The organism is Salarchaeum sp. III, assembly GCF_036418315.1.
Taxonomy (GTDB): Archaea; Halobacteriota; Halobacteria; order Halobacteriales; family Halobacteriaceae; genus Salarchaeum.
Genome location: NZ_JAZHPG010000026.1, coordinates 166,154 through 220,873, shown reverse-complemented (window position 1 = coordinate 220,873; position 54,720 = coordinate 166,154). Strand labels below are relative to the sequence as shown.

Genomic DNA, 54,720 nt, shown 5'->3' with positions numbered 1-54,720 from the left:
GGCGACCTCGACGACTACGCCGAGGACGGCGCGATTCTGGCGTCCAACACGTCCAGCCTCTCCATCACCGAAATCGCGTCCGCGACCGACCGCCCCGAGGACGTCGTCGGCATGCACTTCTTCAACCCGCCCGTGAAGATGGACCTCGTCGAGGTCATCTACGGCGCGGAGACCGCGGACGACACCGCGCAGGCGACCTACGACTTCGTCGAAGCCGTCGACAAGACGCCTATCTTCGTGCGCAAGGACGTGAACGGCTTCGTCGTGAACAGCGTGCTCGGGCCGTTCGGCGAGGAGGCCGCGTGGATGGCCTCGGAGGACCTCGCGACCGTCGAGGAGATCGACGCCGCGATGGTCTACGGGCGCGGCTACCCGATGGGGCCGTTCGAACTCGGCGACCTCACGGGCATCGACGTGGGCTACCACGTCCGCAAGGAAGCCGGGAAGGAGATTCCGCCCCTGATGGAGTCCAAGGTCGAAGCCGAGGAACTCGGCCGGAAGACCGGCGAGGGCTACTACCAGTACGACGACGGCGAGGGCGTCACGTACGAGCAGGGCCAGGGCGAGGACGTGGACACGCTCCGCATCGAGGCCCGGATGGTGAACGAGGCCGCGAAGCTCATCGGGAACGACGTGGCGACCCCGGACGCCATCGACACCGGGATGAAACTCGGCGCGGGCTTCCCCGAGGGGATCTGCGTGCGCGGCGACAAACTCGGCCTCGATACGGTGCTCGCGAAACTCGAAGACCTCCACGAGGAGTACGGCGCAGAGCGCTACGAGCCCGCGGACTACCTCATCGAACTCGTCGAGGACGGGAAGACCGGTAAAGAAGCCGGTGAGGGGTTCTACGAGTACAACACGGGCAGCGGCCCCGGCGACTACAACACCATCAACTGGGAGCTCACGGACGACGGACTCCTCGACGTCGAACTCGACCGCCCGGAGCGCATGAACGCGCTCAGCAACGACCTGATGGACGCCGTCGTCGACCTCCTCGAATCCGTCGACACCGAGGACGTTCGCGCGGTGTCCTTCAAGGGCGCGGGCGACCGCGCGTTCAGCGCCGGCGCCGACGTGACCGGGTTCGCGGACATCGAACCCGCGAAGCGCGCCGAACCCACCGAGGTCTTCCAGGTCGTCGACGAGTTCCCGCGGCCGACCATCGCGAAAATCGACGGCTACTGCCTCGGCGGCGGGTTCGAACTCGCGCTCGCCTGCGACCTCCGCGTCGCCACCGAGGACTCGACGTTCGGCTTCCCCGAGATCAACCTCGGTCTCCTGCCGGGCGGTGGCGGCACGCAGCGCGCGCTCCGCATGATCGGGGAGGCGCGCGCGAAGGAACTCGTCTTCCGCGGCGAACACATCGACGCCGAACGCGCCGAGAACTGGGGACTCATCAACCGCGCCGTCCCCGCCGACGAGTACGAGGACACGTGCGCGGACTTCCTCGACGACCTCGTCTCCGGGCCGCCGCTCGCGCTCCAGCACGCCAAACGCGTGATGAACGAGGGCGCGGACGAGGACCTCGACGCAGGCCTCCAGATGGAGAGTCAGGCGTTCGCGCTCCTCCTCACCACGGAGGACGCCCGCGAGGGAACGGCGGCGTTCCAGGAGGACCGCGAACCCGAGTTCACGGGCGAATGAAGACCGCGTCCGGTCTCGGGTTCGACGAGTTCGTCGGCAGCCACGGCTACCTCTCGTGGCTCGGCGTCGAGTTCGACGAGGTCGCGGAGGGTCGCGTCGTCATGCGCGTCCCCTACGACGAGAAACTCCTGAACCCCGAAACTGAGGACTCCGGCGGGTCGGTCCACGGCGGTATCGCGGCGACGCTCGTGGACACGTCAAGCGCGTTCGCGCTCCGCACGACCTTCGACGACCCGAGCGACGTGTCGCTCAGCACCACCGACCTCGACGTGAAGTACCTCCGTCCCGCCACCAGCGACCTCGTCGCGGAAGCCGAAGTCGTCCGTGCGGGCGGCTCGATGGGCGTCACCGACGTCACGGTCAAAAGCGAGTACGAGGGCGAGCTGGTGGACGTGGCCGTCGGCGCGACCTCCTACCGGCTCTTCCGGTGAGGCCCGTCTGACGGCCGTGTGACGGTGGGTTTTTGCCCGTACTCGCCCTCGACGTAGGTGTCTCGTGCGGGCGACGGCTTCCGATTCGGGGAGTCCCACGCTGCCCGCACGGGACGCGGGACGGGCGTGCTCCATGGGTATGGGGTGAGCGCGCCCGCGACCCGCGACGCGCTAGAACTCGTAGTCGTCTTCCTCGCCGCCGAGCGACCGCTCGCTCGTCTCCAGCATCTCCTCGCCGAACATCTCTTCTTCCTCGCGAGACCCCTCTATCTCGGGCTTGTACACTTGGAGGCCGTGCGTGAGGATTTCCTCCGCGGCTTCCTGACGGCTCACGAACTCGCCCTCCTCGACGAGACGGTCCAGTTCGACCTCGACGTTGTCCGGAATATCGACTTCCACGCGTGGCATACACGCGGCTTCCACCTCCACGAATAAAGGCGGTGGGGTCGAGACGCCGCATCGACGACCCCAGAAAACAGGCCTTCCGCGCGGCCTCACCGCTCGCATGTTCGGTCAGCCCTACGGGCTGACCTACTCCTCCTGGGGGAGCGCGTCGAACAGTTCGGGATTCGTACCGAAGTGAAGGACGTTCGTCACGACGGAGTTCCGGATGTTCGAGACGACTGCGCCGTGGTCCTTGTAGAAGTCGTGAATCCACCGGGATTCCGCCTGCCGAGTGGGGAACATCATCACGGACTTCCACTGGTACTCGCCGTCGGAGAGGAAGTAGAAGAGCGTGTTCTCGTGGTCGCGGATGTACTCCATGGCGTCCCGCCAGCCCTCCGCGAAGTGCTCTGGGTTGAACTTGAACTCCATGAGCGCGAAGATGAAGTACGCCTCGTTCGGGATGATGGCCTCCCGGAACACGCCCGCGTCACGCATCTTCCGAATGGATTCGGAGACGGTGACGTGCGAGACGTCGATGTCGTACTCTTGGTCGAGGATGTCGGTGAGGTCGCGCGAACTCACCTGCGGGTTCTTCGCGAGTTCCTTCAGGATGACTACGTCGCGTTCTTTGAACTCCCAGTCCGGCGCTCGTTCCATGCTCATAGGAACGCGCGTAGTTCCGCCGTATATGCCTTCGGTCTGTCCTCCATCACCCAGTGGTAGGCGTCGTCCAGCGTCACGACCTCGCTCTCGCCGGACACGTCCCCGGCGAGGCGTTCCGCGTACGACACGGGTTGGAGGATGTCGTCGCCGCCCCACAGACAGAGCGTGTCCGCCGTGATATCGCTGTAGTCGAGTTCCGTGGTGTGGTTCGTGTTCGTCGCGACCGCACACCGCGCGAGCGACTGCCGGCCGTCCTCGTTCATCCACGGCGCTTTCATGCCCTCGATGAACTCGGCGTGCTCGGATTCGTCGCCGTGCACGCCGCCCGCGAACGCGAAGTCGAGGTTCTCCTCCAGTTCGTCGAACGGCAGTTCCGCGGTCTTCGGGAGGCCGAGGTCGTTAATGAACTCGACCGGCCACGAGTCGTAACACACCGCGTTCGACACGACGAATTTCGACACCGCGCCGGGGTGATGGGCGGCGTACCGGCTGGCGACGCCGCCGCCGATGTCGTGACTGACGAGGTTCAGCGGCGTCCTGATGTCGAGTTCGTCGACGAGTCCCTCGATTACCTGTTCCTGTGCGCGAATCGAGCGGTCGAACCCATCCGTCTGCTCGCTCGACCCGTAGCCCGCGAGGTCGGGGACGATGACGCGGTAGTCGTCGGTGAATTCGGGCGCTATCTCCCGCCAGAGGAACCCCCAGGTCGGGATGCCGTGCACGAACACCAGCGGCTCGCCGTCCGCGGGACCGTCCTCGTAGTACGCGACCTCGACACTGTGGCCGTCGACGTCGACTGTGACCGTGTCCTGTCGCGCGCGGTACTCCTCGTGGTTCATCAGAGTATCTGGCCGGCGATGATGTTCTTCTGAATCTCCGAGGTGCCCTCGTAGATTTTCGTGATGCGGGCGTCCCGGTAGTAGCGTTCGACGGGATGGTCGGTGACGAACCCGGCGCCGCCGTGCACCTGAATCGCGTCGTCCGCGACATCCACGGCGTTCTCGGACGCGGTGAGCTTCGCCATCGACGCGAACCGCGTCGCCTCCTGGTCGTCGCCGTTATCGACCGCGGCCGCGGCCCGATACGTGAGCGAGCGCGCGGCCTCCGTGTTCGCCGCCATCTCGGCAATCATGTGACTGACGGCCTGGTAGTCCTTGATGAGCTGTCCGCCCTGCTCGCGCTCGTTCGAGTACGCCTTCGCCTCGTCGATAGCGGCCTGCGCGACACCAACGGCCTGGGACGCGACGCTCGTCCGACCGGACGCGAAGAAGTCCATCAGCTGGTAGAAGCCCTTGTTCACCTCGCCGATGACGTTCTCCTCGGGGACGCGCACGTCGTTCAACTGGACTTCCGCGAGGTCGCTCGCGCGAATCCCGAGCTTGTTGTCGATTTTCGTCGTCTCGAAGCCGTCCGTGTCGGTGGGAACGAGGAACGCCGTGATGCCCTTGCGCTGGGGTTCGACCTCGGTGTCCGTCTTCGTCATCACGACGCCGACGTCCGCAACGGTGCCGTTCGTGATCCACATCTTGTTCCCGTTGATGACGTACTCGTCGCCGTCCTTCTCCGCGACCGTCTCGATACCGGCGACGTTCGACCCGTGCGCGGGTTCGCTGATGCAGGAACAGCACGCGGACTCGCCGTTCGCGATCTTCGGCAGCCACTCCTCCTTCATCCACTCGTCGCCGTACTTCCGAATCATGTTCGACCCGAACCCACGGCTCCCGATGGCGCTCCCGATACCGGGGTCGGCGCGCCAGAGTTCTTCGGTGACGATGATGCTGGACAGCGTGTCCATCCCCGCGCCGCCGTACTCGACGGGAATCCCGGGCGCGACGAAGTCGAACTCCGCCGCCTTCTCCACGAGGTCGTACGGATACGACTTGTTTTCGTCGTGCTCGCGCGCGACCGGCTCTATCTCGTTCTCGCCGAACTCGCGAACCGCCTCTCGAATCGCCCGATGCTCGTCTGAGAGCTGGAAACTCATACGCGATAATTAGACTCTACCGTTTAATAAGTTTGCAAAAAATCTACCTTCGTTAACCGACCGGCGCCTTCACCAGTCGCTCACGCACACACACCACCGCGCACCGCTCGGGTGTTCGGCGACGCCTCGCGTTACTCGGCGTCGCCTACTCCTCACGGGTCGCACCGCTCCGCGTTCGGACGTTCGGTCAGCCCTGCGGGCTGACCTACTCCTCTCCCGCGAGTTCGTACTTCTGCACCTTTCCAGTGGTGGTGCGCGGGAGTTCCTGTACGAACTCAACCTCGCGCGGGTGCTTGTAGGGCGCGAGGTTGTCGAGGCAGAACTGCTTGAGTTCGTCCGCGGTCACGTCCGCGTCGGGCGTCTTGACGACGAACGCTTTCACGGTTTCGCCGCGGCGCTCGTCGGGGACACCGACGACGGCCGCGTCGGCCACGTCCTCGTGCTCGAAGAGCAACTCCTCGACCTCGCGCGGATAGACGTTGTAGCCGCCCGTGACGATCATGTGCTTCTTCCGGTCGACCACGTAGAAGAAGCCGTCCTCGTCGTGGTAGCCGATGTCGCCCGTGTGGAACCAGCGCTTCCCGTCCGCCTCGGTGAACGCTTCCTCGTTGGCTTCGGGGCGCTCGTAGTAGCCCTTCATCACGTTCGGGCCCGCGATGACGAGCTCGCCGGTGATTTCGTGGAGTGCGACCTCCTCCTCGTCGACGGGGCCTTCCTCGACGGCGTCGACTGTCTCGAAGTCGTCGTCCACGATGCGGGCGTCGACGCCGGGCAGCGGCTTGCCGATGCTGCCGGGGCGGCGGTCGTCGGGGTGGTTCGCGTGCGTGACGGGACTCGTTTCCGTGAGCCCGTAGCCCTCGCAGAGCGGCACGTCGTAGAGGTCGTCCCAGGTCTCGAGGACTTCCATCGGGAGGCCGCTCCCGCCGGAGTTCACGAACCGCAGACTGGAGAAGTCGAACTCGGCGGCGTCCGGCTGACTGACGAGGTCGTTGTACATCGCGGGGACGGCGTGGACGAGCGTGATGTCCTCGTCCTCGATGAGGTCGACTGCTTCCGCGGCCTCCCACTCGGGCATCGGGTAGTACGCGCCGCCGTTGAACAGCGTGCCGTTCATCGTGACGGTCATCCCGTAGATGTGGAAGAGCGGGAGGACGCCGAGATGGCGGTCGTCCGCGCGGATACCGTCCGGAATGGGGGCGTCGGCCACGTCCGCGTCCCAGTAGAGGTTCTCGTGCGTCAGGAGGACGCCCTTCGGCGTACCCGTCGTGCCGGACGTGTACGGCTGACAGGCCACGTCGTCGTCGTCGCGCTCGACGGGGCCGAACGTGTCCTCGGCGAGGAACTCCTCGAACGCGGTCGAGGTCTCGGTCTCCGCGCCGACGGTGACGACGAACTCCACGTCGGTGTCCTCGCGCACGTCCTCGACGTGTTCGACGAGGCTCGGGAGGGTGACGACGGCGTTCGCCCCGGAGTCCCCGAGGAGGTGTTCGAGTTCGCGCGAGCGGTACTGGGGGTTCATCGGCACGACGATGCCGCCGGCGCGCATGATGCCGTGGAAGGCGGTGACGAACTGCGGGAGGTTCGGTAGGTACACCGCGACGCGGTCGTCGGGCTGGATGCCCTCTCGTTCGAGCGCCGCCGCGAACTGGCCGGTGCGCTCCCAGAACTCCTCGTAGGTCTGTTCGCGCCCCTCGTAGTGGATGGCGACGTTCTCCGGGTGGTCGTCTACTGCGCTCCGGACGTTCTCGACGAGATTCATGGTCAAAGCGACGGCCGTCCCCGCCTTAGGTATTGTGAACGTTGTTCATCGAGCGTCGAGTTTACCTTAGTTTCGTTCACTCGGACGCCGGTCGAGCGAACAGTTAACACACATCAGTCGAAACCCCGAGTATGGAGAACCCGGGCGACAGCCGACAGCAGGCGGTGTACGGACAGGGAATGCTGATGGGCGAGACGCCCGACATTCCGCCGAAGTTCGAGGAACTCGAACGCCAGGCGCTCGACGCGATGAGCGACGAGGCGTACGCGTACGTGAAGGGCGGCGCGGGCAGCGAGGACACCGTTTCCGAGAACCGGCGGGCGTTCCGCGACCACCGTATCGTTCCCCGAATGCTCCGCGACGTGTCCGAACGCGACCTCTCCGTCGAGGTGCTCGGACAGACGCTCCCCGCGCCGGTCGTGCTCGCGCCAATCGGCGTGCAGTCCATCATCCACGAGAACGGCGAACTCGCGACCGCGGACGCCGCCGCCGACACCGGCGTCCCGATGTGCCTCAGCTCCGCGTCCTCCGAGACGCTCGAAGACGTCTCTGACGAACTCGGGGACACGCCGAAGTGGTTCCAGCTCTACTGGTCGAGCGACCGCGACATCGCCGCGAGCTTCGTCGAACGCGCCGAAAACGCCGACTACGACGCGCTCGTCGTGACGCTCGACACGCCGATGATGGGGTGGCGCGAACGCGACGTCTCCCAGGGATACCTGCCGTTCCTCGACGGCGAGGGCGTCGCGAACTACACGAGCGACCCCGCCTTTCGCGACCTGCTCTCCCAGCCGCCCGAGGAGAACATGGACGCCGCGTTGAGCGAGTTCCTCGCCGTCTTCGGGGACGCCACGCTCACCTGGGACGACCTCGACTGGCTCACCGACCAGACAGACCTCCCGATAGTGCTCAAGGGCATCCTCCACCCCGCTGACGCCCGCCGCGCCGTCGAGAAGGGTGCGGACGGAATCGTCGTGTCGAACCACGGCGGCCGCCAGGTGGACAACGCCGTCGCCGCGCTCGACGCCCTCCCCGGAGTCGTGGACGCGGTCGGCGACGACGCGGACGTGCTGTTCGACTCGGGAATCCGCCGGGGCGCGGACGCCATCGTCGCGCTCGCGCTCGGCGCGGACACCGTTCTGCTCGGCCGCCCCTACGCGTACGGCCTCGCGCTCGACGGCGCCGAGGGCGTACAGGAAGTCGTTGAGAACTTCCTCGCCGACTTCGACCTCACGCTCGCGCTCACCGGGAACACGAGTCCCGCCGACCTCGACCGCTCCATCTTCGTGGATTCATAGTTTCGCCGGCGCGAGCGCCTCGACGGTGCGCTCGACGAGCGCCGGACTCGCGTTCGACGGCGTCACGACCAGCGGCTCGTCAACCACCGGGAGCGCCGCGACCTCGCGCAGTCGTTCACGCGCCGTTTCGGGCGTGCCGGCGACGCCGAGCGCGTCCACCATCGCCTCGTTCACGCGCTCCCTGGCCGCCGCGCGGTCGCCGGAGCGCCACGCGTCCGCGACCGCCTCCGCCTCGTCGGGGAACGACTGCGCGACCGCGTTCTTGTAGCCGTCCGCGCTCCCGACGTAGTACGCGAGGTGGCCCCTGATGGCGTCGTACGCCTCGGCGCGGTTCTCGCTTACGGCCGACGGCACGTACGGCACCACGTCGATGTCGTCGGGGTCGCGGCCCGCCTCGCGCGCCGTCCGCGCCACCAGCTCGAACGCGGGTTCGAGGCGCTCGAACGGGATGTTGTGCGGGAGCCAGCCGTCCGCCACGCGACCGGTCGCGCGCCTGGTCGCCGGCCCGAGCGCCGCCGCGTACACGGGCACGTCCGCGTCCAATCCCGGGAAGTCCTGCACCGAGAACAGCTCGCCGTCGTACGACACGCGGTCGTCGGTTTCGAGAAAACGCCTCGCGAGTTCTATCGTCTCGTGGAGGCGCCGCGGCGGATTCGCGAACGCCGTTCCGTGCAAGTCCTCGACGGCTTTCGCGGTGCTCGTCCCGATGCCGAGCGTGACCTGGCCGTTCGTCGCCTCGCTGATGCTCGCCGCCGCACTCGCGAGCGCGGCCGGAGACCGCGAGTACGCGTTCACGATGCTCGTTCCCACGTCCACGTCCGTCCGTTCGGCGATGCGCGCGAGCGTGACGAACGCGTCCGTCCCCCAGAGTTCGCCCGTCCACACGCCCCGGTATCCCAGTTCCTCGGCGCGCTCCGCGAACGCCACGGGGTCGTCGCCCGCGAGCTGGACGCTCGCTCTCATCGAATCGCCTCCTCGATGTCGCTCGCGGGCATCGGCGTCGTCCAGTCGTCGAGCACCCATGCGGCTTCGACCGCGCGGTCGGCGTCGAGGAGGAACGCGCTCCGCTTCGGAATCCGCACGCCAGCCATGTTCTCGCGGCGCGCGAGCACGCCGAACTCCTCTGCCAGCCGGCCGTCCACGTCCGCGTAGATGCGGAACGGGCTGTCGAGACTGCGGAGGAAGGCGTTCTGGGCGTTCGGGCCGTCCCGGCCGACGCCGACGACGGGCACGTCGAAGTCGTCCCAGCCCCGGCGGTCGTACTGCCGCCACCAGTTCTCCGCGATGGCGCTGAACGCGAACCCGTAGAACACGAACAGCACGCCGCCCTCACTCACCTCCTCGATGGAGGTCGCGGTGAACACTTCGCCGTCGCAGAGCAAGCCCTCGCAGTTCCGCGGCCGGTCGCCGGGTTCGAGCGTCATCGGCCTCCTTCGTCGATGTCGTGGGGGTTCAGGCCCTCGTCCTGGATTGCGGGCGCGCCGAACGCGAACACGACTCCGGTCTCGTCGCCGACGTTCCGGTGGCCGTGCCCGACCATCGGTCCCGCCGCCCACCACGTCCCCGGCCCGGCTTCGACGACCTCCGTGTCGCCGGACCGCCCGAGTTTGAGGCTGAACGTCCCCTCGGCGACGTAGAACAGTTCTTCTTGCTCGCTGTGCGCGTGATAGCCGATTTCCTCGCCGGGGTCGATGTGCCACACCTTCGCCCGCATCTCCTCCAGGCCGAGCGCGTCGTCGACGGGGAGCATTCCGTGGTCGGGCGGCGTTTCGTCGTTCTCCGAGAGGTCGACTTGCTCCACTTCGCCCTCGCGGACGTACGCGTACTCCATGTGGAGTGCTACCGCAAAACGCGGGATAAATCTATGGCCGCCGGGCTATGGACGGTGCTTCGAGAGGACGTTGATGCAGGAGACGCTCCCGGTGGCGTCCCGGCCGATGCCGATGTTGTGCTGGAGGCCGTACTCGGGGTCGTTCTCCACCTGCACCGCGCCCGCCTCGCCGCGGAGTTGTTCGTAAATCTCGTTCACCTGCGCGACGCCGGTCGCGCCGATGGGATGGCCCTTCGCGAGCAGGCCGCCGGACGGATTCACGGGCTTCTCGCCGTCCAGGTGGGGCTTCCCGGATTCGACGAACGCGCCGCCCTCACCTTTCTCGCAGAACCCGAGGTCCTCGTACGTCACGAGTTCGGTGATGGTGAAGCAGTCGTGAACCTCCGCCACGTCGATGTCGTCGGCCGTGATGTTCGCTTCCTCGTACGCCTGCTCGGCGGCCTGCCGGGTCGCGGGGAATCCGACGAGCGACTCCGCTTTCCCGCGCTGGAAGGTGTCGGTCGCGAGTCCGCTTCCGGCGACCCAGACTGGGTCGTCCGTGTACTCGTCGACCACGTCCTCGCTCACGATGACGGTCGCGGCCGCGCCGTCCGTGACGGGACAGCAGTCGTAGAGGTTCAATGGGTAGGTGACCTGGGGGCTGTTCACCACGTCGTCGACGCTGCACGTGAACCGGTAGTGCGCGTGCGGGTACTTCGAGCCGTTCTCGTGGTTCTTCACGGACACCTCGGCGACCTGCTCGCGCGTGGTTCCGTACTCCTCCATGTGTCGGGTCGCGCGCAGGCCGAAGAACGCGGGCATCGTGACGCCGCGGCCGCGCCACACCTGTTCGAGGGACGCGCCCTCGATGAGTCCGCCCGCGGAGTCCCGCATCTTCTCCGCGCCCAGCACGAGCGCCACGTCCGCCGACCCGGCGCGCACCGCCTCGACCGCGGACCGGAACGCCGTGCTCCCGGTTGCACACGCGTTCTCCACGCGCGTCACCGGCATCTCGAACAGGCCCGTCGGATGGCTGAGACCCAGGCCGGACGAGGCGTTCTCGGCGATGTCGAGCGTGCCGAACCACGCCGCGTCGATGTCCTCGCTGTCGATACCTTTGTCCACGTCGTCCAGCGCGTTCAGGTACGCCTGTTCGGCCATGTCGTCGAACGACTGGTCGAACAGCTCCCCGAAGTCTATCATTCCCGCACCGGCGACCGCAACGTCGCGGCTCATAGGCGGTCACCCCGCGAGCGCTTGAATTTGAAGGAGTGGATTGGCAGGCTGTCCACGTCGAAGATGCGGCGGAAGTCGGCCTCGGCCTCCATCCCGATGTCGATGTTGTCGGGGTCGGTTTCCGTGAACAGGCCGTAGACGCGGGCGGGGTTGCCACCCGACGTTTGGGGAACGTCCATAATCGCGAGCGGGAGCGGTGTCTCGAACTCGTCCGGGAGGCGTTGCTGGACGACGTAGGACTGGACGGTGCCGCGCTCTTCGAGTTCGGTGTTCGTCCACTCGCCGACGGTCCCGCAGCGCTTGCAGATGTCGCGGAACTCGGGGAAGCTCACCCAGCCGCAGGCGTTGCACTCGCGGGCTTTGAGGCGTTCGTTCGCGTCCCGGTCCCGGGTGAACGGCGGTTCGTACATCAGGCGTCACCCCCGCGGAATCCGCGGTGTTTGCCGTACGGGACGTACTCCTTGCTCTCGATGTAGTCGTCGGTGGGCATCTCGGGTACTGAGTCGGTCGTGCGTTCGATGCTGAGCGCGTCACAGCCGCCGGGGCCGTAGCCGGCGACGAGGACGGTGTCGCCCGCGTCCGCGGCGTCGAGGCTCGCAGCGAGGTCGAGGAGGACGCCGCCCGCGCCCGCGAACCCGACCGCGTCGAACGTCGAGTCGAGGTCGGCGTCGAGGTCGAGCGCACCGGCGGCCTTCGACGCCCACCGGCCGTCAGGCGCGGGGAACGTCGCGCGGTCGAACGAACCATCGAGCGCGCCCGCGGCGGTCGTGACGGCGTCGAGGTAGTGTTCGCGATTGAATCGTCCGTCGCCCTCCTCGGGGGTCTCGCCCGCCTGCTTGAACCGGCCGACGAACCCGGTGGTCGCGACCGCGGTGTCCGCGAGGTCGGCGACGCCGTCGCCCTCGCCGAGGACGAGCGCACCCGCGCCCGCGCCGCCGGTCCGTTCGGCGCTCGTTCCCGCGTCGGCGGTGAGAACGTCGCTCGCGACGACGAGCGCGGTGTCGGCCCGGCCCGCCTTGATGGCGTCCCGCGCCGCGAGCACGGCGTTCGTCGCCGCCCGCGCGCTCCCCTGGAAATCGCCCACGCGGCTGTCCGTTCCGGCGCCGACCGCGGACGCGACGTGCGGGGCGACGCCGCGCTCGTCGAAGTCGTCGCTCGTCGTCGCCGCGTACACGGCGTCCGGCGCGTCCACGCCGGCGTGCGCGAGCCCGTTCTTCGCCGCCTGCACGCCCAGCGTCGTCACGTTCTCGTCGTGCGCGGGGACCGCGGTCTCCCCGCCGCCCGCGCGCTCGCCGTACTGTTCAGCGATTGTCGACCGCTCGATTCGGTAGAGCGGCACGTACGAACCGTACCCCCGTATCGAAACCATATCTAACAATGTCTGTGTATTCGCGAATAATAAATACCGACGTTCGATTGAGTATCTGGATAGTTTTCTACCGCTAAAACAGCCCGGCCCGGAATTTATAACGAACGTTGTATATTGTTACTGTGTGTCAATACCAGATCGAATCGACGCGTACCACTTCTACGAGGACGAGTGGAACGACTACGGCGAACTCCGGGACGGATTCGAGTGGGAGGTCCCGGAGCGGTTCAACATGGCGCACTACGTCTGCGACCGCTGGGCATCGGACGACGGCCGCGTAGCGCTGTTCGCGGAGGACGGCGACCGCGAACGCACCGTCACGTTCAGCGACCTCGCCGACCGGACGAACCAGCTCGCGAACCACCTCCGGGAGCGCGGCGTCGAACCCGGCGACTGCGTCGGCGTGAACGCGCCGCAGAAGCCGGAGACTGTCGTCGCCCACCTCGCAGCGTGGAAACTCGGCGCCGTTTCCGTCCCGCTGAGCACGCTATTCGGCGTCGACGGCCTCTCCTACCGCCTCGACGACTCCGACGCGGTCGCGTGCGTCGTGGACGAGTCGAACGCCGACACCCTCCGAAGCGTCAGAGACGACCTCGACGACCTCCACACCGTCCTCACCGTGGACGTCGACGACCCGGGCGAGGGCGAAACCGACCTCTGGGCGGCTATCGAGGGCCTCGAGCGAGACTTCGATGTCGCTGACACGCACGCCGAAGACGACGCCATCATCATCTACACGTCCGGCACGACCGGCGACCCGAAGGGCGTCCGGCACGCGCACCGCGTCCTCCTCGGCCACCTCCCGCTCTTCCTCACCTCGTTCTGCAACCTCGACCTCCGCGAGGACGACGTCGCGTGGACGCCGTCCGAGTGGGCGTGGGTCGCCTCGCTCTTCGACATCGTCTTCCCCGCGCTCTACTACGGCCGCCCCGTCGTGGCGTCCGCGGGCGGTCCGTTCGACCCGACCGACGCCTTCGAAACCATCGACCGCTACGACGTCTCCATCCTGTTCGCGCCGCCGACCGCGCTCCGGATGATGATGCGCGTTGAGGACCCCACGAGCACGCACGACACCGACTCCGTCCGCGTCATCGCGAGCGGCGGTGAATCCCTCGGGCAGAGCATCGTCGACTGGGGTGAGGACGTGTTCGCGGGCGCGGCCGTCCACGAAGCGTACGGACAGACCGAAGCGAACCTCCTCATCGGCGACTGCACCGCGCTCACCGAGTTCCGCGAGGGAACGATGGGACTGGCGGCCCCCGGCCACGACGTCCGAATCGTCGACACGGAGTCCGCGGAACCGACCGTCGACCCCGGCGACACCGGGGAGATAGCCGTCCGGTACGACGGCGACCCCGTCTGTTTCAAATCGTACCTCAACAAGCCCGAAAAGACGGCGGGAAAGGTCCGGAACGGCTGGCTGCTCACCGAGGACCTCGGCGTGATGGACGAGGACGGCTACGTGGCGTTCGTGAGCCGGACGGACGACGTCATCATCTCCGCGGGCTACCGCATCGGCCCGGAGGAAATCGAGGAGAGCCTCGCCGGCCACGACGCCGTCGCGAACGCCGCGGTCATCGGTGTGCCGGACGACGAGCGCGGGGAAGTTCCGAAGGCGTTCGTCGTGCTCGCGGACGGCTACGAACCGAGCGACGAACGCAGGGAGGAACTCAAGTCGCACGTGAAAGAGCGGCTCGCGAAGTACGAGTATCCGCGGGCGGTCGAGTTCATCGAGGAACTCCCCAAAACGACGACCGGGAAGGTGCGGCGCGCGGACCTCCGCTAATCCCAGTTGTGGAGCGCGTCGAGGAGAATCTCTCGAACGTCCTCCTCCGTGACGGGCCGTGGGTTCGTGCGGAGGAGCCGCTTTTGGGTTTCCACGGTTTGTTTCGCCAGCCAGTCCACGTCGTCCTCCGTGACTCCCGCGAGTTCGTTGAGGCCGCTCGGCAGGACGTTCAAGTCCTTCTGGAGCTGGATGTACTGCTCCTTGAGGGCGTCCGCGGCTTCGCGGTTCGTCATACCCGTGGTGTCCACGTCGAACATCTCCGCGAGGTCCGCGAACCGAGCGGGGTCGCTCGCGGAGTTGTAGTCGATGGTGCTCGCTGGCGTCAGCACGGCGATGGTCTCACCGTGTTTCGTGTGATAGCGGTTTCCGACGGGGTACGCCATCGCGTGACAGAGGCTCGCGCCCGCGGTCAGGCCCGCGATGGCGCCGAACAGCGCGCCCTGCAGCATGTTCTCCCTGGCTTCGAGGTCGTCGCCGTTGTGGACGGCGGTACGGACGTTGTTCGAGAGGAGGTCGATGGCCTTCTCCGAGAACATCTCGGTCAGGGGCGTGCGGCCCGCGTAGACGGGGCGTTCGGCGGGGTCGGTCGCGCGCATCAGTGAGTCGTACTCGTGGGTCGTGTAGCCCTCGATGGCGTGGCCGAGCGCGTCCATCGCCGTCTTCGCGGTGAGCTCCGGCGGAAGCGTCGTCGTGAACGTCGGGTCGATGACCGCGGCGTCGGCGCGCACGTGGTTGCTGGAGATGCCTTCCTTGATGTTCTTCTCCTCCACGGAGAGAATCGCGACGGGAGAGATTTCCGCGCCGGTTCCGGCGGTCGTCGGCATCAACACGAGCGGCGGCCCCGAGTTCGTGACCGGTTCACCCTCGCCCGTGGGCTCGGCGACGTAGTCCAGTGGCTCGCCGCCGTTCGCGACGATGGTGCGCGCGATTTTCGCCGTGTCCATGCAGCTTCCGCCGCCCAGTCCGACGTAGAAGTCGTACCCCTCTTCGCCTTTCTCGTCACGCACGAACCCGACGCAGTCCTCCACGTCCGAGACGGACGGCTCGCGCTGTGATTCGTCGTACACGTCCACCGCGAACCCGGCATCGGTGAGGGTGTCGACGACGCGGTCGGCGTGTCCGAGTTCGACGAGCGTCTCGTCGGTGACGACGAGGCCGTGCGCGTCCTCCGGGACGCCGAGGTCGCCGAGCTGGAACCCGAGTTCTTCCACCGAGTCGCGGCCGAACCGTATCTCCGGCATCTGGATGTGCCAGACCGTCTCCGGGGAGAGTTCGTGTCCGTCGGCGGAGACCGAGCGTTCGTAGCTCATCTATGACCACCCTCCCTGAATCGTCTCGAACTGAGCGGGGTCGTGGCCGTAGACGACCTCCGCGTCGTGGCGGCGTTCGAGGTCCTTGAGGCGTTGGAGGCTCTCAAACCAGTGCTGGTGGCTCCACAGGAGGCTTGCGCCGAGCGGTGTCTCGTCCTCGTAGTTCTCGCTCTGGTATATCTCGTCGCTCGCGAACACAACTGTTCCGGCATCGTCGAGGTGAATCATCGTTCCGGTCATGCCGGGGGTGTGACCGGGAAGTCGGATGAACTCCATGTCCTCGAAGTGCGACTCGCGGTCCTGGTGGAGGATCTGCCAGTTCAGGTCGTGGTCGAAGTCATCGAGGATGTACGCGCCACTCCCCTTGTCGGTCTTCGCGCTGTAGTACGCGAACTTCACCTCTTCTTCGTGCACGTAGACGGGAACGTCGGTGCCGTCGAAGTGATGGAGGCCGCCCGCGTGGTCGAGGTGGAGGTGCGTCTGGAACACTGCGTCGATGTCGTCGAGGCTGTAGCCGGCGTCAGCGAGGTCGCCCTCGAGCGTGTGTTCGCGTACGTCGTGGGGATAGAACGCCTGTTTCAACCCTTCCGGCCAGTGGCCGTCGAGTGCGTCCTCGTGGTTGCCGGTGTCCCAGAGGATGGTCGCCTCGGGGTGGTCGATGACGAGGTTCCACACCGGGATTTCGATGTAATCGGTGTCCGGGTTCGGTTCGTCGTGCGAACCGAGCGTGTTCCCCTCGATGAGGTAGTTCAGGTCACATTTCAGTCCGCCGCGGTCGATGACCTCAATGGTAGCGTCCACCATGAATGAATAATAACGAATATCCGTAATAGTTCTAGGGTTGCCGACGCGAACGGCGGCCTACTCGACCGGCCGGAACTTCACGCCGTACCGCGGCACGCCCTCCTGCTCGTAGAGTCGACGCACCACGGCTTCGACCCGGTCGCCGCGCGAAATCTCGTTCGGGTCGCAGTCGCAGAACATCGCGGGGAGCCGCGCCCCCTCCGCCAGCTCGACGATGCCGGTGGCGAACGCGCCCTCCCGGGTCTGGTACTCGTCGAACTCGGGCGGCGCGCCGCCGGAGATGACGGTGACGGCCTGCACCGTCCCCACCCCGTCGGGTTCGACTTCCTCGAAGTCGGCGTCCGCGTTACAGGACGCGCAGACGCCCTCCGCGGGGAAGTTGTGCGCGCCGCACGCCGGACACTTCTCGAGCACGAGGCGATACCGGGCGTCGTTGCTCCGCCACCACGTCGGGAGGCTGACGTACGCGCCCATCAGGCGTCACCCCCGATGTGACCGCGCTTGCGAGCGTACTGTGGATAGTCGATGCTCACGGTGTCGCGCTCGTCGGGCACCGGGAGCGCACCGTCGAGGTGGACGGCGTCCGCGCCGTTCCCGTACCCGACCACGGCGACGTCCGTCTCGTCGGCGTCCCACGCGGCGAGCAGTCCGAACAGGGGGCTGGCCGCGCCCGTATCGCCGAGGTCGTGCGCGCGCTCGTACACCGACGCGTCGCCCTCGACGGCGCGCGCACCCCGGTAGGGGAGGCCGCCGTCGGGCGCGGTCGGCGCGAGCGCGTCCGGCGTCCCGCCGAGTCCCGTGACCGCTTCCGCGAGACTGGTGCGGTAGGCGTCGCGCTCGTACTCGGTCGCGCCGTACGTCTCCACGTCCCGCGACCCCCGCGGTCGGTAGCGCGTCCCCGGGAACTCCTCGGTGTAGGACGCGGTATCCTGCACGGTCACGTCGCCGTCGGGGCCGGCGACGAACGCCACCGCGCCCGCGCCGGCCGCGTGGTCGATGCCGTCACCGGGGTCGCCGAACGGGCTGTCCGCCGCGACGGCGAGCGCCGCGCCGTCCGCGTCAAGCGCGTCCCGGAGCGCCTGCACGCCGCCCCGCGGACTCTGCGTGTGCGCGACCGCCGTCGCGTCGCGGGGGAGGCCCAGCAGTTCCGCGAGCGTGCCCGCCACGTCGCCCTCCGCGAGCGGCGGTGTCGTGGTGGCGAACGCGACGAGTCCGAGGTCGTCGCGCTCGTACGTGCTGGCCTGGATGGCGTCTCGCGCCGCGGCGTGCGCCATCGTCACCGAATCCTCGTCCGCGGCCGCGACGGCCTTCGTGTCCACGCCGCGCGCGTGGACGGACGCGAGCGCCGCGTCCAGCTCCTCCGCGCTGATGCGCGCCCGGGGCGTGTACACCCCGAGGGAGTCGAGCGCGTTCACGCCCATCCCTCCTCGAAGACGTGGACGGCGACGGCGCCACCGCTCCCCCCGACGTTGTGCGTCAGGCCGCGGGAGAGCCCCGGGACCTGGCGGTCGCCGGCCTCGCCGCGGAGTTGCTTGAACACCTCCACCACTTGCCCGCCGCCGGTCGCGCCGATGGGGTGGCCCTTCGACTTCAGGCCGCCCGAGAGGTTGACGGGACGCTCGCCGTCGGGTTCGGTCGCGCCGGACGCGACGTACGGCCCGGCCTCGCCGCGCTCGCAGAACCCGAGGTCCTCGTACGCGAGGAGTTCCGCGATGCTGAAGCAGTCGTGGACCTCCGCGAACTCCACGTCCTCGGGACCCATGTCGGCCTCGTCGTACGCCTGCTCGGCGGCGCGCTGGGTCGCCGGAATCTCCGTGAGGCTCGGCCGCTGGAACAGCCCAACGCGGCCGCTCGACTGACCCGCGCCCGCGATGCGAATCGGGTTGTCGGTGAGTTCCTCCGCGGCGTCCCGGGACGCCACCAGAACGGCGCTCGCGCCGTCGGAGGTCGGACAGCAGTCGAACAGGTTCAGGGGGTCGGCGACCGCCGGCGCGTTCATCGCGTCCTCCAGGCTCGTCTCGAACCCCAGCTGGGCGTGCGGGTTCTTCGCGCCGTTCGCGTGGTTCTTCACCGCGACCCGGGAGAGGTGTTCGCGCGTCGTTCCGTGTTCGGCCATGTGCGCGTCCGCCATCTGCGCGTACACGCCGGAGAACGTCGTGCCGGCCATACGCTCCCACTCCGTCTCGCCGGAGACGCCGAGCCACTCGCCCGTTCGCTCGCTACTCACGTCGTTCATCACCTCGAACCCGCCCGCGAGCGCCACGTCCGCGACGCCCGCGCGAACGGCGAGCACGGCCTGCCGGAGCGCGACGCCGCTCGCCGCACAGGCGTTCTCCACGCGCGTCGTCGACGTTCCATTCAATCCCGCGAACTCCGTGACGGCGGGCCCGGGAAGGCCGAGCTGGCGGCCGCCGACGCCGAGCGTGCCGACGTACGCCTCGTCCACGTCTTCCCGGTCGAACTCCGCGTCCGTGGAGTCGACGGCCGTGTCCACGGCCTCCTTGAACAGGGAGCGATACGACTCGCGCGGGAACGACCCGTAATCGGTCTGGCCCGCGCCCACGACGTACACCTCCTTCATACGGTCGCGTTTCCCGGGGCGGATTCAAAACGGTTCCTCATGCGGCCAACCGTGCGGGCGACCTCACTCCTCGTCCCGGCCTGAATCGTCGGTGGTTTCCGACTTCATCAGCGGCTCGCCGCTATCGTCCGGTAACGCCTCAACGTCTATTTCACCGGGGCCGTCTGTGTCGTCTTCCTCCTCAGTCATTCGTCATCGCCCTCCTCCGTGTTCTCTCCCAGCATGACCGTTTCTCCCGAGTCGTCCGGAAGTGACTCGACCTCTATACCGTCCGGACCCTCGTCTTCTTCATCACTCATGCTAACTCATGGCACGTATAGCGTGAAAAGTATCCCGGCTACGAGCGTCGCCACCCCGAGAAGGGACGCGTACGTCGCTATATTCACGCGTTTCGCCTTCCGGGCTGACACGGTCTCCGCCTGCGCTATCCACTTCGGATACTGGTCGGTCGTTATCCACCAGAGGTATTGAACTTCGCTAAGACCCTGGGCTTCTATCGCTTCGAACGCCTCCTGCCCGGGTCCCGCAGTGACGCGCCGTTTTCGCTTCGCCCAGAGCGCGATAACCGTACTCACCACGAGTAGTAGTGCACCCGCAACCGACCCGGCGTTTACTATCGCGACGGGAGACATCTTTGAAACTGTTAGGCCGGTTCCGATCGCGGCCACGACCAGGCCGTTGAACCGAATGAGTTGCCACGCGTTCGTCGATATTTCGTCAAACGTAGCGAGCTTCTTGTCGAGTGTTCTCTGTGCATCCTCATGCGCACGACGGTACGCCGCTACGTCGTACGAATCTCCGTCAGACATGTATCGTGATGTTACGCGACATACTAAGAATCCTATCCCGCAGAAGTGATGCGCGGTCTCCTGGGGGTATCAGAGGTGGTCCGCCACCGCCGCCATCGCGTCGTCCGCGACACCGACGCTGTCCGTGAGGCTGAGGAAGCCGTGCGCCATCGAGGGGTAGTGGTGGTGTTCGACCGGCGTCCCCGCTCTGTCGAGGGCGTCGGCGTACGCCGTGCCGTCGTCCCGGAGCGGGTCGTGGCCCGCCGTCACCACCGTCGCGTCCGGGAGGTCGGAGTGGTCGGGGGCGCGGAGCACGCTCGCGTACGGGTTCGCCGCGTCCACCGGACTCCGCACGTACCGCTCCCAGAACCACTCCATGTCCGCTCGCGTGAGCAACGGCCCGTCCGCATTCTCGCGATACGACTCCGTGTCGAACGCGTGGTTCGTGATGGGGTAGAGGAGCGCCTGATGGGAGAGAGCGGGGCCGTCGTGGTCGCGGGCGCGGAGCGCGACGGCGGCGGCGAGGTTTCCGCCCGCGCTCGTTCCAGCGACCGCGATGTCGCCCGCGCCGTCGAACGTGTCCGCGTGCTCGTTGACCCACTCTAGCGCGGCGTACGCGTCGTCCAAGCCTTCGGGGAACGGGTGTTCGGGCGCGAGTCGATAGTCGACGGAGACGACGACGCGGTCGGTGCGCGCGGCGAGCTCCCGGCAGAGGTCGCCAGCGGAGTCGAGCGTTCCGAGCGTCCATCCGCCGCCGTGGTAGAACACGAGCGTCCCCCGCGGGTCGTCCGTATCTCGGTAGACGCGCAGGGGTATCTCGCCGCGCGGCCCCGGGATTGCGAGGTCGCGCACGAACCCGACCGTTCTCGACGTGCCGCCGAACACGTCGTCCTCCACGCGGCGCGCGGACGCGACGCTCATCGCGTGCCACGGCGGAACGCCCATCGCCTCTATCTCGCGGATTTCGGCCGCCAGGTCGTCGTCCAGCGTCACGGCCGACTCGACGCAGTCCCGCCTAATAGACTCCCGGGACGAGGCGGTACGGAACGCGCTCGCAGTAGTCGTCGTAGCCGTCGAGCTCGCGGCGGAGCGCGCGCTCCTCCACGCGGATGCGGTACGCGTATCCCGCGCTGACGCCCGCGGCGACCGCGGTGACGCCCGGCCACGTGCCGAGCGAGAGCGCGACGCCGAGAATAGCGAGGAAGCCGCCTGTGTAGGCGGGGTGGCGGACGACGGCGTACGGTCCACGTGCGACGACGGTCTGGTCGTCGGTCACGGTCACCGACCGGTCGAAGGCGTCGCCGAGCGTGCGGATGCTGTACCAGCGGAGCGCGACGCCCGCGAGCGTCACGAGCACGCCAGTCCAGAACACGGACATCGCGAGTCCGCCGAACGTCGCCCACGTCGGCGCGCGGAACGCGAGCCAGAACGCGGCCGCGAACCCCAGGCCCACCGCGACGGACAGCACGACCCGCGAGTTCGCGTCGAGGTCGAGGCCGTCGTCGCTCCCGCGCGCGTCGTCCACGACTTCGGGAAGCGTCCAGGCCGCGTACACCGCGCCGAGCACGTACACGTACGGCGGCGTCAGGCCGACGACAGTCACGTCCGTGGCGTCTCCGCCCGCCGTGAAAAAATCACTCCTCCAGCAACTGCGGTTTCCCGAACGGCAGGCGTCCGAAGAGGACGTAGTGTACGAGGGTGGCCGCGACGAACAGGACTGCGAGCACCGACAGCAGGCGTTTCGCGTTCATACCCGTCCTTGGTTCTCGGTCGCCATAATCGTTGTCCGACGACCGGAATTCCACATCGCTAAACGTCGCCGGGCGATACCGGTGGGTGATGTCCGAGAGAGACCTCGAACGAAACCTGACGTCGATACACAGCATCGCCGTCATCGTCGGTACCATGATAGGTGCCGGTATCTTCGTCGTCACCGGCGAAGCCGCCGCCATCATGGGGCCGGCGGTGCCGCTCGGCTTCCTCGTCGGCGTCCCCGTCGTCCTCGCGACCGCAGTCGTCTACTCAGTCTACATGAGCGGCCCGCTCGGCGACCACCCAGGCGGCGCGTACATGCACATCTCCAGAACGTGGAACTCGACGCTCGTCGGCTACGTCTTCATCTGGTTGAAGACGGTGGCGTTCATCGGCGCGCAAGCCGTGTTCGCCACCGGGTTTGGGAACGCGATGGGGTACTGGCCCGTCTTCGACTTCCTCGGCGCGACCGAGTGGGCCGTCGTCTTCCTCACTGCGTTCTACCTCGTCCACCTCGTCGGCGTGGACGTGTTCGGCCGCACACAGGCGGCGATGACCGGCCTCCTCGTCGCCATCCTCCTCCTGCTCGGCCTCCCAGGATTGCTCCACGTCGACCCCGGGAACTTCAGTCCGCTCTTTCCCGCGGAGAAGTTCGGGAGCGGGTTCGTCGCGCCGTTCGTCGCCGGGACGAGCGCCATCTTCTTCTCCTACATCGGCTTCGAGTCGCTCGCGCAGACCGCGGGCGAAACCGAGAACCCCCGCGAGACGCTCCCGAAGGTGTTTACGGGGAGCGTCGTCGGCGTCGGCGCCATCTACCTCCTCGTGAGCGTCGTCGTCATCGGCGTCCTCCCCTGGCGGGATGTCGCCGCCTCCGGGACGCCGCTCACGGACGCCGCCGCGACCTACTTCCCCGTCGGTACCGCCGGCATCGTCGCCGTCGGGAGCATCCTCGCGTACGCCACCACCGCGAACTCGGGCTACGTCGCGCCGTCCCGCATCCTCTACAGTCTCGGCCGCGACGGCCTCATCCCGGACGCCCTCACGCACGTCAACGACCGCTTCGGCACGCCGGACGTGGGCCTCACCATCACGTGGGGCATCTCGGTCGCGCTGGTCGCCACGTCGACGTTCAGCTACGCGCTGAACGTCTCGCTCGGCGCGCTCGTCCTGATGTACCTCGCGCACTCCCTCTCCGCGGTCGCGCTCCCGCACGTCAACCCCGACCTCTACGAGCGCAGCAACCTCCAGTTCTCCCCCGCCGTCCTCGGCGCCGTCGGCCTGTTCAGCGCCGCCGCGATGGCCGTGTTCGCGTGGCAGACGCTCTCCTTCGGCTCCATCGGCGACGCGCTCGACCTGCTCGCCGCCGGCCGAATCGGCGACGCGCTCCTCGCGAACAACGTCCTCCTCCTCGCCGCGTGGCTGCTCGTCGGCCTCACAATCTACGGCGGCTACCGCGCCCGGCGCGCGGACGAACTTCCGGACCAGCTCCCGGTCGGCTTCCTCGACGAGGAGTGAGGAAGGCCTACGACCACCCCGGTTCTCACGTCGCGTATGGACACGACACGAGAAGCTGCGCGCGAGCGTGACGCGGCCGACCCCCTCGCCGCGTACCGCGACCGATTCAGCGTTCCCGACGACTACTACGTCGACGGCAACTCCCTCGGCCCCATCTCGACGGACGCCGAGGCCGCGCTCGACCGCGTCGTCGAGGAGTGGCGCGACCTCGGCATCCGCGGCTGGCTCGACGGCGACCCGCCGTGGTTCCGCTACGGCGAGCATCTCGGGAGCCGGCTCGCCCCGCTCGTCGGCGCGCGCGAACACGAGGTCGTCGCCGCGAACAGCACCACCGTCAACATCCACACCCTGCTAGGAACGCTCATCAACGGCCTCGACGACCCGCTGGTGCTCGTGGACGAACTCAACTTCCCCACGGACACGTACGCCGTCCGCGCCCAGCTCAGGAATCGGGGATTCGACCCCGACGCCCACACTGTCGTCGTCGAGAGTCGGGACGGCCGCACCATCGACGAAGCGGACGTGGAAGCCGCCCTCACCGACGACGTGGACCTCGTCTTCCTCCCCTCGGTGCTCTACCGGAGCGGCCAGCTCCTCGACCTCGAACGCATCACCGACGCCGCACACGCCCACGACGCCTACGTCGGGTTCGACCTCGCGCACTCCGTCGGCGTCGTCCCGCACGACCTCCACGACATCGGCGCTGACTTCGCCGTCTGGTGCAGCTACAAGTACCTGAACGCCGGCCCCGGCGCAATCGCCGGTCTCTACGTCCACGAACGCCACCACGAGCGCACGCCCGCGCTCGCCGGCTGGTGGGGTCACGAGAAGGACACCCAGTTCGAGATGCGAGACACCTACACCCACGCCGGAACCGCGGGCGCGTGGCAAATCGGAACCGTCCCCGTGTTCGCCGCCGCCCCCCTCGACGGCAGCCTCGACGTGGTCACCGACGCCGGTATCGACGCAATCCGCGAGAAATCACTCGCGCTCACCGACTCCCTCGTCTCGCTCGTGGACGACCGACTGAGCGACGCCTTTTCGATAGGGTCGCCCCGCGACCCCGACCGCAGGGGCGGTCACGTCGCCATCGAACACCCCGAGGCAGCGCGCATCACCGAAGCCATGAAAGACAGGGGCGTCGTCGGCGACTTCCGCCCGCCGAACGTCTTCCGCGTCTGCCCGAGCCCGCTCTACACGCGCTTCGAGGACGTGTACGACGTGGTCGAGGAACTCCGCGCGGTCGCGGAGACAGAGGCCTACCGGGACGTTTCTGAGGAGTCGCAGAGCGGGCTGTAGCGCGCCGTCAGGGGTACGATTCGGTTCTCGTGAGCAACGTCTTCCCGAAGTATAGCTTCAGAATCTCTCCCTCGTACCGAACGAACGAGTGCGTGTGATTCGCGTCGGTGGCCCCGACCGATTGCAGTAGCTCCGTGTACGCTCGCTCGTCGAGCGTGACACCGAACCGCTCTGGAACACCATATGCAGGCGTTTCGGACGCATTTTTGGCCTCGTTGAGCGCATCCCAGAACTCGTCCGGCGCGTCGAGTGCCGACGCCGGAATCGCCCACTCCGTTCGATTGTCCGGGACGTTCTCGGCGTGTACGGCACCATACTGGCTCGCACTCGGTACCGAGACGCATCCCGCGACAGGGAGTAGTAGGAGGAGGGCGAAGATAATCTGCACGCGGTCGTGAACCATCTCCCGGATTTATATTCCGACCCCCAGGAGTAAAAACATTTTCTCGAACTGTCGGTTCCTTTGAACTGTTGCTGAATAGCTAAGTTCCTCCCCCGACGAGGCCCGGTATGGAGTTCGACCTCTCCGGGAAGACGGTAGTCGTCACAGGTGGCACGCGCGGCATCGGTCGCGCCATCGCGGAATCGTTTGCGGACGCGGGCGCCGACGTGGTGCCGACCTCGCGCAGCCACGAGGACGTGCAGGAGGCTGCGGACGCGATGCGGGAGTACGGCGTCGAGTCGCTCGCCGTCCCGACGGACGTGACCGACGAGGCGGCGGTTCAGCGGCTGTTCTCCGATACCGCCGACGAACTCGGGAGCGTGGACGTGGTCGTGAACAACGCCGGCGTCAACCCCGACGGTGCGCTCGGCCCGCCCGAGGACGTGGACACCGACGACTTCGACTTCGTGACGGACGTGAACCTCCGCGGTGCCTTTCTCTGCGCGAAGCACGCCGCCGAACACCTCCAGGACGCGGGCGGGTCGCTCGTGAACGTCGCAAGCGTCGGCGGACTCGTGGGACTGCCGCGCCAGCACCCCTACGTCGGGTCGAAGCACGGCCTCGTGGGGTTGACGAAGTCGATGGCGCTCGACTGGGCGCCCGACGTGCGCGTGAACGCGCTCGCCCCCGGCTACGTCAGCACCGACCTCACGGAGGAACTCGAGGAGAACGAGCGCCTCCGGGAGTCCATCGAGCGCCGCACGCCGCTCGGGCGGTTCGCGGAACCCGAGGAAATCGGCGGGCCGGCGGTGTTCCTCGCGAGCGACGCCGCCGCGTACGTCACCGGCGAAGTCCTCACTGTGGACGGCGGGTGGACGGCGCGCTGACTCCCGCCATCCCGCAATCAGGACACGCGAGTGATAGGAATGCGGCCGCCTCTGTTCGTTTTGGGTATACTTTCCGTGACAGCCAGCAACATACTTATTGTTCATGCGGATTCTACGTGCTATCGGGTGCGGATTACCAATGGTTAACGACTCCCACGAAGACACGTATCGCGCGACGGACGACCGTCGCTTCGCAGAGTTCGACCGCCGAGACTTCCTCAAAGCCAGCGGGGTTGCGGGAGCCGCGGGACTCACAGGATTCGCGGGCTGTATGGGTGGCGGTGGCGGCGACGACACCCTCACGTTCGGCGCTATCCACTTGCTCTCCGGGTTCGCCGCGGTCTACGGCGAATCCGCCCAGCTCGGGTACGAGATGGCGCGCGAAGAGATAAACGATGACGGCGGTATCGACGGCATGGAAATAGAGGAGATAATCTCCCGGGACAGCGAGGGTGACGGCCCGACCGGCGTGGAGGCCGCGCGCTCGCTCGTCCAGGAGGAGAACGTCGACGGCCTCCTCGGTCTCGACTCCAGCGGCGTCGCGCTCTCCGTCGCGCCCATCGTGGGACAACTCCAGACCCCCCTCATGATTACGCACGCGGCGACGCCGTTCGCGACCGCGACCGAGGGCGAGAACGCGGTCGGGAACGACTACGTGTTCCGTGACGGCGTGAACCTCGCGCAGAACATCTACGGCGCGTCCGTCACCGCGAGCGACACCGACGCGACGACGTGGACGACCATCGGCCCGAACTACGCCTTCGGTACCCAGACGTGGGACTACTTCAAGGCGTTCACGCAGGGGATGGACCTTGGGTACGAGTACCTCGACGACGCGACCGCGTACCCCGAACTCGGCGCGAGCGACTTCACACCCTACATCAACAAGGTGTTGAACGCGGACCCGGACGGCGTTATCACGAGCCTCTGGGGCGGCGACCTCATCACGTTCATCAATCAGGCGAAGAACTCGAACTTCTTCGAACAGATCGACAACGTCCTCATGACGGTCGGCGCCGCGACGGACGTGCTCCGCCCGATGGAGAGCAATATGCCGGACGGCCTGCAGGCCGGGACGCGCTACTGGTTCGACGCTCCCGACAGCGAGGCGAACAACACGTTCGTCGAGAACTTCCGCGACCGCAACGACGGCCGCTATCCCTCGTACAACGCGCAGAACGCGTACACCGCGCTCTACCTCTACAAGGAGGCTATCGAGGGTGCGGGCAGCACGAACGCCGACGACATCATCGGCCAGTGGGACGGCATGGAGCACGAAGCGCCCGTCGGCGACTTCACCATCAACGGCCAAAGCAATCAGGCGGTCCTGCCCGCCGTTTGGGGGACGACCAGCTACTCCGAGGACCGTGGCATCACGCTCCTTGACCCCGTCGAGCGCATCGACGCGCCGGCGGACGAGCTGCGGTCGCTCCTGGAAGGAACCGACCTGCCTGCTGGAGTCTAACCCAGCATGGCACTACCGATTCAAGAAATACTCACGGGATTGAGCCTGGGGAGTCGCTACTTCCTCGTCGCTATCGGACTCAGTCTCATCTTCGGCGTGCTCGGCGTGCTGAACTTCGCGCACGGCGCGCTCTACATGATCGGGGCGTACGTCTCCCTGACGGTCGTGCAGAACGTCACCGGGAACTTCTGGGTAGGACTGGTCGCCGCCGGGCTCGCGGTCGGCCTGGTCGGCGCGATAATCGAGATGGGGTTGATTCGGCGCGTGTACGACCGCGACGAACTCGACCAACTCATCCTCACGTTCGCGCTCGTGCTCATCGTCTCGGACCTCACGCGGACCGTCTGGGGGTCGGGGAATCAGACGATGGCGACGCCCGAACTGCTCGCGTCGAACGTGCAGTTCCTCGGCATCAGCTATCCCGCGTACCGGCTGTTCGTCATCGTCGTCGGGTTCGCCGCGATGGGCGTGTTCTGGTTCGCCATCCAGCGCACCTACCTCGGACGGCTGGTGCGCGCCACGTCGAGCGACCGCGACATGGCCTCGTTGCTCGGCGTGAACGTTCCGCGGCTCTACACGGGCGTGTTCTTCGTCGGGAGTTTCCTCGCCGGTATCGGGGGCGCGCTCGCCGCGCCGATGCAGGCGTTCACGCCCGCGCTCGGCGACCAGGTCATCATCAACGCGTTCATCATCGTCGTCATCGGCGGCCTCGGGTCGTTCACGGGGGCGTTCGTCGGCGCGATGTTCATCGGACTCCTGCAGAGCTTCGGCGTCCTCGTCGCAACGGGCGTCGGGCAACTCCTCCCGTTCCTCGCAATGATTCTCGTACTCATCTTCAGACCGGAAGGACTGTTCGGGGGTGACGGACAGTGAGCGACGAGACCGTTCTCGGGCTCCCGGTGCGGCGAACAGCGCTCGTCGTGTTCGCCGTGCTCGTCGTCGCGCCGTTCGTCCTGCCCACGTTCCAGACGTACGTACTGTCGGAGGTGCTCGTGCTCGCGCTGTTCGCCACGGGCTTCAACCTCCTCTACGGCTACACGGGACTGCTGTCGTTCGGGCACGCGATGTTCTTCGGGGGCGCCGGGTACGCGCTCGGTATCTTCCTCCGTGACGTGGCACCCAGCCTCCCGTTCGGCGGCGCGACGCCGCTCGTCGCGTTCGTCATCGCGGCCGTGCTCGGCGTCGTCGTCGCGACGGCTATCGCGGTTCCGGTCGGCTACCTGAGCGTGCGCCTGGAGGAGATTTACTTCGCGATGCTGACGCTGTCGTTCAGCATGGCGCTGTACACCATCGTGAACCAGAACTACTTCGGCGTCACCAACGGCAGTGACGGCATCCTCGTCCTGCTCGACACGGCGAACCTGTTCGGGTTCCAGCTCGCGCTCTACGACAGGGTGACGTACTACTTCATCATCCTGCTCGTGGTCGCGCCCTCGATGTACATCCTGTGGCGGGTGGCGAACTCGCCGTTCGGCCTCGTTTCGGAGGCGATCCGGGAGAACTCGGAGCGTGCATCCGGCCTCGGCATCGACGTGCGGCGCCACCAGTGGGCGGCGTTCGTGCTGTCCGCCGTGTTCACCGGTATTGCGGGCGTGCTCGTCGCGCCCCTGCACAGTTCGCTCTCGCCCGGTGCGAGCCTGCACTGGTCTATCAGCGCTGAACCCGTCATCATGACCGTGTTCGGCGGTCCCTACTCGTTCGTCGGGCCGGCCGTCGGTGCGCTCTTCTACCGGTACATCCGGTGGGGCATCACGCAGTTCCCGATGCTCGAAGCGCACTGGCAGCTCGTGTTCGGGACGCTCATCCTCGTTATCGTCGTGTTCGCGCCACGCGGCGTTTCCGGCCTCCTCAAGTGGGCGGTGAACCGCGTTCGCGGGGACGGAGGTGAGTCAGCGTGACGACCGTCCTCAAGACGGAGGAGTTGCGCCGCGAGTTCGGCGCGCTCTGCGCGGTCGACGACGTAAGCGTCGAAATCGACTCGACGGAAGTCACGTCCATCATCGGGCCGAACGGCGCGGGGAAGACGACGTTCTACAACCTCCTCTCCGGTCGGCTCGACCCGACCGCGGGCGAGGTGTTCCTCCGTGGACGCAGCGGAGAGCTGGAGAACGTCACCGGTCTCGCGCCGCACGACATCGCCCAGCGCGGCCTCTCCCGGGCCTACCAGATAAACAATAACTTCGAGGGGTTGTCCGTGCTGGACAACATCCGGGTCGCGCGCGTCAGCACGACCGACCGGTCCACGGAACTCCTCTCGCGTTACCACGAGGACGAGGAACTCCGGGCGGCCGCCGAGGACGTGCTCGAACTCACCGGCCTCACCGACGTGGCCGAGACGGAGGCGTCGAACCTCAGTCACGGCGACAAGCGGAAGGTCGAGATAGCGCTCTCGCTCGCAACCGACCCCGCCGTCGTCCTGCTGGACGAACCGACCGCGGGCATGAACCCCTCCGAGTCGGAGGGGATGGTCGAACTCATCAAGGAACTCGACGAGACGACCGACACGACGTTCGTCCTCACTGAACACGACATCGACATGGTTCTCGAAATCAGCGACCGCATCCTCGTCCTGCACCGGGGCGAACTCATCGCGGACGGCACACCGGACGAAGTGATGGCGAACGAGGACGTGACCACGGCCTACCTGGGTGAACGCCAATGAGTGAGGGCGACCGCGTGCTCACCGTCGACGGCGTGCACGCCTACTACGGGAACAGTCACATCCTCCACGGCGTCGACCTCGACCTCGACGAGGGAGAGGTCGTCACGCTCCTCGGACGGAACGGCGCGGGGAAGACGACGACGATGCGGAGTATCGTCGGCGTCGTCCCGCCCCGAGAGGGAACCGTGACGTACCGCGGCCAGCAGATAAGCGGGATGTCGGTCGACGACATCTCCGACCTCGGCATCAAACTCGTGCCGGAGGACCGGCGCGTGTTCCCGACGCTCACCGTGCAGGAGAACCTCTCACTCGCGAAGCGTCTCGCGCCCGACAGCGACCGCACGGTCGACGAGATGTACGACATCTTCCCGGTGCTCGCGGACCTGAAGTCGAGCAACGGCCAGAACCTCAGCGGCGGCGAACAGCAGATGCTGTCCGTCGCCCGCGCGCTCGTCCAAGACCCGGACGTGCTCCTGCTCGACGAACCGACGGAGGGCCTCGCGCCCGTCATCGTCGACGACCTCCGCGAGGTCCTGAACAACGTCGTGGAGCAGAACGTCACGGTCCTTCTGACGGAACAGAACGTCCAGTTCGCGTTCGACCTCGCGGAACGCGGCTACATCATCGACAAGGGCGAAATCGTCTTCGACGGCGAGATCGAGGAGATAGAGCAGCGCGAGGACCTCCTCGATGACTACCTCTCCGTCTCCAGCGGTGAACTCGACTAGATGAGTACGGACCTCACTCTCCGCCCGTTCTTCTGGCGGGCGACACGGCTCTTCCCCGAGAAACGCATCGTCTCCCGAACGCACGACGGCCGGTTCGAGTACACGTACGGCGAGTTCGGCGACCGCGTACGTCGACTCGCGGGCGCGCTCACCGAACTCGGCGTCGAGCAGGGCGACCGCGTCGGCACGCTCGGCTGGAACCACCACCGGCACTTCGAGGCGTACTACGCCGCCCCGCTGCTGGGCGCGCAGCTCCACACGGTGAACCTCCTGCTGCACGACGACCACCTCGAACACATCGTCACCGACGCTGCGGACGACGTGCTCCTGGTGGATCCGGACGCGTTCGAGGCGGTCGAACGCCTCCACGACTCCTTCGACTCCGTCCGTCACGTCGTCGTGATGGACGACGAGGTCCCGGAGACCGACCTGGGGAACGTCCACGCGTACGAGGACCTCCTCGACGGCGCGGACCCCGTGGACTCGTGGCCGGACGTGTCGGAAGACCAGGCCGCGGGCATGTGTTACACGTCGGGAACCACGGGCAAACCGAAGGGCGTCGAGTACACGCAGAAGATGATTTACTCGCACGCGATGATGACGATGACGCCCGCGGCGCTCGACATCGCGGAGGACGACGTGGTGATGCCGGTCGTGCCGATGTTCCACGTGAACTCCTGGGAGTTCCCGTACGCCGTCACGATGGCGGGCGCACAGCAGGTGTATCCCGGACCGTCGCCCGACCCCGCGGACCTCGTGAGCCTCATCGAGGAGGAGGGCGTGACGCTCACCGCGGGCGTCCCCACAGTGTGGATAAACGTCCTCGACTACCTCGACGACCACGACGCTGACCTCAGCAGTCTCGAGCGCATCGTCGTCGGCGGGAGCGCCGCGCCGAAGGGCGTGATGGAGCGCTACGAGGAGGAGTACGGCGTCGCCATCGAGCACGCGTGGGGGATGACGGAGACGATGAGCATCGGCTCCGTCAGCCGCCCGAAGTCGACGATGGACGTCTCGCAGAGCGAGGAGTACGACCTCCGCGCGACCCAGGGCCTGCTCTCACCCGGCCTCGAAATGAAGGTCGTGAACGACGCCGGTGAGGAAGTCCCCTGGGACGGCCAGACGCCGGGCGAACTGCTCGTGCGCGGCCCTACGGTCGTCGACGAGTACTACAACCGCCCCGAAGCCAACGAGGAAGACTTCCAAGAAGGATGGCTGAAGACGGGCGACATCGTGGTCGTGGACGAGGACGGCTACCTCGAAATCGTCGACCGCGCGAAGGACGTCATCAAGTCCGGCGGCGAGTGGATATCCAGTATCGAACTGGAGAACCAGTTGATGGCGCACGAGGACGTGGTGGAGGCCGCGGTCATCAGCGTCCCCCACGACACCTGGCAGGAACGCCCGCTCGCGTGCGTCGTCCGCCGCAACGGCAGCGACATCGGCGTCGAAGAACTCCGGGCGTTCCTCGAATCGGAGTTCCCGTCGTGGTGGCTGCCGGACGACGTGGTGTTCGTCGACGAGGTGCCGAAGACCGCGACCGGGAAGTTCGACAAGAAAGTCCTCAGAGAGCGCTTCGACGACCCCGACCTCCCCTATACGCCGGGCGAGGACTAGGGGGCGAGCGCCGCCACGTCCTCTTCTGTCGCCTCGACGAGTCCGCCGTGATAGCAGAGCACGCGGCCGTACTCGTACTCCGCGAGGTGTTCGACTGACTCGTACGCGGTTTCCATGTCCGGCGTCACGCGCTCGTTCGGGCCCTCGATACCGTCCTCGCCGCCGATGAGCGCGTCCGCGGCGAGCAGGAGGTCGGCGTCGGGAACGTGCAGGGAGACGTGGCCGGGCGTGTGACCGGGCGTCTCCACGACTTCGACGGGGCCGGCGTGCGTGCTGAGCGTGACGCCCTCGACGAGTTCGACCGCCACGTCCACCGGCGGGTAGCGTTCCCCGCCGCCCTTGAGCGGTTCCTCGCGACCGTCGATGGCGGGTACGTCCCCGCCGTGCGCCATCGTCACCGCGTCGGTCTCCGCGAGGAGTTCTGCGGCCGCGCCGACGTGGTCGCCGTCTTGGTGCGTGAACAGGAGAACGGAGATGTCCGTGACCGCGTGACCGATGTCGTCCAGCGCGGCGCGCACGTCGTCGGCCTGGTCTGGGAGGCCGGCGTCCACGAGCACGACGCCGTGCGCGGTCTCGATGGCGACGGCGTGGAACACGCGCGTCCCGTCGTCGGTCTCCAGCGGTAGTTCGAGGTCGTGCACGCCGTCCGCGAGTTCCGTGACCATACACGAGGTGTCGCGCGCCCGAGCCGTAAAGCCACCCGCCGCCGCGGCGCTCACCGGGACGAGAACACCGATACGGCTCGGCGCCGTACGGCGCGTGTGAGCCTCAGGATTCGACGGTACGAACCCGGCGACCGCGACGCCGCGGACGCGGTCATCGAGGCAGCGCTCCGGCACGCGAACGCCTACTTCGAGGACGCGCCCGCGCTCGTGGACGGCGACCGCATCGCGGAGTACGTCGACGCCGGCGGCGAGTTCCTCGTCGGACTGCTCGACGGCGAGCTGGTAGCGACCGCCGCGTTCCGCCCGCCGAAGGGTATCGCGGCCGACCTCGCCACCCTCGACGAGACCACGGCGGAGGTGAAGCGGATGCACGTCCACCCCGACCACCACCGCCGCGGGTTCGGGCAGGCGATGTACGACGAACTCGAAGCGCGCGCCAGCGAGGCGGGATTCACGCGGCTCGTCCTCTCCACGAGCGCCCGCCAGGAACCCGCGCACGCCTTCTACCGGCAGAACGGCTACGAGACCGCCGACCGCACGAGCGTCGAAATCGACGGCGGCGACCTCGACATCCTCGTGTTCGAAACGGACCTCCAGCAGCCCTGAGGACTACGACTCCTCGAAGTCGAGCGCCGCGGAGTTGATGCAGTACCGCTTCCCGGTGGGGTTCGGACCGTCTTCGAACACGTGGCCGAGGTGGCCGCCGCACTCCGCACAGCGCACCTCGATGCGGCGCATCCCCATACTGTCGTCGTCGCGGAACTCGACGCGCCCCTCGACGGCGTCGTAGAAACTCGGCCAGCCCGACGACTCGTCGTCGAACTTCGTGTCCGAGTCGAACAGCGTCGTCCCGCAGCCCGCGCAGACGTACGCGCCGTCGTCGTCCTTCCCGATGAACTCGCCCGTGAACTTCCGCTCCGTTCCAGCCTCGCGCAGGATACGGTACTCCTCGTCGGTGAGTTCGTCACGCCACTCGTCCTCGGATTTCTCGACCATACGAGGCGGGAGGGGCGCGAACGGGAAGAAGGGTCCGCCTACTCTGCGCGGGTGGCGCTCGCGGTATCGGTGCCGACGAGGAGGTGGCCGGCGGCGAGCGTGAGGACGGCGCCGCCGACACCGAGGAAGGTCGGGGGGACGCCGAGTGGGCCGCCGAGGAGACGCCAGCCGACGCCGAGGCTGGTGCCGAGCACCATCGACGCGATGATGACGCGGCCGTCGAGACCCCGCCAGTAGAGCCCGAGGTAGACGGGGATGAGGAACGCGCTCGTGAGGAGGATGGCGCGGAACTCGTAGAGCGAGATGATGGTTCCCGGGGGGTTGACGGCGATGGCGGTCGCGGCGACGCCGAAGAAGACGGTGGCGTACCGGGAGACGCGGAGCTTCTTCTCGTCGGCGACATCACCCGCGAAGTAGCCGTAGATGTCGCGGGCGGTGGTGACGCCGGCGGCGTGCAGACGTGTGTCCGTCGTGGAGAGAATCGCGCTCATGGTGGCGAGGATGATGACCACGCCGACCTCTGTCGGGAGGTATTGCGTGATGAGCACGGGGAACGCCTTGTCGACGTTCTGGAGGGTGATACCGGCGTTCTCCAGTGCGACGGAGGTGGCGCCGCCGAGGAGGACGAGGATGACTTCGAAGATGCCGAGCAGGACGCCCGCGGCGGCGAGGTGGAACTTCGCGGTGCGGATGTCTCGGGTGGCGTTGATGCGGATGATGTTCGACTGGCTCGTGAACACGGTGCCGAAGAACGCGACGATGCTCCCGAGGATACCGATGACGGTGTAGACGCCGCGGCCGAGCGGCGCGGTGTTCGCGGCGTCCATCGCGGCGAACTGCGTGTTGATGGACGTGATGCCGCCGAGGTCGAACGCGAGGAACGCGAGCGCGACGATGCACATCGCGTACATCAAGGTTCCCTGCAGGAGGTCGGTCCACGCGACGCTGACGAGGCCGCCCATCACGGTGTACGCGATGAAGACGAAGCCGATGACCCAGACCATGTACTCGTAGGGGACGCCGGTGATGGTGGTGACGAGGAGGCTCGCGCCGACCAACTGCATGATGAGGTAGAGCCAGGCGTTCCCGAGGAGGATGACGGCGGAGACGGGTCGCGACCACTGGCGGCCCGTGAGGTCGGCGATGAGGTCGGGGAGCGTGACGTGATTCAGTTCACGGACGCGGCCGACGACGAAATAGAGCGTGCTGATACCGAGCATCAACCCGAAGCTGATGCCGGCCATGACGGCGTAGCCGACGTCGTAGATGGAGCCGATGAACCCGACGACGGCGACGGCGGAGACGAAGTTCGCGACGTACGACCACGTCGCGAGCCACGGCCCCAGGTCGCGGCCGTACACCCAGAAGTCGTCCACGTCGCTCGTGCGCGTGTATCCCCAGGCGCCGATGGCGAGCACGACGAGGAGGTAGAGCGCGAACGTCCCGAGGTAGAAGGGATTGACCGCCATCACGCGACCTCCTCGCCCGCCACGGGTTTCCCGAGGAAGACGTGTACGATGAGGTAGTGAAGCATGCCGATACTGCCGGCGAGTGCGGTGGCGACGAAGACGAGGAAGGTTGTCGTCGGGAGACCGAGAACCGTCATCGGCCCACCTCCGGTTCTGCGTCGTGTGTCATCGAAACGGCTCTACTCAGGCCGGGGAGTTATGGGAGGCGTCCGCGTCCACGCCGGCCGGTGTTTGTGACGCTCGGTACGGGTGGAACGCGGATGCGAACTGGGTGCGAGCGTCGGAGCCGTCGTGTCGCCGGTCTCGCCAGGACTCCGGGATGCCGGAAAGCGTTTCCGCTGGGACGACCGTGGTCTCGTGGGCCGCGGTGCGTGCCACCGAAACCCGGTGTATTTGGTATCGGGACACGAATCAGGGTGTGTGGAACTCGTCTGCGACGCCTGCGGGGCAACGTACCCGGAGGGCGACCGCCAGCACTGCGACTGCGGGGAGACGCTCTGGTACGAACTCGCAACCGACTTCGCGTGGCCGGAGGACTCAGAGAGCCTCTGGGCCTACGGCGACCTGTTGCCCGCGGGCGACCCCGCGGGAATCGAGCGCGCGGCCGGCGGCACGCCGCTCGTGCGCGCGCGACGGCTCGACGACTACGCGGGCTGCCGCATTCGAGTGAAGGACGAGTCCGCGAACCCGACCGGGTCGTTCAAGGACCGCGGCACCGCCGTCGCCACCGCCGCCCTCCGCTCGCGCGGCGCGGACGCCATCGGCACGGTCAGCCACGGGAACATGGCGATGAGCACCGCCGCGCACGCCGCGAGCGCCGGCATGGACGCCGTCGTACTCGTGCCCGACGACATCCCCGAGGAACGCCTCGGCCACATCGCGCGCTACGACCCCGAGCTGTACGCCGTCTCGGGCGACTACGGCCGGCTCTACGAGGCGTCCTTCTCGCTCGCGCCGACGTTCGTCAACTCCGACTCCCCGCTCCGCGTCGCCGGTCAGAAGACCACCGTCGTCGAACTCCTCCACCAGTTCGACGGCGTGCCGGACGCCATTATCGTTCCCGTTTCCTCGGGCGGGCACGCGAGCGGCGCGTGGAAGGCCGTCCGTGAACTCCGCGCCGCTGGCGCTATCGGTTCCGTTCCCGAACTGCACTTCGTGCAGGCCGCGGCCTGCGACCCCATCGCGCGCGCCTACCGCGACGGCGCCGAGACGGTGTCCCCCATCGCGGACGGCGGCGGGGAGACCGTCGCGTACTCCATCGCGAACGCGGACCCGCCGAGCGGTAATCGAGTGCTTCGCGCCGCCCGCGACACCGGCGGGAGCGTGCTCTCGGTCGCGGACGACGCGATTCTCGACGCGCAGCGCGAACTCGCCGCACGCGCCGGTCTCGCCGTCGAGGCCGCGTCCGCCACGTCGCTCGCCGCCGCCCGCGAACTCACCGAGCGAGGACGACTCGACCGGTCCGACGACGTGGCGGTCGTCACCACCGGCACGGGCTTCCGTGAACGCCCGCCGACGCCCGACACCATCCATCGGGTCACGCAGGACGAGCTCCGCGATCGGTTCAGTTAGTCCCGGAACGCCACCGCTTCCGCGTCCGCCTCCCGCACACGCACGCCCTTCTCGGAGAGGTGGCGGGTGCGGCGGCGCGCGTGGTCCTCCTCCTCGGTTCCCCGCGTCGCGAGCACGTAGACGAGCGCGCGGCCGGCCGGCCGCATCGTCCGCCCCGCCCGCTGTGCGCCCTGCCGCCGACTCCCGCCGAGTCCGGACGCGACGATGGCGAGCTCGGCGTCCGGCAGGTCGATGCCCTCGTCGCCCACGCGGGAGACGATGAGCGCGTCCCGCTCCCCGCTTCGGAACTGCGCGAACAACCGCTCCCGTCGCGGGTGCGGCGTCTCGCCGCTCACGAACGGAATATTCAGTGCGTCGGCAAGCCGGTCGCCCTGGTCGAGGTAGTCCGCGAAAATCAGCGTCTTCGCCTCCGGGTGCGCCGCGCGCAAGTGCCGGATTTCCTCGACCTTCGCGGGGTTCGCGGCCGCGCGCATTCGGCGCTCGTGGCCGTCAGCGGACGCCCACTCGTATCGGTCGTCCTCGTCCAGCCACGGCACGTACCGAATCTCGACCTCGGGTTCCTGAACGAACCCCGCGTCGAACAGCGCGTCCCAGTCCGTCCCGATAGGCGGCCCGACGAGCGTGTAGATGTCCGTCTCCCGGTCGTCCTCCCGAATCGGCGTCGCGCTCAGGCCGAGGCGGTGCTTGCTCTGGAGGTTCGCCGCGCGGCGGAACACCGGACTCGGGATGTGGTGGGCTTCGTCGAGGATGATGAGCCCCCACTCCCGGGAGTCGAACAGCTGCCGATGCCGGTCCATCCCCGCCGTCTGGTAGGTCGCGATGGTCACAGAGCGCAGTTCCTTGCGGCCGCCGTGGTACTCGCCGACCTGCTCCGGGGTGAGCGTCGTGTGTTCGAGCAGGTTCTCCCGCCACTGCGACGCCAGTTCGCGGGAGGGAACGAGAATCAGCGTCTCGCCGCCCACGGACTCCATCACGCCCATCCCGGCGACGGTCTTCCCGCTCCCCGGCGGCCCGACGAGCACGCCCGACCCCTGGCGTTCGAAACGCGCGACCCAGTCCGCCTGGTAGTCGCGGAGTTCGAGCAGGAGTTCGACGTCGAGCGGTTCGCCGCCGTCGAGGTCGCGCTCGTCCTGCACGGGATACCCGGCCTCGTAGAGGATGCGCTTCACCTCCGAGACCGACTCCGCGTTCACCCAGGACGTGTCGTCGCTGATGGGCGCGCGCAACTGGGAGTCGTCGAGCTTCTGGCGAGCGACGTTCCCCATCACGTCGTCCGACGCCGCTTCGAGAACGGTGTAGCCCTCCTCGTGCGTGCGGAGCGTGAACTGGTGGGCGCGCCGCCACTGACCCTCCACGAACTCCTCTACGGGGTCGGAGCGCCGGTTCGTCACCTCTCGCACCGCCGCGAGCAGGTCGTCGAGCGAGTCGTAGGGCGAACTCCACACGTCCTCCTTGCGGACTCTGTACCGGTACGCGCCGTCCCGCGTGGTGTCCGCGAGCTGCGCGAACTGACTGAGGCGGGCGCGCGTGAACTGCGTGGGCTGGTCCACGACGATCTCGCGCTGCTCGGGGAACACGATGACGCGCTCCGTCTCCGCGGTCGCCGCGTAATCCGACGGGTAGTAGACGACCGGGTCGTTCGACACGTCCCGGCGTTCCACGCCCTCACCGACGAGGTCGTCGAGGCCGTCGCTCGCGTCGGACTGCGACTCCTCGCGGTGGGTCGCCACGTCGGTCGCGGTGACGACCGGACTCCCGACGGATTCGAGCGCGTCGTAGAACGCGGACAGCGAGAACTCCTCTGACACTACACGGTCTTGGAGCGCGACGGAAAAGAAGGGCGCGGATTAGCCGCCGAGGTAGGCGTCCCGGATGTAGTCGTCGCCGCGGAGGTCGTCCGGCGTGCCGTCCTTCTCGATGCGGCCGTTCTCCAGGAGGTAGATGTGGTCCGCGTGGTTCATCGCGAACGTCACGTTCTGCTCGCACAGCAGGACGGTGACGCCGTCGTCCCGAATCTCCTCGATGGCCTCCGAGATGTCTTCGAGGATGACGGGCGCGAGGCCGAGCGTCGGTTCGTCGAGAATGAGCAACTCGGGGTCACCCATCAAGGCGCGGCCGATGGCGAGCATCTGTTGCTCGCCGCCGCTCATCGTGCGCGCGTTCTGGTCCTTGCGCTCCGCGAGCGTCGGGAACACGTCGTAGACGTACTTCAGGCGCTCCGCCTCTCCGTCTCCGTGGCGGTACGCGCCGAGCGTGAGGTTGTCCTCCACGCTCATGTACCCGAAGAGGTCGCGGTCCTCCGTGCAGTGGATGAGACCGTCGGCGACGAGGTCGCTCGCGTCCACGGACGACACTTCCGTGCCGTCGTACGTGACGCTCCCGTCGTACGGCCGGAAGCCCGTCACGGTGTTCGCGAGCGTCGACTTCCCGGCGCCGTTCGGGCCGATGACGCTCACGATACGTCCCTCCTCGACGTCGAGGCTGACGCCGCGGAGCGCCGTCACTTCACCGTACGACACGGCGAGGTCGCTGATGCTCAGAATCATCTCTCATCACCTCCGTCAGACTCCGCCTGACGTGATGACGATTCGCCGAGCGAATCGTCACCTCCCAGGTAGGCTTCCTGCACTGTCTCGTCGGTCCGTATCTCCTCGGGGGTGCCTTCCGCGATTTTCGCGCCGAACTGGATGACGATGGCGCGGTCGATGAGGGAGAGCAGGCCGCGCATGTTGTGGTCGACGACGACGAGCGTGATGCCCTCGTCGCGGAGGTCCGTAAGGAGGCTGCTCAGTTCCGCGACCTCCCCGCTCGACAGTCCCGCGAACGGTTCGTCCACGAGCAGGAGGTCGGGGTCGGTCGCGAGCGCGCGGCCTAACTCCAGTCGGAGCAGGCCGGCGTGCGGGAGTTCGTCCGGCGTCTGGTTGATGCGGTCGCCGAGGCCGACGCGCTCGCAGAGTTTGCGCGCGCGCTCTTCGGTCTCGCCGCGGAGGCCGGAGAGCGAGAACAGTTTGTCGGGCGCGAGCGCGAGCGCGACGTTCCGGAGGACGGTGCGGTCGTCCAGTGGCTTGAACGACTGGAACGTCCGCGCCATCCCGCGTTTCACCATCTCGTAGGCGGGTTCGCCGGTCACGTCCTCGCCGTGGTAGTGGACGCTTCCGCTCGTCGGTTTGTAGGCGCCGGTGACGCAGTTGAACGTCGTGGACTTCCCGGCGCCGTTCGGACCGATGAATCCGAGTATTTCGCCCTCCTCCACGACGAAGGAGAGGTCGTCGACGGCGGTGAGGCCGCCGAACTCCTTCCGGATGTTGTTCAGGACGAGCAGGCCGTCGTTCGGCTCGTACTCAGTCATCCCGACCACCCCGGAAGAACTCGCGGAACGTCTCCAGCGTTTGCTCGACTGGCGTCCGGCCGCCGTCCGCGGCCGTGCCGTCCGCGCCGATGAGGTTGCGGCCCGCGACGATACCCCAGCGGAGCACGCCGCCCGGGAGCGCGAACAGGATTATCAGCGTCCCGACCGCGAAGATGACGAGGTCGAGGTCGCCGACGCTCACGCCGAGTCCGGGCACCGTGAGGTCGACGTTGCTGAGTTGGCTGCGGAAGACGCTGAGGAACATCCCGCCGAGCGCGGCGCCGACGATGGTCCCCATCCCGCCGAGGACGGCGGCGATGATGACCTCGATGCTCACCGTCTGCGCGAGCAACTGACTCGGCGTCGGACTCGCCATCGGCGTGTGGACGAACACCGCGCCCGCGAGACCGCCGACGCTCGCGGACAGCACGAACGCGAACGTCTTGAACTTCGCCGGGTTCAGGCCGGACGCCGCGACGGCGTCCTCGTCCTCCCGAATCGCGGTGAGGATGGACCCCGCGTCCGAGCGCGTCACCGCGAGCAGGACGGCGAGTATCGCGACGAACAGCGCGAACGCGATGTAGAAGAACACGTACGTCTCCTGTGTGAACCCGCTGGTCGACACGAGCGGGTCGGGGTTGGAGACGCCGAGTTCCCCGCCGAAGACGTCGCTCCGCCAGATGAATACCTGGAGCAGGATGAGCGGTGCGACGAGCGTTACGAGCGAGAGGTAGGGGCCTTCGAGGCGGAGCGCGGGCACGCCAACGAGGAGACCGGCGACCGCCGCGAGCACCGTTCCGAGCACGACCGCGGCGAGTGGCGGGACGCCCCAGCCGAGGTTCAGGAGCGCGCTCCCGTACCCGCCGATGGCGAAGAAGAGCGCGTGCCCGAAGCTTATCTGGCCCGTGTAGCCCGACACCGAATCCCAGCTCATCGCGAACATCCCGATGAACAGCGCAATCGTGACTGTGCGGATGTGCAGGAGGCCCTGGTCGCCCGCGTACAGGAACCCCATCCAGAACGGCGTGAGGCCCAGCAGCGCGAGCGCGACGAGGCCGAGTTGTTGGCGGAGCGGGAGCGACAGCGGATTCAGCTTCGAAGTGAGTGTGTCCGACATCGTTACTCGGTGAGTTCACGGCCGAACAGGCCTTCAGGTTTCGCGAGCAGTATCAGAACCAGTACCACGAGCGACGCGAGCCCGCTGAGCGAGGAGTCGACGTACGACATCGTGAACGTCTCCAGGAAGCCGATGATGTACGCGCCGATGACGCTCCCGCGGATGGAGCCGATGCCGCCGAGCACGACGATGCTGAACGACAGCACGAGCGGCGAGCGCCCCATGCTCCACGACGCGGTCTGAATGGAGCCGAGGAAGAGGCCGGCGAGTCCGGCGAACGCGCCCGCGAGTACCCACGTGTAGAGGTACATCCGGTCGCTCTCGATACCGACGAGCGAGGCTCCCTTCGTCGACATGCTCGTCGCGAGGATGGCCTTCCCGGTCTTCGTGTAGTTGACGGCGAAGAACAGGAGGCCGATGATGACCCAGGAGAGCGCGAACACGAGGAGGTTGTTCGCCTGGATGCCGCCCGCGATGGACACCTGTCCCGTCAGGAGGGAGGAGATGACCGCGGGCTGCGTGCCGAACCCCGTCTTGATGATTTCCTCGACTGCGATGGCGGTGACGAGCGTGAGAATCATCACCGTTATCGGGTCGTCCTCGACGCGCTGAATCATCCCCTTGTAGAGCGCTGCGCTGAACAGCGCGGGCACGAGGAGCGCGGCGAGCGCGCCTATCCAGATGCTGTACCCGAACACTTCCGAGACGTAGTACGCGCTGAACGCGCCGATGGTGACGGTCGCGCCGTGCGCGAGGTTGAGGACGCCGCCCACCCCGAAGATGAGGGTGAAACCGATGGCGACGAGCGCGTACAGCGCGCTCATCATCACCGCGTTCGCGACGACGTCGGTCAGTGGCAGCGCCATCTTACACCCAGGGTGGACTCTCGTACGACCCTTCCGCGAGGCTGTCCGGGAAGATGGCCGTCTGACTGCCGCCGTCGCCGTCCTCGTTCGGCTTCCACTGGAGCCAGAGCGGGCGGACGCCGTCCTCGGCGTTCTCGTCGTACACGATGTCGTGCGGGTACTCCTCGTCCTGCCCGTAGTACCGGAGCGTGCCGGCGGTGCCGGTGAAGCTGGAGCTCTCCAGTTCGCTGACGATGTCGTCCGGGTTCCGGGATTCCGTGCTCTCGACTGCGGCCGCGTACTGCTTCACGGCGTCGTACGCGATGTAGCCGGTGTACACGGGATACTTTCCGACCTTCTCGTTGTACGCTTCCGCGTACGGGACCGTTTTCTCCGTGATTTCGGAGGTCGGCGTCGCGGTGTTCTGGGTGATGCTGTACGCGCACGCACCGTTGACGAGCCCCCAGTAGGACGGGAGTTGCATCGGCACGTGGATGCCGCCGAACGCGAACGGCCGCTGCTGTTTCGCGTACTGGGCGATGGCGGTGCTTCCGGAGTGCGCCATCGCGACGAACGCGGCGTCCGCGTCCGACGCCTCCACTTGGTCGTAGATGGTGGAGAAGTCGCTCGTGTCGCCCGCGTAGCGCTTCATGCCGGCGACTTCCACGTCCGCGTCCGCGAGCTGGTCCCGGAGGACTTCGTCGACTGGTTCGGTCCACGAGTAGTCCTCAGTGAGGACGTAGACGGAGTCCCAGCCCATGTCGGAGAAGTTCGCTTCCGCGAAGTCAACCATGTTCGCGCCGAGGAAGTGCGCGTTCACGGGACCAGTGCGGAACCAGTACTTGTACTGCTCGTAGTCCTCGGTCAGCATCGTGGACGCCTCCGGCGTTGCGGCGCCCGCGGTCATGTGGACTTTCTGCTGGCCGGCGATGCTGTCCATGATGTTGAGGAGGACTTCGCTCGTGAACACGCCAGTCGTGAAGTCGACGTTCTCGCTGACAGTGAGTTCCTCGTACTTCGTTTTCCCGCGCTGGGGCTGTTCGTTCGTCGTCTTCACGAACACTTCGACGTCGTTCCCGAGGACGCCGCCGTTCTCGTTGAGTTCGTCCGCGGCGAGTTCCGCGGAACGCGCGATGGAGTTCCCGATCGGGTTCTCCGTGCCCGTGTGCGAGGTGAGGACGCCTATCTTGAACGTGCCGGACGGGGCGTCACCACTGCTGCTGCCGCCGCCGAGACAGCCGGCGGACGCCGCGAGACCGACCGCGCCAGTTCCTTTGAGGAACGTCCGCCGGTCCGCGTTCGAGCGGATATCGCTAACGATGTTTTGCTCCCCTTCAGGTTCGTTACCAGAACAACCTGAATTGTTGCTCTGGCTATTTTCGTTAACCATTGGTACGGTATGGCCTTACACGACGGAACACATAAGTGTGGGTGGTGGTATCACAGGAAAGACCGGGCAAAATTCGCTCCTGGTGTCGTGCGAGAGTGCATAGAACGACCGCCGAGGTTTTTTAGAAGAACACGTGTGTGAATATATAAAAAATATTTATCTAAAAATCCGTGATATGAATGATTGCAATGTCCGAAACGAACGACGGCAAAATCGCAGCGTTCCTCACTGACAACCCCCGCATGATTGGCGTCCTCTTCACGATGACGCTCCTGCTCGCCCAGACGGGCGCGGTCTCCGCCAGCAACGTCGCCATCGCCGGCCCCTAATCCAACCGAGAGAAATCGAACGTATCCGCCCAGTGTAACGCCCCCTCGAACCGAATCGGCGTTCTTCTGTCAACGAACTCCACTAGCTCCGACACGCTTAGCGTGTACTCCAGCCCATCCTTGACTGGCGCGAGGTAGTACATCGACTCGTCGCGTATCGTCGGCGCCATCATCGTCCCGAGATTGAACCGGTTCGCGAGAAACGTCCGATAGACGATGTCCACGGTCCCGTCCCGCACGTCCGTGATCTCCACGAGGTCCGGGAGGTTCGACTCGGGCTGGACGATTCCGAGCCCGCCGTCGCCGACGGTGACGTACTGGCCGCCCGCGTAACTCTCGTTGCGCGCGGTCTCCAGCGCGACGTTCAGCGGGTAGCCCGTGTTCAGAAGGCGCGCGAGCGTCCGCCCCATCGTCACCGCCGCGTTGTTCAGCACGTCGCTCAGCGTGACGATACCGCCGATAGCGCCGGCTTCGACGAGCCGCGCGCCGACCCGGTACGAGGAGCACGCGTTCAGGAAGAACGCGTCGACGCCCGTCGTCTCGATGCGGTCGAGGGCGAGCTTCCCGTCCGCGCACTCGATTCCCTCCTCGTCGATGTGACCGATGTAGTGCAGGAAGTCCGTGTCCGCTGCCAACACCTCCTGGAGTTCGGCCCGGGTGAGGTCGTCGTGCTGTCGCACGTCGAACGGGAGTTCGTCCCGCGACCCGTACACCGTGTCCGCCATGTCCCGCTCCTCGACCATGTCCGGGTCGTTGCAGACCACGGTGATGCTGATGTCGTCGGACGCGAGCGAGCGGTCGAGCCGGTTCTCGTACGCCTCCACCATCGCCTTACTCGCTCCGATGGGCGTCCCCTCACCCGCCCACGTCTGCTCGATGGAATCGGCAGCGGACGGCCGGACGTACCGCCCGGCGTTCGTCCCGTCGTCCCTCCCGCCGTCCGTCGCGCGGTAGAACTCGCGGACGGTCGCGGCCTGTTCGGTCGCGCTCGTCACCGCGTCGTCCGTCGGTGTCCGCACGACTGCGAGTTCGTCCACCAGATAGGGAAGGAGTTCGAGGTACTCGCCGGTCGGCGTCACGTCCGCCGTGAGCTTCCACGTCGGACAGTACGGCTCCACGGACTCGAACGGCACCGAGAGATAGGTGGCGAGCCGCTCCGTCGGGGACGCCTCGCGCACTTCCGGGAACGAGATGTCGAGCGACGCTTCGAGCGCCGCGCGCTCGAACAACGGCACCTCGTAGTAGCCCTCCGTGCGCGCCACGCAGTCCAGCACGAACACTTGCTTCAGCGTGCGCGCGACCGTCGCCTCGTACCCGTCCTCGCGGTCGAGCGAGTACGTGAACCCGTCCGTCGTCCGAATCTCGGGGGTCTCGCCCGCCACCAGTCGCGCGCCGATGTAGTACGCGAGCGACGCCGCCGGATAGATGTACTCGAAGCGCGGCGGCACCGCCAGCTGTACGTTCGTCTCGGGCGCCTCCAGGCTGGATGGAATCACGAGTTCGTCGCCGCGCTCCAGCCGCGGCGGATGTCCGCGCAGCGTCGGATACGACCGGTCCGGCGCCTGGGTTTTCAACGCGTGCCCGAACGCGTTCACGGCCGCCATCACGTCCCGCGGGTCGTCCGTCGTCGTTATCGTGCCCGCGGGGGAGTCGTGGAACGACCGCGCGCCCACGTCGACCCGCGTCTCGCCATCGAGGTCGATGACCGTGCGGTCCGCGTCCGACCGAATCGTCATCGGTCCCGCCGCGCGGACGTAGAGCTTAATCGGCGCCGCGAGGTCGAGCACGTACTCCCCCGCGGGGAGTTCCTCGAACGCGAAGTGGTCGGTCTGCGTGACGTGCCCCCCGTCCGTCGTTCGGACGTGAATCGCGACGACCACCGGGAACGTAATCGTGTCCGTACGGAACGACACGGCCGCGTCGAGCGGCATCGGGAACCGCTCCGCGACACTCCCCTGCCGGACGTTCTCGACGTCCGTCTCCACGCGGATCTGCGTGCGCTCTATCGGGTCAAACACGGACAGTCCGCCCTGCGGGGGGGTCTCGATTCGCGCGCCGACGCCCGTCATCTCGTCGAACACATCCCCGACTCGCTCCTCCATACGAATCGCCTTACGCGGCGAACCCGTCAAAAGGGTGTTGTCGGCTCAGTCGTCGAGCGCGACCCACTCGGACACCACGTCCTCGTCGCGGAGACTCCACCGTTGCTCCACGCCGTCGGTCACGCGGAGTTCGACGACCGCGTCGAACAATGGTTCGAGCAGGCGGACGTGTCGGTCGTCGCGGGGTTTCGGGAGGTGGAAGTGCGCCATCCCGCGCTCGCGGCGAACGCACTCGGAGAGCAGGTCGACGGTTTGGAACGTCGGGAACTCGCCGACGGCATCGATGAGGGTCTGGACTGTGTCGACGCCCACCCGAAGTTCCCCGGCGGCGAACTCGCCGTCGGAGGAGGCGATGGTGTCGAGAACCGCGCGCCCGAGCGCGTTCGCGTCGCCGGCGGCGACGTGCGTCTGTGGCGTGATGGCGGGCGTGACGCCCGCGTCCGCGACGGCGCTGCGAGCGTTCGTACCGTGCGTGATGACGGTGTCGCTGTCGCCGCAACGCGACTCGCCACAGCGCGCGGGAAGCGTGGCGCCGGCACCGCCGCCGACGACGAGCACACGCTGTCGGGGCGCGTGCTCGCCGTCGCCGAGCATTCGGCAGGACGCGCGAGCGTAGGCTTCGCCGGGCACGTCCCCCACGACGAGAAGCGAACTCCCCTCTTCCTTCAGGCGTTCGAGAACGCCCTCGAAATCGGCGTCCGTTCGCCCCGCTCCATACATCGCATAAGTCGTCGCAGTGACAGCAAATAAACGTTTGGTTCGCTACTCGTCGTGGACGAGCACGTCGACAACGGTGGGTCCTGACTCGGCGAGCGCGGCGTCGAGCGCCGCGTCGAGGTCGTCCTCGGGGTCGACCCTTACGCCGGTCGCGCCGTGACTCTCCGCGTTCTTCGGGATGTCCACGGGCGGGTCGAAATCCATCCCGACGTACTCGTACTCGCCCTCGCCGAACAACCCCTGCATGTTGTCCTTGAGGATGCGGTAGTTCCGGTTGTCCGGAACGACGACGGTGAGGTCGAGGTCGTAGCGCGCCGCCGAGTAGAGGCTCTGCGGGTAGTAGAGGTAGGAGCCGTCGCCGACGTGTCCGACGACCTGCCGGGGGTCCTCGCGCATCGATTCCGCGAGCGCCGCGCCGACGGACGCGGGGAGGCCGTACCCGAGACCGCCGCCCTTGTTCGAAATCGCCTGTTCGGGTTCGAGCGGCCACCGCGTGAGCAGTTCGTACTTCGCGGTCACGCCCTCGTCCACGATGTACGCGTCGGGCGCGGCGTCCCGGAGTGCGTCCACGAGTTCGCCCTTCGACCGCCGCGGGTCGTCGGTCTCGCCGTCGCCCGCCATCTCCGCCTGCGCCATCTGCTTCATCGCGGCGACGCGCTCCAGCCGCTCCGCGCGTTCGGCGTCGCTCACCTGAGACTCGACCTCCTCGGCTATCTCCGCCATCGTCTCGCCGGGGTCGCCGAGCACGGCCACGTCCGCGGGCTGGTTCTTCCCGAGCTGCCACGCGTCGTCGCCGACGTGGACGAACGTCGCGTCCGGCACGAGGTCGCCCAAGTGCGCGGTGAGCGTCGTGTTCGTCGAACACCCGACGAACGCGACCATGTCGGTGTCGAGGAGCGTGCGCGCGGTGTCCTCGTCCGGCGGGATGTAGGACACCCACTGGTCGTGGCTCGCCGGGAAGTCCACCTCGCACGCGAGAATCTCGGCGTGCACGCGCGCGCCCGCCGCCTCCGCCAACTCGACCGCGGCGTCCACGGCGTCCGTTCCCGCGCGGGCGACGCCGTCACCGACGACGAGCACGGGGTTCTCCGCGTCCGCGAACGCCGCGGCCGCCCGCTCGACCTGCGTTCGGTCGCCGCGGCCGCCGGTCGGAATCGCCCCCAGTCGGTCGGGCGACGCGTCCGTCTCCGCCATCATCACGTCCAGCGGGAGGCCGAGGAAGACCGGGCCGGTCGGCGGCGTCAGCGCGACGCGGAACGCCCGGCGGAGCATCGACGGAAGCGCGTCGACGTCGAGGACTTCCGCGCTCCACTTCGTGAACTGCTGGGTCATCTCCACGAGGTCGCCGGAGAGAATCGGTTCCTCGTGGCGGAACTCCGTGGAGTGGTTGCCCGCAGTGACGACGAGCGGCGCGCCCGCGACGCTCGCGCCGTAGATGTTCCCGAGTCCGTGCGCCAGTCCGGGCGCGACGTGCAGGTTCGCCACCCCAACGGGGAGCACGTCCGCGTCGTCGTCCGCGTGGTAGCGCCGCGTCGTCGCGTACCCCGCGGCCATTCCGACCGCCACGTCCTCGTGGAGTCCGAGGACGTAGTCGAGGTCGCTGCCCCCGAATGCCTTCATCACCGGGAGTTCCGTGGTTCCCGGGTTCCCAAAGACGTGCTGGACGCCGTACTGTTCGAGGGTGTCGACGAAGAGGTCCGCGCCCGAGTACGCCATCAGATTTCGGGTGACTCCTCGATGCGCGGGACGCCCGCCGCCGTCACCGTCTCGCCGACGATGTAGGAGGAGGCGGGGCTGGCGAGGAACTGCGCGAGGTCGGCGATTTCCTCGCTCGTGCCGATGCGTCGCTGCACGTCGTCGCGCTCGATGTTGTCCGCGCTGACGCCCATCTGGGACTCGACGCCGGGCGTCGCGACGAACCCGGGCGCGATGCAGTTCACGCGCACGTCGTCGCCCGACCACTCGTAGGACAGCGTCTTGGTGAGGTTGATGACGCCCGCTTTGGCCGCGCCGTAGTGACTCATCATCGGGCTGCCACGCTGGCCCGCGACGGACGCGAGGTTCACGACCGCGCCGCCGCCGTTCTCCCGCATGTGCTCGCCGGCGGCCTGCGTGCAGTGATAGGTGCCGGTGAGGTTGATATCTACTATCGTTTTCCAGCCGTTCTCGCTGATGTCCTCGAAGGGCGCCATGAAGGACGCGCCCGCGTTGTTCACGAGCACGTCCACGGACCCGAACTCCTCGACGGTCGCCTGCACGAGCGCGTCGACGGCGTCCCGGTCGGTCACGTCGCACTCGACGGCCAGGGCGGTTCCGTCGTAGTCGCCGTCGTTGATGTGGTCGCTGACGGGGTCGACGTTCTCCTGCTCGCGCGAGCAGACGACGACGTTCGCGCCGTCGGCAGCGAACCGTTCGGCGATTGCGCGACCGATGCCCGACGACGCTCCGGTGACGATGGCGGTGTCGCCCGCCACGCTGAATCTGCTTACCATTGTTAAGACATCTACCTGTTTCCGGTTCATCGGTAATAAATCCGCGTACGCCAGAACGACCGTTAACGTAATGGCAATTGTTACATAATAACAGGGCATGGAGGTTCCCGACTACCTACAGACCGTCGACACAACCAACGTCGCCACGTTGTTCGACGCGACGGCCGACCAGCGACCGGACGCGACAGCCATCGAGGGTGAGGAGCGCTCGTTCACGTTCAGCGACCTCCGCGAGCGCTCCGCGGCGTTCGCGGGCGGCCTCCACGACCGCGGCCACACTGAGGGCGACCGCCTCCTCCTCTACCTCCCGAACTGCCCCGAGTACGTCACCACCATCCTCGGCGGCCTCCGCACCGGCGTCGTCGTCTCCCCCGTCAACCCCCAGTACAAGGCCCGCGAACTTGCACACCAGCTCGACGACACCGACGCGAGCGTCGTCGTCACCCACCCCGCGCTCGTCGAGCACGTCCACGAGGCCGCCGCCGACATCGACGCCGACCCCGACGTGCTCACCGTCGGCGACGCCACCCCGGAAACCACAGCCTTCCACGAGGTATCCGGCGAACCGATGACGGCGGACGTGGACGCGGACACGACCGCGATGCAGCCCTACACCTCCGGAACCACCGGACAGCCGAAGGGCGTGCTGCTCACGCACGGAAACCTCCGCGCGCAGGCGTTCTCGGGCTTCCAGTTCACCAACCTCCCGCCCGAGGAACAGCGCGAACTCGTCTTCCTCCCGCTCTACCACATCACGGGCTTCACTCACTCCACCTGGCAGACCCTGATTCGCGGCGGCACAGCGTTCGTCCGGAATCCCGCGGAGTGGAGCGCCGAGCGCTGTATGCGGGAAATCGAGGAGAACGAGATTACGAGCTTCATCGGCGTCGCGACGATGTTCGTGGACATGGTGAACGACGAATCGTTCGGCGAGTACGACCTCTCCTCGCTCGACACCGTCAACGAGGGCGGCGCGAAGATGCCCGTCGCCGTCCAGGAGCGCTTCGAGGACAGCACGGGCGTCGCGATGAGCGAGGGATACGGGCTCACCGAGACCACCGCCGCTACTCACACCGGCGTCGGGTCGTCGTACGGGTACAAACCCGGCACCATCGGTCAGCCGCTCCGCATGACGGACTCGAAAATCGTGGACGCATCGGGCAACGAGGTCGAACCCGGCGAGACCGGCGAACTCCTCGTGCGCGGCCCCCAGGTGATGAAGGGCTACCACGACCTCCCGGACGCGACCGACGAGGCATTCACTGACGAGGGCTACTTCCGCACGGGCGACATCGCTCGACGCGACACGGAGAACTACTACGAGATCGTCGACCGGAAGAAGCACATGATCAACACCGCGGGCTACAACGTCTACCCGAGCGAGGTCGAATCACTCCTCTACGAACACCCCGACGTGGCCGACGCCGCGGTCGTCGGCATCCCGGACGACCGCCGGAACGAGACCGTGAAAGCGTTCGTCGTCGAGACACCCGGCGCGGACGTGACCGCGGACGACATCCGAGAGTTCTGCCTCGACAACCTCGCGGAGTACAAACACCCACGGGAGGTCGAGTTCGTCGACGACCTCCCGCGGACGGCGAGCGGGAAGGTGCAGAAGTTCAAACTGGTGGACGAGGATGCGTGAGGGCGTCGCGTTCGTCACCGGCGCGAGCCAGGGTATCGGCGAAGCCATCGCGCGCCGGTTCGCGGACGACGACTACGCGGTCGCGCTCGCCGCGCGAAGCGACACCACCGACATCGCCAGCGAACTCGGGGACGCGCTCGCCGTCGAGTGCGACGTGACCGACGAGAACAGCGTCGAATCAGCCATCGACGCGACCATCGCGGAGTACGGTGGGCTGGACGTGCTCGTGAACAATGCGGGCATCGCCGGCCCCACACAGCCGGTCAAGGACATCGAGCGCAAGGAGTGGTCCGCGACCGTCGAAACGAACCTCACCGGCCCGTTCCTCTGCGCGAAACACGCCGCGGGCGCGCTCCGAGACAGCGACGACGGAAGTATCGTCAACGTCTCGTCGGTCGGCGGGAAGCGCCCCTACCCGAACCGAAGCCCGTACGCCGCCTCCAAACTCGGACTCGTCGGGCTCGGCCGCACGCTCGCCGCCGAGTTCGGCGAGGACGGCGTCACCGTGAACACCATCTGTCCCGGTCCAGTCGCGGGCGACCGCATCGAATCCGTCATCGAGAAACAGGCCGACGCACGCGGGACGACGCCCGAGGAAGTGAAACGACAGGAGTACCTCGGCGACCTCATGCTCGACGAGATGGTGACGCCAGAGGAAGTCGCGGACGTCGCGTACCGACTCGCCGTCCAACACCGACACGTCACCGCCCAAGACGTTAACGTGGACGCGGGTATGACGTGGTACTAGATGGAGTACGACGCGGTCTTCTGGGACATCGGTGGCGTGCTGCTCGACGTGGACTCGGTGCGCGAAGCCCACACGCGGTTCATGGAGCGCTTCGTCGCCGCACACGGCCTCGATGTCGCCCCGCGGGTGGCGCTCGAAGAGTGGCGCGGCGTCGTCGGTCGTCAGTTCCGCGAACGCGACGGGAACGCCTACCAGTCGGCGCGCGAGGCGTACGCGTTCGCGCTCGCCGAACTCGTCGGCCGCGACCTCAGCGACGACGAGTGGTTCCCGCTCTTCCGCGCGACATCCGAACGATACCTGCGGCCGACGCCGCACGCTCGCGAGGTCGTCGGCGCGCTCGCCGACGCCGGCGTCTACCAGGGAATCGTGAGCGACGTAGATACCGACGAGGGCGAGTTCATTCTCTCGCTGTTCGGCGTGCTCGACCACGTGGACGACGTGACGACGAGCGAGGCGGTCGGCCGCACGAAACCCGACGACGCGATGTTCGAGACAGCGCTCGCGAAGAGTCCTGTCACGCCCGAGCGGACGGTGATGGTCGGTGACCGCTACGACCACGACGTGGCCGGCGCCGCCCGCCACGGCATCCACGGCGTCGCGTTCGGCCCCGACGCACACGGCCCCGACGCGAGCCACCGAATCGACGACCTGCGCGACGTGCTCGACATCGTCGGCGTCCCGCGGGGTGACCGATGACGCTCCCCGAACCGTCCACGGTCGCGGCGACGCTCCACGACCGCCTCCTGCGGCCGGTCAGACGAACCCTCTGGCCGTTCCTCCACGAGGACGTGGACCACGGCGACCCCGTGAGCCACGTTCTCCTCTCCCTTATTGCGGGATTGGTCGCGTTCGCGCTCACCCTGCTCGCCGCGGCGCTCGTCGCGCTCCCCACACTGCTCTACGCGGTAGTGTACGCGCTCCTCACGGGAGTGCTACGCCTCGTGAACGCGTTCCGCTATCGCCGGTAGCGCGTCCGTCACGTCCGCGCGGAGCACGACGTTCGCGCGGTCGTCCGCACGCGTCTCGTCGAGGTTCACGACGACGAGACTGCCGTCGCGTGCGGCGGTCGCGGGAAGCGACGCAGCGGGGTCGACCGTCAACGAGGAGCCGACGGCGAGAAAGGCGTCGCTGCGCTCCGCGAGGTCGCGGGCGTCGTGGAGCGATTTCGGCGGGAGTTGCTCGCCGAACAGCACCACGTCGGGCTTGAGGACGCCGCCGCAGTCGCAGGTCGGCGGGAGGTCGCCGTCCGCGGCGCGCTGTCGGGCGTCGGTCGCGTCGCTCCGCCGTCCGCAGTCCTCGCACGCGACGCGCTCGGCGTTTCCGTGGAGTTCGACGACGCGGTCGCTCCCCGCCGCCTGGTGGAGGCCGTCCGTGTTCTGCGTGATGACGCCCGTGGCTTCGAGGTCCGCGAGCGCGCGGTGGGCGGCGTTCGGTTCGACGCCCTCGGGCCGCATCGCGTCGTGGAGGTCGAGGCGGTCGCTCCAGAACCCGGCGGGGTCGCGCTCGAACCGCCGCCGGTGGAAGTCCTGTGGGTCGAACTCGTTCCCCCAGATACCGTCCTCGCCGCGGAAGCTCGGGATGCCGGACGCGGTGGAGACGCCCGCGCCCGTCAGAACACTCGCGCTGTCCGCGTTCCGGAGCAGCGCCGCGACCCGCGCTATCGCTTCTTCGTCCATACCCAGAGGTAGGCGCTCGCGCGGAAAAGTGGCGTGCAGGCGACACGGACAGTCGCGCGCGGGAGTGTGTCGCCGTCGCCGAACCGGACTCCCGCACGCCGCTCGTCAGTACACTACCCGCCGCTGGCCGCGTCCTCCTATTTGAACGTTCACCTCTGTGTGGGGCGGTGCGGAAGCGGAGTCGTCAGCGCACCGAAGGCGCGCTGTTCTCGCGAGCGCTCTGCGCTCGCGAGTTTTTGGTGCAGATTTTTACGCAGGCGGTCGCCTCTGGCGACCCGTAGCGTAAAAAGGTGCGTTCAGAAGCGCGTGAGGGCTTCGAGTTCGAAGGTGTGTTCGTCGGCGTCGCTGAGTGCGTCGCGGGCGATGACGCGTTTGTGGACTTCGTCGGCGCCGTCGACGATGCGGAACTGGCGGACGCTCTCGTAGAAGTCGGCGAGCGGGAGGTCTTTGCCGATGCCGTTCCCGCCGCACATCTGGATGGCTTGGTCGATGACGTCCTGGCAGGTGTTCGCGGCGAACACTTTGGTCATGGCGACGGGGATGCGGGCTTCGTTCCCCTGGTTGATTTGGCGGGCGGCGTGCCGGACCATGGTGCGGGTGGCGTGGAGGCGGGTTTCGGCGTCCGCGATTTCGAAGCGGAGGGATTGTTTTTCGCTGAGGGGTTCGCCGAAGGCTTCGCGTTCCGAGATGTAGGCTTTCGCGATGTCGAGCGAGCGCTGGGCCATTCCGGAGTACCGCATGCAGTGGGTGAGGCGGGCGGGGCCGAGGCGGGCCTGGGCGTGACTGAATCCTTCGTTGAGGTCGCCGAGCACGGCGGTTTCGGGGACGCGAACGTTGTCGTATTCGATTTCGGCGTGGCCGACGCCGGTGACGTTCCCGCCGGTGTGGGGGATGTCGCGGACGACGTTCACGCCGTCGGTGTCCTTGTCGACGAGGAAGAGCGAGCAGCCTTCGTAGGGGTGGGCGTCGGGGTCGGTGACGGCCATGACGATGAGGACGTCGGCCTCGGTGCCCTGGGTCGTCCACCACTTGTGGCCGTTGATGACCCACTCGTCACCGTCCTTCTCGGCGGTGGTCTCCATCATCTTCGGGTCGCTCCCGCCGCCCTGAATCGGTTCGGTCATCGAGAACGCACTCCGAATCTCGCCCTGCGCGAGCGGCCGGAGGTACTCCTCTTTCTGGTCTTCCGTGCCGAACAGTTCGAGGGTGTGCATGTTGCCCTCGTCGGGGGCTTCGACCTTGATGGCGGGCGCGCCGAGGAGGCTGCGGCCGGCTTCCTCGAACACGGGCAGCATGTCGCGGTAGCTGAGGCCGTGGCCGCCGTACTCCTCGGGGAGGTGGGGTGCGTACACGCCGTAGTCGCGTGCTTCCTCCCGGAGGGCGTCCAGCTGGTCGTCGCTGATCGGGTCGCCGCCGAGCACGTCTCGCTCGACGGGGATGACGACCTC

Annotated in this window: 57 protein-coding genes (2 of these 57 only partly in view); 20 read left to right on the top strand and 37 right to left on the bottom strand. The window is 67.3% G+C overall.

The genetic code is table 11. The features are described from left to right. Both U3A55_RS09905 and U3A55_RS09900 read left to right on the top strand, forming a co-directional pair. Nucleotides 1-1,647: the 3' portion of a 3-hydroxyacyl-CoA dehydrogenase/enoyl-CoA hydratase family protein gene (locus U3A55_RS09905; RefSeq protein WP_330991345.1), read on the top strand. Its footprint begins 312 nt before the window's first position; the window shows 1,647 of its 1,959 coding nt (coding positions 313-1,959); its start codon lies off the left edge, out of view; it ends in the stop codon at nucleotides 1,645-1,647. Beyond that, nucleotides 1,644-2,078, top strand: a complete 435-nt coding sequence (locus tag U3A55_RS09900; RefSeq protein ID WP_330991344.1) for a PaaI family thioesterase — start codon at nucleotides 1,644-1,646, stop codon at nucleotides 2,076-2,078. The genes U3A55_RS09905 and U3A55_RS09900 overlap by 4 nt, the downstream gene beginning before the upstream one ends. A gap of 171 nt (nucleotides 2,079-2,249) precedes the next feature. Here the strand turns inward: U3A55_RS09900 and U3A55_RS09895 are convergent, their stop codons facing one another. From U3A55_RS09895 to U3A55_RS09875, 5 genes are all read right to left on the bottom strand, one after another. Continuing rightward, nucleotides 2,250-2,486 (bottom strand): DUF7120 family protein, encoded by a 237-nt coding sequence (locus U3A55_RS09895; protein WP_330991343.1) that lies wholly within the window; start codon nucleotides 2,484-2,486, stop codon nucleotides 2,250-2,252. A gap of 123 nt (nucleotides 2,487-2,609) precedes the next feature. Beyond that, on the bottom strand, nucleotides 2,610-3,122 hold the full coding sequence (locus U3A55_RS09890; RefSeq protein WP_442978301.1) for a winged helix-turn-helix domain-containing protein: 513 nt from the start codon (nucleotides 3,120-3,122) through the stop codon (nucleotides 2,610-2,612). 2 nt (nucleotides 3,123-3,124) lie between these two features. Next, nucleotides 3,125-3,967 carry an alpha/beta fold hydrolase gene (locus tag U3A55_RS09885; protein ID WP_330991341.1) on the bottom strand — a complete coding sequence of 281 codons (843 nt, stop codon included), beginning with the start codon at nucleotides 3,965-3,967 and terminating at the stop codon, nucleotides 3,125-3,127. Further along, nucleotides 3,967-5,112, bottom strand: a complete 1,146-nt coding sequence (locus tag U3A55_RS09880; protein WP_330991340.1) for an acyl-CoA dehydrogenase family protein — start codon at nucleotides 5,110-5,112, stop codon at nucleotides 3,967-3,969. The genes U3A55_RS09885 and U3A55_RS09880 overlap by 1 nt, the downstream gene beginning before the upstream one ends. A gap of 205 nt (nucleotides 5,113-5,317) precedes the next feature. Then, nucleotides 5,318-6,871 (bottom strand): long-chain-fatty-acid--CoA ligase, encoded by a 1,554-nt coding sequence (locus U3A55_RS09875; RefSeq protein WP_330991339.1) that lies wholly within the window; start codon nucleotides 6,869-6,871, stop codon nucleotides 5,318-5,320. 131 nt (nucleotides 6,872-7,002) lie between these two features. Between U3A55_RS09875 and U3A55_RS09870 the strand changes: the two genes are divergently transcribed. Next, nucleotides 7,003-8,169 carry a lactate 2-monooxygenase gene (locus tag U3A55_RS09870; protein WP_330991338.1) on the top strand — a complete coding sequence of 389 codons (1,167 nt, stop codon included), beginning with the start codon at nucleotides 7,003-7,005 and terminating at the stop codon, nucleotides 8,167-8,169. Here U3A55_RS09870 and U3A55_RS09865 read toward each other — a convergent pair. The 6 genes from U3A55_RS09865 to U3A55_RS09840 are packed head-to-tail and all read right to left on the bottom strand — an operon-like array spanning nucleotide 8,164 to nucleotide 12,584. Further along, a complete protein-coding gene (locus U3A55_RS09865) occupies nucleotides 8,164-9,132 on the bottom strand; it encodes an LLM class flavin-dependent oxidoreductase (RefSeq protein ID WP_330991337.1) in 969 nt (322 codons plus the stop codon). The two genes, U3A55_RS09870 and U3A55_RS09865, sit on opposite strands and share 6 nt — an antisense overlap. Beyond that, nucleotides 9,129-9,593, bottom strand: a complete 465-nt coding sequence (locus U3A55_RS09860) for a redoxin domain-containing protein (RefSeq protein ID WP_330991336.1) — start codon at nucleotides 9,591-9,593, stop codon at nucleotides 9,129-9,131. Before U3A55_RS09860 ends, U3A55_RS09865 begins: the two co-directional genes overlap by 4 nt. Then, nucleotides 9,590-10,000 (bottom strand): cupin domain-containing protein, encoded by a 411-nt coding sequence (locus U3A55_RS09855; RefSeq protein WP_330991335.1) that lies wholly within the window; start codon nucleotides 9,998-10,000, stop codon nucleotides 9,590-9,592. The genes U3A55_RS09860 and U3A55_RS09855 overlap by 4 nt, the downstream gene beginning before the upstream one ends. Before the next feature lie 45 nt (nucleotides 10,001-10,045). Beyond that, nucleotides 10,046-11,215: a thiolase domain-containing protein gene (locus tag U3A55_RS09850; RefSeq protein ID WP_330991334.1), complete on the bottom strand. Its 1,170-nt coding sequence runs from the start codon at nucleotides 11,213-11,215 to the stop codon at nucleotides 10,046-10,048. Next, nucleotides 11,212-11,625, bottom strand: coding sequence for a Zn-ribbon domain-containing OB-fold protein (locus tag U3A55_RS09845; protein WP_330991333.1), 414 nt, complete (start codon nucleotides 11,623-11,625; stop codon nucleotides 11,212-11,214). The genes U3A55_RS09850 and U3A55_RS09845 overlap by 4 nt, the downstream gene beginning before the upstream one ends. Next, nucleotides 11,625-12,584 (bottom strand): hypothetical protein, encoded by a 960-nt coding sequence (locus U3A55_RS09840; protein ID WP_330991332.1) that lies wholly within the window; start codon nucleotides 12,582-12,584, stop codon nucleotides 11,625-11,627. The genes U3A55_RS09845 and U3A55_RS09840 overlap by 1 nt, the downstream gene beginning before the upstream one ends. A gap of 142 nt (nucleotides 12,585-12,726) precedes the next feature. Between U3A55_RS09840 and U3A55_RS09835 the strand changes: the two genes are divergently transcribed. Further along, nucleotides 12,727-14,370, top strand: a complete 1,644-nt coding sequence (locus U3A55_RS09835; RefSeq protein WP_442978300.1) for an acyl-CoA synthetase — start codon at nucleotides 12,727-12,729, stop codon at nucleotides 14,368-14,370. Here U3A55_RS09835 and U3A55_RS09830 read toward each other — a convergent pair. The 9 genes from U3A55_RS09830 to U3A55_RS09790 all read right to left on the bottom strand — a co-directional run bounded on the left by U3A55_RS09830 (nucleotide 14,367) and on the right by U3A55_RS09790 (nucleotide 21,456). Then, a complete protein-coding gene (locus U3A55_RS09830) occupies nucleotides 14,367-15,680 on the bottom strand; it encodes a hydroxyacid-oxoacid transhydrogenase (protein WP_330991330.1) in 1,314 nt (437 codons plus the stop codon). The genes U3A55_RS09835 and U3A55_RS09830 overlap by 4 nt on opposite strands. After that, nucleotides 15,681-16,484 (bottom strand): N-acyl homoserine lactonase family protein, encoded by an 804-nt coding sequence (locus tag U3A55_RS09825; protein WP_330991329.1) that lies wholly within the window; start codon nucleotides 16,482-16,484, stop codon nucleotides 15,681-15,683. Nucleotides 16,485-16,541: 57 nt separating this feature from the next. Further along, entirely contained in the window at nucleotides 16,542-16,958 is a 417-nt protein-coding gene (locus U3A55_RS09820; RefSeq protein ID WP_330991328.1) for a Zn-ribbon domain-containing OB-fold protein, read from the bottom strand. Further along, nucleotides 16,958-17,905 carry a hypothetical protein gene (locus U3A55_RS09815; RefSeq protein WP_330991327.1) on the bottom strand — a complete coding sequence of 316 codons (948 nt, stop codon included), beginning with the start codon at nucleotides 17,903-17,905 and terminating at the stop codon, nucleotides 16,958-16,960. The genes U3A55_RS09820 and U3A55_RS09815 overlap by 1 nt, the downstream gene beginning before the upstream one ends. Next, entirely contained in the window at nucleotides 17,896-19,065 is a 1,170-nt protein-coding gene (locus U3A55_RS09810; protein ID WP_330991326.1) for a thiolase domain-containing protein, read from the bottom strand. The genes U3A55_RS09815 and U3A55_RS09810 overlap by 10 nt, the downstream gene beginning before the upstream one ends. 63 nt (nucleotides 19,066-19,128) lie before the next feature. Next, complete coding sequence (locus U3A55_RS09805) at nucleotides 19,129-19,254, bottom strand: hypothetical protein (protein ID WP_330991325.1); 126 nt, start codon at nucleotides 19,252-19,254, stop codon at nucleotides 19,129-19,131. Nucleotides 19,255-19,370: 116 nt separating this feature from the next. After that, nucleotides 19,371-19,874, bottom strand: coding sequence for a hypothetical protein (locus tag U3A55_RS09800; RefSeq protein ID WP_330991324.1), 504 nt, complete (start codon nucleotides 19,872-19,874; stop codon nucleotides 19,371-19,373). A gap of 69 nt (nucleotides 19,875-19,943) precedes the next feature. After that, on the bottom strand, nucleotides 19,944-20,798 hold the full coding sequence (locus U3A55_RS09795) for an alpha/beta hydrolase (protein WP_442978299.1): 855 nt from the start codon (nucleotides 20,796-20,798) through the stop codon (nucleotides 19,944-19,946). A gap of 70 nt (nucleotides 20,799-20,868) precedes the next feature. Further along, entirely contained in the window at nucleotides 20,869-21,456 is a 588-nt protein-coding gene (locus tag U3A55_RS09790; RefSeq protein WP_330991322.1) for a methyltransferase family protein, read from the bottom strand. 236 nt (nucleotides 21,457-21,692) lie between these two features. Between U3A55_RS09790 and U3A55_RS09785 the strand changes: the two genes are divergently transcribed. After that, nucleotides 21,693-23,120 carry an APC family permease gene (locus U3A55_RS09785; protein WP_330991321.1) on the top strand — a complete coding sequence of 476 codons (1,428 nt, stop codon included), beginning with the start codon at nucleotides 21,693-21,695 and terminating at the stop codon, nucleotides 23,118-23,120. 36 nt (nucleotides 23,121-23,156) lie between these two features. Further along, nucleotides 23,157-24,419: a kynureninase gene (gene kynU / locus U3A55_RS09780; RefSeq protein ID WP_330991320.1), complete on the top strand. Its 1,263-nt coding sequence runs from the start codon at nucleotides 23,157-23,159 to the stop codon at nucleotides 24,417-24,419. 7 nt (nucleotides 24,420-24,426) lie between these two features. On the opposite strand, the gene U3A55_RS09775 is transcribed toward kynU, so the two are convergent. Further along, nucleotides 24,427-24,822 carry a hypothetical protein gene (locus U3A55_RS09775; protein WP_330991319.1) on the bottom strand — a complete coding sequence of 132 codons (396 nt, stop codon included), beginning with the start codon at nucleotides 24,820-24,822 and terminating at the stop codon, nucleotides 24,427-24,429. A 107-nt stretch (nucleotides 24,823-24,929) separates the two neighbouring features. Here U3A55_RS09775 and U3A55_RS09770 point away from each other — a divergent pair, with 107 nt between their 5' ends. The 7 genes from U3A55_RS09770 (at nucleotide 24,930) to U3A55_RS09740 (ending at nucleotide 32,160) form a co-directional block, all read left to right on the top strand. Beyond that, entirely contained in the window at nucleotides 24,930-25,688 is a 759-nt protein-coding gene (locus U3A55_RS09770) for an SDR family NAD(P)-dependent oxidoreductase (protein WP_330991318.1), read from the top strand. Between the two features lie 139 nt (nucleotides 25,689-25,827). Then, nucleotides 25,828-27,153 (top strand): ABC transporter substrate-binding protein, encoded by a 1,326-nt coding sequence (locus tag U3A55_RS09765; RefSeq protein ID WP_330991317.1) that lies wholly within the window; start codon nucleotides 25,828-25,830, stop codon nucleotides 27,151-27,153. A gap of 6 nt (nucleotides 27,154-27,159) precedes the next feature. Beyond that, nucleotides 27,160-28,026, top strand: a complete 867-nt coding sequence (locus U3A55_RS09760) for a branched-chain amino acid ABC transporter permease (RefSeq protein WP_330991316.1) — start codon at nucleotides 27,160-27,162, stop codon at nucleotides 28,024-28,026. Further along, on the top strand, nucleotides 28,023-29,051 hold the full coding sequence (locus U3A55_RS09755; RefSeq protein WP_330991315.1) for a branched-chain amino acid ABC transporter permease: 1,029 nt from the start codon (nucleotides 28,023-28,025) through the stop codon (nucleotides 29,049-29,051). Before U3A55_RS09760 ends, U3A55_RS09755 begins: the two co-directional genes overlap by 4 nt. After that, nucleotides 29,048-29,815: an ABC transporter ATP-binding protein gene (locus U3A55_RS09750; RefSeq protein ID WP_330991314.1), complete on the top strand. Its 768-nt coding sequence runs from the start codon at nucleotides 29,048-29,050 to the stop codon at nucleotides 29,813-29,815. Before U3A55_RS09755 ends, U3A55_RS09750 begins: the two co-directional genes overlap by 4 nt. Continuing rightward, nucleotides 29,812-30,543: an ABC transporter ATP-binding protein gene (locus tag U3A55_RS09745; RefSeq protein ID WP_330991313.1), complete on the top strand. Its 732-nt coding sequence runs from the start codon at nucleotides 29,812-29,814 to the stop codon at nucleotides 30,541-30,543. The genes U3A55_RS09750 and U3A55_RS09745 overlap by 4 nt, the downstream gene beginning before the upstream one ends. Further along, nucleotides 30,544-32,160, top strand: coding sequence for a long-chain fatty acid--CoA ligase (locus tag U3A55_RS09740; RefSeq protein WP_330991312.1), 1,617 nt, complete (start codon nucleotides 30,544-30,546; stop codon nucleotides 32,158-32,160). Here U3A55_RS09740 and U3A55_RS09735 read toward each other — a convergent pair. After that, nucleotides 32,157-32,825, bottom strand: coding sequence for an MBL fold metallo-hydrolase (locus U3A55_RS09735; RefSeq protein WP_330991311.1), 669 nt, complete (start codon nucleotides 32,823-32,825; stop codon nucleotides 32,157-32,159). The genes U3A55_RS09740 and U3A55_RS09735 overlap by 4 nt on opposite strands. Before the next feature lie 96 nt (nucleotides 32,826-32,921). On the opposite strand from U3A55_RS09735, the gene U3A55_RS09730 reads away from it, so the two are divergent. Next, nucleotides 32,922-33,431: a GNAT family N-acetyltransferase gene (locus U3A55_RS09730; RefSeq protein ID WP_330991310.1), complete on the top strand. Its 510-nt coding sequence runs from the start codon at nucleotides 32,922-32,924 to the stop codon at nucleotides 33,429-33,431. A gap of 3 nt (nucleotides 33,432-33,434) precedes the next feature. On the opposite strand, the gene msrB is transcribed toward U3A55_RS09730, so the two are convergent. The 3 genes from msrB to U3A55_RS09715 are packed head-to-tail and all read right to left on the bottom strand — an operon-like array spanning nucleotide 33,435 to nucleotide 35,427. Continuing rightward, nucleotides 33,435-33,821: a peptide-methionine (R)-S-oxide reductase MsrB gene (gene msrB / locus U3A55_RS09725; protein WP_330991309.1), complete on the bottom strand. Its 387-nt coding sequence runs from the start codon at nucleotides 33,819-33,821 to the stop codon at nucleotides 33,435-33,437. 38 nt (nucleotides 33,822-33,859) lie between these two features. Beyond that, the gene (locus U3A55_RS09720) at nucleotides 33,860-35,290 is read right to left on the bottom strand and encodes a sodium:solute symporter family protein (protein ID WP_330991308.1); all 1,431 of its coding nucleotides are present in this window, start codon (nucleotides 35,288-35,290) and stop codon (nucleotides 33,860-33,862) included. Further along, nucleotides 35,290-35,427, bottom strand: a complete 138-nt coding sequence (locus U3A55_RS09715; RefSeq protein WP_330991307.1) for a hypothetical protein — start codon at nucleotides 35,425-35,427, stop codon at nucleotides 35,290-35,292. The genes U3A55_RS09720 and U3A55_RS09715 overlap by 1 nt, the downstream gene beginning before the upstream one ends. Nucleotides 35,428-35,710: 283 nt before the next feature. On the opposite strand from U3A55_RS09715, the gene U3A55_RS09710 reads away from it, so the two are divergent. Next, nucleotides 35,711-36,862 carry a threonine synthase gene (locus U3A55_RS09710; protein WP_330991306.1) on the top strand — a complete coding sequence of 384 codons (1,152 nt, stop codon included), beginning with the start codon at nucleotides 35,711-35,713 and terminating at the stop codon, nucleotides 36,860-36,862. Here the strand turns inward: U3A55_RS09710 and U3A55_RS09705 are convergent. The 6 genes from U3A55_RS09705 to U3A55_RS09680 are packed head-to-tail and all read right to left on the bottom strand — an operon-like array spanning nucleotide 36,859 to nucleotide 43,563. Beyond that, nucleotides 36,859-38,670: a DEAD/DEAH box helicase gene (locus U3A55_RS09705; protein ID WP_330991305.1), complete on the bottom strand. Its 1,812-nt coding sequence runs from the start codon at nucleotides 38,668-38,670 to the stop codon at nucleotides 36,859-36,861. The two genes, U3A55_RS09710 and U3A55_RS09705, sit on opposite strands and share 4 nt — an antisense overlap. 39 nt (nucleotides 38,671-38,709) lie before the next feature. Next, on the bottom strand, nucleotides 38,710-39,408 hold the full coding sequence (locus tag U3A55_RS09700; RefSeq protein WP_330991304.1) for an ABC transporter ATP-binding protein: 699 nt from the start codon (nucleotides 39,406-39,408) through the stop codon (nucleotides 38,710-38,712). Continuing rightward, nucleotides 39,405-40,211: an ABC transporter ATP-binding protein gene (locus tag U3A55_RS09695; RefSeq protein WP_330991303.1), complete on the bottom strand. Its 807-nt coding sequence runs from the start codon at nucleotides 40,209-40,211 to the stop codon at nucleotides 39,405-39,407. Before U3A55_RS09695 ends, U3A55_RS09700 begins: the two co-directional genes overlap by 4 nt. Further along, entirely contained in the window at nucleotides 40,204-41,328 is a 1,125-nt protein-coding gene (locus U3A55_RS09690; protein WP_330991302.1) for a branched-chain amino acid ABC transporter permease, read from the bottom strand. The genes U3A55_RS09695 and U3A55_RS09690 overlap by 8 nt, the downstream gene beginning before the upstream one ends. A 2-nt stretch (nucleotides 41,329-41,330) precedes the next feature. Continuing rightward, nucleotides 41,331-42,194, bottom strand: coding sequence for a branched-chain amino acid ABC transporter permease (locus U3A55_RS09685; RefSeq protein ID WP_330991301.1), 864 nt, complete (start codon nucleotides 42,192-42,194; stop codon nucleotides 41,331-41,333). Between the two features lies 1 nt (nucleotide 42,195). Continuing rightward, nucleotides 42,196-43,563: an ABC transporter substrate-binding protein gene (locus U3A55_RS09680; RefSeq protein WP_330991300.1), complete on the bottom strand. Its 1,368-nt coding sequence runs from the start codon at nucleotides 43,561-43,563 to the stop codon at nucleotides 42,196-42,198. A 188-nt stretch (nucleotides 43,564-43,751) separates the two neighbouring features. Between U3A55_RS09680 and U3A55_RS09675 the strand changes: the two genes are divergently transcribed. Next, complete coding sequence (locus tag U3A55_RS09675; RefSeq protein WP_330991299.1) at nucleotides 43,752-43,892, top strand: DUF7503 family protein; 141 nt, start codon at nucleotides 43,752-43,754, stop codon at nucleotides 43,890-43,892. On the opposite strand, the gene U3A55_RS09670 is transcribed toward U3A55_RS09675, so the two are convergent. Genes U3A55_RS09670 through U3A55_RS09655 form a run of 4 tightly spaced genes read right to left on the bottom strand, consistent with a single transcriptional unit; the run spans nucleotide 43,889 to nucleotide 49,203 of the window. Further along, on the bottom strand, nucleotides 43,889-45,994 hold the full coding sequence (locus U3A55_RS09670; RefSeq protein WP_330991298.1) for a hypothetical protein: 2,106 nt from the start codon (nucleotides 45,992-45,994) through the stop codon (nucleotides 43,889-43,891). The genes U3A55_RS09675 and U3A55_RS09670 overlap by 4 nt on opposite strands. A 45-nt stretch (nucleotides 45,995-46,039) precedes the next feature. Beyond that, nucleotides 46,040-46,714: a DUF7504 family protein gene (locus U3A55_RS09665; RefSeq protein ID WP_330991297.1), complete on the bottom strand. Its 675-nt coding sequence runs from the start codon at nucleotides 46,712-46,714 to the stop codon at nucleotides 46,040-46,042. A 42-nt stretch (nucleotides 46,715-46,756) separates the two neighbouring features. Beyond that, the gene (locus U3A55_RS09660) at nucleotides 46,757-48,427 is read right to left on the bottom strand and encodes a thiamine pyrophosphate-binding protein (RefSeq protein WP_330991296.1); all 1,671 of its coding nucleotides are present in this window, start codon (nucleotides 48,425-48,427) and stop codon (nucleotides 46,757-46,759) included. Next, nucleotides 48,427-49,203: an SDR family NAD(P)-dependent oxidoreductase gene (locus U3A55_RS09655; RefSeq protein ID WP_330991295.1), complete on the bottom strand. Its 777-nt coding sequence runs from the start codon at nucleotides 49,201-49,203 to the stop codon at nucleotides 48,427-48,429. Before U3A55_RS09655 ends, U3A55_RS09660 begins: the two co-directional genes overlap by 1 nt. 97 nt (nucleotides 49,204-49,300) lie before the next feature. On the opposite strand from U3A55_RS09655, the gene U3A55_RS09650 reads away from it, so the two are divergent. From U3A55_RS09650 to U3A55_RS09635, 4 genes are read left to right on the top strand one after another with little or no spacing between them, the layout of a single operon-like run. Next, a complete protein-coding gene (locus U3A55_RS09650) occupies nucleotides 49,301-50,848 on the top strand; it encodes a class I adenylate-forming enzyme family protein (protein ID WP_330991294.1) in 1,548 nt (515 codons plus the stop codon). Next, nucleotides 50,841-51,596, top strand: coding sequence for an SDR family NAD(P)-dependent oxidoreductase (locus tag U3A55_RS09645; RefSeq protein WP_330991293.1), 756 nt, complete (start codon nucleotides 50,841-50,843; stop codon nucleotides 51,594-51,596). Before U3A55_RS09650 ends, U3A55_RS09645 begins: the two co-directional genes overlap by 8 nt. Further along, nucleotides 51,597-52,292: an HAD family hydrolase gene (locus tag U3A55_RS09640; RefSeq protein ID WP_330991292.1), complete on the top strand. Its 696-nt coding sequence runs from the start codon at nucleotides 51,597-51,599 to the stop codon at nucleotides 52,290-52,292. It abuts the gene before it with no gap. Continuing rightward, nucleotides 52,289-52,564: a hypothetical protein gene (locus U3A55_RS09635; protein ID WP_330991291.1), complete on the top strand. Its 276-nt coding sequence runs from the start codon at nucleotides 52,289-52,291 to the stop codon at nucleotides 52,562-52,564. The genes U3A55_RS09640 and U3A55_RS09635 overlap by 4 nt, the downstream gene beginning before the upstream one ends. Here U3A55_RS09635 and U3A55_RS09630 read toward each other — a convergent pair. Further along, nucleotides 52,529-53,272, bottom strand: coding sequence for an NAD-dependent protein deacylase (locus U3A55_RS09630; RefSeq protein ID WP_330991290.1), 744 nt, complete (start codon nucleotides 53,270-53,272; stop codon nucleotides 52,529-52,531). The genes U3A55_RS09635 and U3A55_RS09630 overlap by 36 nt on opposite strands. 296 nt (nucleotides 53,273-53,568) lie before the next feature. Next, nucleotides 53,569-54,720, bottom strand: the 3' portion of a protein-coding gene (locus U3A55_RS09625) for an acyl-CoA dehydrogenase family protein (protein ID WP_330991289.1). Its footprint extends 63 nt past the window's final position; only the last 1,152 of its 1,215 coding nucleotides appear in the window; its start codon lies beyond the right edge, outside the window — the gene reads right to left on this strand; it ends in the stop codon at nucleotides 53,569-53,571.

Coding starts and splice junctions, on each gene's coding strand:
- U3A55_RS09900 (WP_330991344.1), top strand. CDS start 1,644: ATGAAGACCGCGTCCGGTCTCGGGTTCGACGAGTTCGTCGGCAGCCAC.
- U3A55_RS09895 (WP_330991343.1), bottom strand. CDS start 2,486: ATGCCACGCGTGGAAGTCGATATTCCGGACAACGTCGAGGTCGAACTG.
- U3A55_RS09890 (WP_442978301.1), bottom strand. CDS start 3,122: ATGGAACGAGCGCCGGACTGGGAGTTCAAAGAACGCGACGTAGTCATC.
- U3A55_RS09885 (WP_330991341.1), bottom strand. CDS start 3,967: ATGAACCACGAGGAGTACCGCGCGCGACAGGACACGGTCACAGTCGAC.
- U3A55_RS09880 (WP_330991340.1), bottom strand. CDS start 5,112: ATGAGTTTCCAGCTCTCAGACGAGCATCGGGCGATTCGAGAGGCGGTT.
- U3A55_RS09875 (WP_330991339.1), bottom strand. CDS start 6,871: ATGAATCTCGTCGAGAACGTCCGGAGCGCAGTAGACGACCACCCGGAG.
- U3A55_RS09870 (WP_330991338.1), top strand. CDS start 7,003: ATGGAGAACCCGGGCGACAGCCGACAGCAGGCGGTGTACGGACAGGGA.
- U3A55_RS09865 (WP_330991337.1), bottom strand. CDS start 9,132: ATGAGAGCGAGCGTCCAGCTCGCGGGCGACGACCCCGTGGCGTTCGCG.
- U3A55_RS09860 (WP_330991336.1), bottom strand. CDS start 9,593: ATGACGCTCGAACCCGGCGACCGGCCGCGGAACTGCGAGGGCTTGCTC.
- U3A55_RS09855 (WP_330991335.1), bottom strand. CDS start 10,000: ATGGAGTACGCGTACGTCCGCGAGGGCGAAGTGGAGCAAGTCGACCTC.
- U3A55_RS09850 (WP_330991334.1), bottom strand. CDS start 11,215: ATGAGCCGCGACGTTGCGGTCGCCGGTGCGGGAATGATAGACTTCGGG.
- U3A55_RS09845 (WP_330991333.1), bottom strand. CDS start 11,625: ATGTACGAACCGCCGTTCACCCGGGACCGGGACGCGAACGAACGCCTC.
- U3A55_RS09840 (WP_330991332.1), bottom strand. CDS start 12,584: ATGGTTTCGATACGGGGGTACGGTTCGTACGTGCCGCTCTACCGAATC.
- U3A55_RS09830 (WP_330991330.1), bottom strand. CDS start 15,680: ATGAGCTACGAACGCTCGGTCTCCGCCGACGGACACGAACTCTCCCCG.
- U3A55_RS09825 (WP_330991329.1), bottom strand. CDS start 16,484: ATGGTGGACGCTACCATTGAGGTCATCGACCGCGGCGGACTGAAATGT.
- U3A55_RS09820 (WP_330991328.1), bottom strand. CDS start 16,958: ATGGGCGCGTACGTCAGCCTCCCGACGTGGTGGCGGAGCAACGACGCC.
- U3A55_RS09815 (WP_330991327.1), bottom strand. CDS start 17,905: ATGGGCGTGAACGCGCTCGACTCCCTCGGGGTGTACACGCCCCGGGCG.
- U3A55_RS09810 (WP_330991326.1), bottom strand. CDS start 19,065: ATGAAGGAGGTGTACGTCGTGGGCGCGGGCCAGACCGATTACGGGTCG.
- U3A55_RS09805 (WP_330991325.1), bottom strand. CDS start 19,254: ATGACTGAGGAGGAAGACGACACAGACGGCCCCGGTGAAATAGACGTT.
- U3A55_RS09800 (WP_330991324.1), bottom strand. CDS start 19,874: ATGTCTGACGGAGATTCGTACGACGTAGCGGCGTACCGTCGTGCGCAT.
- U3A55_RS09795 (WP_442978299.1), bottom strand. CDS start 20,798: ATGGGCGTTCCGCCGTGGCACGCGATGAGCGTCGCGTCCGCGCGCCGC.
- U3A55_RS09785 (WP_330991321.1), top strand. CDS start 21,693: ATGTCCGAGAGAGACCTCGAACGAAACCTGACGTCGATACACAGCATC.
- kynU (WP_330991320.1), top strand. CDS start 23,157: ATGGACACGACACGAGAAGCTGCGCGCGAGCGTGACGCGGCCGACCCC.
- U3A55_RS09775 (WP_330991319.1), bottom strand. CDS start 24,822: ATGGTTCACGACCGCGTGCAGATTATCTTCGCCCTCCTCCTACTACTC.
- U3A55_RS09770 (WP_330991318.1), top strand. CDS start 24,930: ATGGAGTTCGACCTCTCCGGGAAGACGGTAGTCGTCACAGGTGGCACG.
- U3A55_RS09765 (WP_330991317.1), top strand. CDS start 25,828: ATGGTTAACGACTCCCACGAAGACACGTATCGCGCGACGGACGACCGT.
- U3A55_RS09760 (WP_330991316.1), top strand. CDS start 27,160: ATGGCACTACCGATTCAAGAAATACTCACGGGATTGAGCCTGGGGAGT.
- U3A55_RS09745 (WP_330991313.1), top strand. CDS start 29,812: ATGAGTGAGGGCGACCGCGTGCTCACCGTCGACGGCGTGCACGCCTAC.
- U3A55_RS09740 (WP_330991312.1), top strand. CDS start 30,544: ATGAGTACGGACCTCACTCTCCGCCCGTTCTTCTGGCGGGCGACACGG.
- U3A55_RS09735 (WP_330991311.1), bottom strand. CDS start 32,825: ATGGTCACGGAACTCGCGGACGGCGTGCACGACCTCGAACTACCGCTG.
- msrB (WP_330991309.1), bottom strand. CDS start 33,821: ATGGTCGAGAAATCCGAGGACGAGTGGCGTGACGAACTCACCGACGAG.
- U3A55_RS09720 (WP_330991308.1), bottom strand. CDS start 35,290: ATGGCGGTCAATCCCTTCTACCTCGGGACGTTCGCGCTCTACCTCCTC.
- U3A55_RS09715 (WP_330991307.1), bottom strand. CDS start 35,427: ATGACGGTTCTCGGTCTCCCGACGACAACCTTCCTCGTCTTCGTCGCC.
- U3A55_RS09700 (WP_330991304.1), bottom strand. CDS start 39,408: ATGATTCTGAGCATCAGCGACCTCGCCGTGTCGTACGGTGAAGTGACG.
- U3A55_RS09695 (WP_330991303.1), bottom strand. CDS start 40,211: ATGACTGAGTACGAGCCGAACGACGGCCTGCTCGTCCTGAACAACATC.
- U3A55_RS09690 (WP_330991302.1), bottom strand. CDS start 41,328: ATGTCGGACACACTCACTTCGAAGCTGAATCCGCTGTCGCTCCCGCTC.
- U3A55_RS09685 (WP_330991301.1), bottom strand. CDS start 42,194: ATGGCGCTGCCACTGACCGACGTCGTCGCGAACGCGGTGATGATGAGC.
- U3A55_RS09680 (WP_330991300.1), bottom strand. CDS start 43,563: ATGGTTAACGAAAATAGCCAGAGCAACAATTCAGGTTGTTCTGGTAAC.
- U3A55_RS09675 (WP_330991299.1), top strand. CDS start 43,752: ATGTCCGAAACGAACGACGGCAAAATCGCAGCGTTCCTCACTGACAAC.
- U3A55_RS09670 (WP_330991298.1), bottom strand. CDS start 45,994: ATGGAGGAGCGAGTCGGGGATGTGTTCGACGAGATGACGGGCGTCGGC.
- U3A55_RS09665 (WP_330991297.1), bottom strand. CDS start 46,714: ATGTATGGAGCGGGGCGAACGGACGCCGATTTCGAGGGCGTTCTCGAA.
- U3A55_RS09660 (WP_330991296.1), bottom strand. CDS start 48,427: ATGGCGTACTCGGGCGCGGACCTCTTCGTCGACACCCTCGAACAGTAC.
- U3A55_RS09655 (WP_330991295.1), bottom strand. CDS start 49,203: ATGGTAAGCAGATTCAGCGTGGCGGGCGACACCGCCATCGTCACCGGA.
- U3A55_RS09650 (WP_330991294.1), top strand. CDS start 49,301: ATGGAGGTTCCCGACTACCTACAGACCGTCGACACAACCAACGTCGCC.
- U3A55_RS09645 (WP_330991293.1), top strand. CDS start 50,841: ATGCGTGAGGGCGTCGCGTTCGTCACCGGCGCGAGCCAGGGTATCGGC.
- U3A55_RS09640 (WP_330991292.1), top strand. CDS start 51,597: ATGGAGTACGACGCGGTCTTCTGGGACATCGGTGGCGTGCTGCTCGAC.
- U3A55_RS09635 (WP_330991291.1), top strand. CDS start 52,289: ATGACGCTCCCCGAACCGTCCACGGTCGCGGCGACGCTCCACGACCGC.
- U3A55_RS09630 (WP_330991290.1), bottom strand. CDS start 53,272: ATGGACGAAGAAGCGATAGCGCGGGTCGCGGCGCTGCTCCGGAACGCG.